The organism is Muriicola sp. Z0-33 (assembly GCF_026126425.1).
GTDB lineage: Bacteria > Bacteroidota > Bacteroidia > Flavobacteriales > Flavobacteriaceae > JAFMPW01.
In genome coordinates this window covers 461,373-519,043 of the sequence record NZ_JAFMPW010000001.1, presented here as the reverse complement: position 1 = coordinate 519,043, position 57,671 = coordinate 461,373, and the positions used below count along the sequence as shown (strand labels likewise).

The 57,671-nt window shown below is 39.7% G+C and carries 52 protein-coding genes (1 of these 52 only partly in view); 23 read left to right on the top strand and 29 right to left on the bottom strand.

The features are described 5' to 3' along the window. The first annotated feature begins 92 nt into the window (after positions 1-92). The 5 genes from J1G40_RS02300 to J1G40_RS02280 all read left to right on the top strand — a co-directional run bounded on the left by J1G40_RS02300 (position 93) and on the right by J1G40_RS02280 (position 3,951). Entirely contained in the window at positions 93-671 is a 579-nt protein-coding gene (locus tag J1G40_RS02300) for an NAD(P)H-dependent oxidoreductase (RefSeq protein ID WP_265240661.1), read from the top strand. A 95-nt stretch (positions 672-766) separates the two neighbouring features. Next, positions 767-1,234 (top strand): RidA family protein, encoded by a 468-nt coding sequence (locus J1G40_RS02295; protein WP_265240660.1) that lies wholly within the window; start codon positions 767-769, stop codon positions 1,232-1,234. Positions 1,235-1,250: 16 nt separating this feature from the next. Continuing rightward, the gene (locus J1G40_RS02290) at positions 1,251-2,345 is read left to right on the top strand and encodes a D-TA family PLP-dependent enzyme (RefSeq protein WP_265240659.1); all 1,095 of its coding nucleotides are present in this window, start codon (positions 1,251-1,253) and stop codon (positions 2,343-2,345) included. Between the two features lie 93 nt (positions 2,346-2,438). Beyond that, entirely contained in the window at positions 2,439-3,086 is a 648-nt protein-coding gene (locus J1G40_RS02285) for a hypothetical protein (protein ID WP_265240658.1), read from the top strand. 103 nt (positions 3,087-3,189) lie between these two features. Then, entirely contained in the window at positions 3,190-3,951 is a 762-nt protein-coding gene (locus tag J1G40_RS02280; RefSeq protein WP_265240657.1) for an SDR family NAD(P)-dependent oxidoreductase, read from the top strand. A gap of 6 nt (positions 3,952-3,957) precedes the next feature. On the opposite strand, the gene J1G40_RS02275 is transcribed toward J1G40_RS02280, so the two are convergent. Further along, positions 3,958-6,153: an acylase gene (locus J1G40_RS02275; protein ID WP_265240656.1), complete on the bottom strand. Its 2,196-nt coding sequence runs from the start codon at positions 6,151-6,153 to the stop codon at positions 3,958-3,960. Between the two features lie 235 nt (positions 6,154-6,388). Between J1G40_RS02275 and J1G40_RS02270 the strand changes: the two genes are divergently transcribed. After that, positions 6,389-8,125 (top strand): ABC transporter ATP-binding protein, encoded by a 1,737-nt coding sequence (locus tag J1G40_RS02270; protein WP_265240655.1) that lies wholly within the window; start codon positions 6,389-6,391, stop codon positions 8,123-8,125. Positions 8,126-8,152: 27 nt separating this feature from the next. Here the strand turns inward: J1G40_RS02270 and J1G40_RS02265 are convergent, their stop codons facing one another. From J1G40_RS02265 to J1G40_RS02210, 12 genes are all read right to left on the bottom strand, one after another. Beyond that, a complete protein-coding gene (locus tag J1G40_RS02265; protein ID WP_265240654.1) occupies positions 8,153-8,482 on the bottom strand; it encodes a 2Fe-2S iron-sulfur cluster-binding protein in 330 nt (109 codons plus the stop codon). A gap of 2 nt (positions 8,483-8,484) precedes the next feature. Continuing rightward, on the bottom strand, positions 8,485-9,543 hold the full coding sequence (locus J1G40_RS02260) for an NAD(P)/FAD-dependent oxidoreductase (RefSeq protein WP_265240653.1): 1,059 nt from the start codon (positions 9,541-9,543) through the stop codon (positions 8,485-8,487). Positions 9,544-9,617: 74 nt separating this feature from the next. Continuing rightward, entirely contained in the window at positions 9,618-9,857 is a 240-nt protein-coding gene (locus J1G40_RS02255; protein WP_265240652.1) for a NifU family protein, read from the bottom strand. Between the two features lie 2 nt (positions 9,858-9,859). Continuing rightward, entirely contained in the window at positions 9,860-10,999 is a 1,140-nt protein-coding gene (locus J1G40_RS02250; RefSeq protein WP_265240651.1) for an Mrp/NBP35 family ATP-binding protein, read from the bottom strand. Positions 11,000-11,141: 142 nt separating this feature from the next. Continuing rightward, on the bottom strand, positions 11,142-11,804 hold the full coding sequence (locus J1G40_RS02245; RefSeq protein WP_265240650.1) for an ABC transporter ATP-binding protein: 663 nt from the start codon (positions 11,802-11,804) through the stop codon (positions 11,142-11,144). Positions 11,805-11,892: 88 nt separating this feature from the next. After that, entirely contained in the window at positions 11,893-14,280 is a 2,388-nt protein-coding gene (locus J1G40_RS02240) for an ABC transporter permease (RefSeq protein WP_265240649.1), read from the bottom strand. A gap of 85 nt (positions 14,281-14,365) precedes the next feature. After that, positions 14,366-16,765, bottom strand: coding sequence for an ABC transporter permease (locus tag J1G40_RS02235; protein WP_265240648.1), 2,400 nt, complete (start codon positions 16,763-16,765; stop codon positions 14,366-14,368). Positions 16,766-16,786: 21 nt separating this feature from the next. Continuing rightward, positions 16,787-19,222, bottom strand: a complete 2,436-nt coding sequence (locus J1G40_RS02230; RefSeq protein ID WP_265240647.1) for an ABC transporter permease — start codon at positions 19,220-19,222, stop codon at positions 16,787-16,789. Positions 19,223-19,243: 21 nt separating this feature from the next. Further along, positions 19,244-21,658, bottom strand: a complete 2,415-nt coding sequence (locus tag J1G40_RS02225; RefSeq protein WP_265240646.1) for an ABC transporter permease — start codon at positions 21,656-21,658, stop codon at positions 19,244-19,246. Positions 21,659-21,697: 39 nt separating this feature from the next. After that, on the bottom strand, positions 21,698-22,393 hold the full coding sequence (locus J1G40_RS02220; RefSeq protein ID WP_265240645.1) for an ABC transporter ATP-binding protein: 696 nt from the start codon (positions 22,391-22,393) through the stop codon (positions 21,698-21,700). Positions 22,394-22,486: 93 nt separating this feature from the next. Beyond that, positions 22,487-23,734 carry an efflux RND transporter periplasmic adaptor subunit gene (locus J1G40_RS02215; RefSeq protein WP_265240644.1) on the bottom strand — a complete coding sequence of 416 codons (1,248 nt, stop codon included), beginning with the start codon at positions 23,732-23,734 and terminating at the stop codon, positions 22,487-22,489. A 12-nt stretch (positions 23,735-23,746) separates the two neighbouring features. Then, a complete protein-coding gene (locus tag J1G40_RS02210) occupies positions 23,747-25,135 on the bottom strand; it encodes a TolC family protein (protein WP_265240643.1) in 1,389 nt (462 codons plus the stop codon). A gap of 161 nt (positions 25,136-25,296) precedes the next feature. Here J1G40_RS02210 and J1G40_RS02205 point away from each other — a divergent pair, with 161 nt between their 5' ends. Continuing rightward, entirely contained in the window at positions 25,297-26,664 is a 1,368-nt protein-coding gene (locus tag J1G40_RS02205; RefSeq protein WP_265240642.1) for a sigma-54-dependent transcriptional regulator, read from the top strand. A 75-nt stretch (positions 26,665-26,739) separates the two neighbouring features. Continuing rightward, the gene (locus tag J1G40_RS02200; protein WP_265240641.1) at positions 26,740-28,086 is read left to right on the top strand and encodes a sensor histidine kinase; all 1,347 of its coding nucleotides are present in this window, start codon (positions 26,740-26,742) and stop codon (positions 28,084-28,086) included. 26 nt (positions 28,087-28,112) lie between these two features. Here the strand turns inward: J1G40_RS02200 and J1G40_RS02195 are convergent, their stop codons facing one another. From J1G40_RS02195 to J1G40_RS02175, 5 genes are read right to left on the bottom strand one after another with little or no spacing between them, the layout of a single operon-like run. Continuing rightward, complete coding sequence (locus J1G40_RS02195) at positions 28,113-28,457, bottom strand: MGMT family protein (RefSeq protein WP_265240640.1); 345 nt, start codon at positions 28,455-28,457, stop codon at positions 28,113-28,115. A gap of 1 nt (position 28,458) precedes the next feature. After that, entirely contained in the window at positions 28,459-29,088 is a 630-nt protein-coding gene (locus tag J1G40_RS02190) for a LysE family transporter (RefSeq protein ID WP_265240639.1), read from the bottom strand. 3 nt (positions 29,089-29,091) lie between these two features. Further along, positions 29,092-29,763: a tRNA (guanosine(46)-N7)-methyltransferase TrmB gene (gene trmB, locus J1G40_RS02185; protein WP_265240638.1), complete on the bottom strand. Its 672-nt coding sequence runs from the start codon at positions 29,761-29,763 to the stop codon at positions 29,092-29,094. 59 nt (positions 29,764-29,822) lie between these two features. After that, complete coding sequence (locus J1G40_RS02180) at positions 29,823-30,884, bottom strand: sensor histidine kinase (RefSeq protein WP_265240637.1); 1,062 nt, start codon at positions 30,882-30,884, stop codon at positions 29,823-29,825. Beyond that, entirely contained in the window at positions 30,884-31,570 is a 687-nt protein-coding gene (locus J1G40_RS02175; protein WP_265240636.1) for a response regulator transcription factor, read from the bottom strand. Before J1G40_RS02175 ends, J1G40_RS02180 begins: the two co-directional genes overlap by 1 nt. 315 nt (positions 31,571-31,885) lie before the next feature. On the opposite strand from J1G40_RS02175, the gene J1G40_RS02170 reads away from it, so the two are divergent. From J1G40_RS02170 to J1G40_RS02160, 3 genes are all read left to right on the top strand, one after another. After that, complete coding sequence (locus tag J1G40_RS02170) at positions 31,886-32,194, top strand: T9SS type A sorting domain-containing protein (protein WP_265240635.1); 309 nt, start codon at positions 31,886-31,888, stop codon at positions 32,192-32,194. Between the two features lie 192 nt (positions 32,195-32,386). Then, positions 32,387-32,710, top strand: a complete 324-nt coding sequence (locus tag J1G40_RS02165; protein ID WP_265240634.1) for a T9SS type A sorting domain-containing protein — start codon at positions 32,387-32,389, stop codon at positions 32,708-32,710. A gap of 84 nt (positions 32,711-32,794) precedes the next feature. Further along, entirely contained in the window at positions 32,795-33,772 is a 978-nt protein-coding gene (locus J1G40_RS02160; RefSeq protein ID WP_265240633.1) for an acyl transferase, read from the top strand. A 6-nt stretch (positions 33,773-33,778) separates the two neighbouring features. Here J1G40_RS02160 and J1G40_RS02155 read toward each other — a convergent pair whose 3' ends face one another. From J1G40_RS02155 to tyrS, 3 genes are read right to left on the bottom strand one after another with little or no spacing between them, the layout of a single operon-like run. Continuing rightward, positions 33,779-35,446: a formate--tetrahydrofolate ligase gene (locus J1G40_RS02155; RefSeq protein WP_265240632.1), complete on the bottom strand. Its 1,668-nt coding sequence runs from the start codon at positions 35,444-35,446 to the stop codon at positions 33,779-33,781. 44 nt (positions 35,447-35,490) lie between these two features. Then, entirely contained in the window at positions 35,491-36,144 is a 654-nt protein-coding gene (locus tag J1G40_RS02150; protein WP_265240631.1) for an ankyrin repeat domain-containing protein, read from the bottom strand. 34 nt (positions 36,145-36,178) lie between these two features. Beyond that, a complete protein-coding gene (tyrS, locus tag J1G40_RS02145; protein ID WP_265240630.1) occupies positions 36,179-37,474 on the bottom strand; it encodes a tyrosine--tRNA ligase in 1,296 nt (431 codons plus the stop codon). A gap of 101 nt (positions 37,475-37,575) precedes the next feature. Between tyrS and J1G40_RS02140 the strand changes: the two genes are divergently transcribed. Next, the gene (locus tag J1G40_RS02140) at positions 37,576-38,595 is read left to right on the top strand and encodes an NAD-dependent epimerase/dehydratase family protein (RefSeq protein WP_265240629.1); all 1,020 of its coding nucleotides are present in this window, start codon (positions 37,576-37,578) and stop codon (positions 38,593-38,595) included. Here J1G40_RS02140 and J1G40_RS02135 read toward each other — a convergent pair. From J1G40_RS02135 to J1G40_RS02125, 3 genes are read right to left on the bottom strand one after another with little or no spacing between them, the layout of a single operon-like run. Then, on the bottom strand, positions 38,588-39,031 hold the full coding sequence (locus J1G40_RS02135; RefSeq protein ID WP_265240628.1) for a DUF4296 domain-containing protein: 444 nt from the start codon (positions 39,029-39,031) through the stop codon (positions 38,588-38,590). The genes J1G40_RS02140 and J1G40_RS02135 overlap by 8 nt on opposite strands. Next, positions 39,001-40,335, bottom strand: a complete 1,335-nt coding sequence (locus J1G40_RS02130) for a dihydroorotase (RefSeq protein WP_265240627.1) — start codon at positions 40,333-40,335, stop codon at positions 39,001-39,003. The genes J1G40_RS02135 and J1G40_RS02130 overlap by 31 nt, the downstream gene beginning before the upstream one ends. Before the next feature lies 1 nt (position 40,336). Then, on the bottom strand, positions 40,337-41,065 hold the full coding sequence (locus tag J1G40_RS02125; protein ID WP_265240626.1) for a polyprenol monophosphomannose synthase: 729 nt from the start codon (positions 41,063-41,065) through the stop codon (positions 40,337-40,339). A 130-nt stretch (positions 41,066-41,195) separates the two neighbouring features. Here J1G40_RS02125 and J1G40_RS02120 point away from each other — a divergent pair, with 130 nt between their 5' ends. Genes J1G40_RS02120 through J1G40_RS02110 form a run of 3 tightly spaced genes read left to right on the top strand, consistent with a single transcriptional unit; the run spans position 41,196 to position 44,269 of the window. Beyond that, a complete protein-coding gene (locus tag J1G40_RS02120) occupies positions 41,196-42,860 on the top strand; it encodes an ArnT family glycosyltransferase (RefSeq protein ID WP_265240625.1) in 1,665 nt (554 codons plus the stop codon). Then, the gene (locus J1G40_RS02115; protein ID WP_265240624.1) at positions 42,860-43,510 is read left to right on the top strand and encodes a DUF4271 domain-containing protein; all 651 of its coding nucleotides are present in this window, start codon (positions 42,860-42,862) and stop codon (positions 43,508-43,510) included. Before J1G40_RS02120 ends, J1G40_RS02115 begins: the two co-directional genes overlap by 1 nt. A 12-nt stretch (positions 43,511-43,522) precedes the next feature. Beyond that, complete coding sequence (locus J1G40_RS02110) at positions 43,523-44,269, top strand: uroporphyrinogen-III synthase (RefSeq protein WP_265240623.1); 747 nt, start codon at positions 43,523-43,525, stop codon at positions 44,267-44,269. 21 nt (positions 44,270-44,290) lie between these two features. Here J1G40_RS02110 and pckA read toward each other — a convergent pair whose 3' ends face one another. Both pckA and J1G40_RS02100 read right to left on the bottom strand, forming a co-directional pair. Beyond that, positions 44,291-45,907 (bottom strand): phosphoenolpyruvate carboxykinase (ATP), encoded by a 1,617-nt coding sequence (pckA, locus tag J1G40_RS02105; protein ID WP_265240622.1) that lies wholly within the window; start codon positions 45,905-45,907, stop codon positions 44,291-44,293. A gap of 69 nt (positions 45,908-45,976) precedes the next feature. Continuing rightward, on the bottom strand, positions 45,977-46,363 hold the full coding sequence (locus J1G40_RS02100) for a DUF423 domain-containing protein (RefSeq protein ID WP_265240621.1): 387 nt from the start codon (positions 46,361-46,363) through the stop codon (positions 45,977-45,979). Between the two features lie 81 nt (positions 46,364-46,444). Between J1G40_RS02100 and J1G40_RS02095 the strand changes: the two genes are divergently transcribed. Both J1G40_RS02095 and J1G40_RS02090 read left to right on the top strand, forming a co-directional pair. Then, positions 46,445-47,818, top strand: a complete 1,374-nt coding sequence (locus J1G40_RS02095) for a saccharopine dehydrogenase family protein (protein WP_265240620.1) — start codon at positions 46,445-46,447, stop codon at positions 47,816-47,818. Between the two features lie 47 nt (positions 47,819-47,865). Further along, the gene (locus tag J1G40_RS02090) at positions 47,866-48,336 is read left to right on the top strand and encodes an Lrp/AsnC ligand binding domain-containing protein (RefSeq protein ID WP_265240619.1); all 471 of its coding nucleotides are present in this window, start codon (positions 47,866-47,868) and stop codon (positions 48,334-48,336) included. Between the two features lie 78 nt (positions 48,337-48,414). Here the strand turns inward: J1G40_RS02090 and J1G40_RS02085 are convergent, their stop codons facing one another. The 3 genes from J1G40_RS02085 to leuS form a co-directional block, all read right to left on the bottom strand. After that, complete coding sequence (locus J1G40_RS02085; protein WP_265240618.1) at positions 48,415-49,116, bottom strand: zinc metallopeptidase; 702 nt, start codon at positions 49,114-49,116, stop codon at positions 48,415-48,417. Positions 49,117-49,201: 85 nt separating this feature from the next. Next, positions 49,202-49,456 (bottom strand): SemiSWEET transporter, encoded by a 255-nt coding sequence (locus J1G40_RS02080; RefSeq protein WP_265240617.1) that lies wholly within the window; start codon positions 49,454-49,456, stop codon positions 49,202-49,204. 32 nt (positions 49,457-49,488) lie between these two features. Beyond that, positions 49,489-52,308, bottom strand: a complete 2,820-nt coding sequence (gene leuS / locus J1G40_RS02075; RefSeq protein ID WP_265240616.1) for a leucine--tRNA ligase — start codon at positions 52,306-52,308, stop codon at positions 49,489-49,491. 258 nt (positions 52,309-52,566) lie between these two features. On the opposite strand from leuS, the gene J1G40_RS02070 reads away from it, so the two are divergent. From J1G40_RS02070 to J1G40_RS02045, 6 genes are all read left to right on the top strand, one after another. Beyond that, positions 52,567-54,447, top strand: a complete 1,881-nt coding sequence (locus tag J1G40_RS02070) for a T9SS type B sorting domain-containing protein (RefSeq protein WP_265240615.1) — start codon at positions 52,567-52,569, stop codon at positions 54,445-54,447. Positions 54,448-54,516: 69 nt separating this feature from the next. After that, positions 54,517-55,395, top strand: coding sequence for a cell division protein FtsX (locus J1G40_RS02065; RefSeq protein ID WP_265240614.1), 879 nt, complete (start codon positions 54,517-54,519; stop codon positions 55,393-55,395). Between the two features lie 54 nt (positions 55,396-55,449). Beyond that, positions 55,450-55,719: a DUF3098 domain-containing protein gene (locus tag J1G40_RS02060; protein ID WP_265240613.1), complete on the top strand. Its 270-nt coding sequence runs from the start codon at positions 55,450-55,452 to the stop codon at positions 55,717-55,719. Further along, positions 55,720-56,514 carry an undecaprenyl-diphosphate phosphatase gene (locus J1G40_RS02055; protein ID WP_265240612.1) on the top strand — a complete coding sequence of 265 codons (795 nt, stop codon included), beginning with the start codon at positions 55,720-55,722 and terminating at the stop codon, positions 56,512-56,514. A gap of 32 nt (positions 56,515-56,546) precedes the next feature. Then, complete coding sequence (gene truB, locus J1G40_RS02050; RefSeq protein ID WP_265240611.1) at positions 56,547-57,260, top strand: tRNA pseudouridine(55) synthase TruB; 714 nt, start codon at positions 56,547-56,549, stop codon at positions 57,258-57,260. Positions 57,261-57,330: 70 nt separating this feature from the next. After that, positions 57,331-57,671, top strand: the beginning of a protein-coding gene (locus J1G40_RS02045) for a hypothetical protein (RefSeq protein WP_265240610.1). 385 nt of this gene lie beyond the right edge of the window; only the first 341 of its 726 coding nucleotides appear in the window; its start codon is at positions 57,331-57,333; the stop codon falls past the right edge of the window.

The following is a 57,671-nucleotide window of genomic DNA, read 5'->3' as shown; positions in this document are numbered from 1 at the left end:
GTTAAAAAAAATGTATTCCAATACACTAGAGAATTTATAACTAACTTGTCTTATTACTCTTGCTTTCATTGCTCAATAATTAAAAAACTTCCATGAAAAAAATACTTATCATAAATGGTCACCCGGATGAAGAAAGTTTTAATTTCGCCATTGCCGAAGCCTATAAAAAAGGAGCCCAATCCTCCGGGGCAATTATTCAGGAAATAAACATCCGTGAACTTAGTTTTAACCCAAATCTGCAATTTGGATATCGCCAAAGGACAGATCTTGAACCCGACCTTTTAGAAGCTCAGGAAAAGATTAAATGGGCAGATCATTTGGTTTGGGTATATCCGGTATGGTGGGGTTCTGTACCCGGAATTATGAAAGGCTTCCTGGATAGGGTGCTACTTCCCGGATTTGCATTCAAGAAAAGAGAGGGTTCTGTCTGGTGGGATAAGTACCTGACCGGCAAATCTGCTCGAATTATCAGTACTTTAGACCAACCGGCATGGTTCTACTTTCTTATAAATCACAGGCCCAGCTATTTCGCAATGAAAAAATTGACATTAAATTTTATAGGAGTTAGCCCGGTAAGGGCAACCACAATTGGTCCTATCAGACTATCTAAACCAGCTTACCGGTCCAAATGGCTAAAAAAGATTGAAAAACTGGGAAGAAAAAACAGATAATTAGAAATCTAATCCCCTGAGAGGATTAGTTTCAAGCCTTTTACATTCACCTACTAATATGGTATATTTAGACTGTAATCCTAAATTATACTCATATGAATATGTCTCCTTCTCAACAACTCAAAGCAATGGGAGTAGTACTGCCTCCTGCCCCTCCTCCAGCCGGAGTTTATAAACCGGTTTTGGTCGTCGACAATTTTCTTTATGTTTCCGGGCAGGGACCCATGCAGAACGACGGCAGCTTAATGGTAGGAAGAGCCGGGGATGATCTTAATCTTGAGCAGGCCAAAGAAGCAGCTCGTCAGGTAGGTTTAACTATGCTCTCGACGATTGTAACTCATTTTGGTGAACTGGATAAAATAAAGAGGGTGGTTAAGGTGCTGGGAATGGTTAATTCTACGCCCGAATTTGGGCAACAGCCATTGGTTATTAACGGTTTTAGCGAATTGATGGCCGAAGTCTTCGGACCCGAACATGGCATCGGTGTACGAAGTGCCGTAGGCATGATGCTTCCAGGAAATATCCCAGTTGAAATTGAGGCCATGTTTGAACTAATTAAATAATTCAGTTAGCCTAAATATGCGAAATTGGTATAGCCTCAAAAACACGGAAGACCTGGTATCTCCTGCTCTGCTTGTTTATCCGGATAGAATAGAAAAAAATATTCGGAAAATGATCGAAATGGCCGAAGGTACAGATTTCCTCAGGCCACATGTGAAAACACACAAAACTGCCGAAATTATTCAGATGCAGATGGCTCATGGGATACATAAATTTAAATGTGCTACCATCCCGGAGGCCCAATTATTAGGAAAATGCGGTGCAAAAGATATTCTCCTTGCCATGCAGCCTGTTGGCGCCAATATTGGAAGATTTTTTGATTTGATCACAGCCTATCCAAAATCTGAGTTCTCTACAATTGTAGATAACCTTAAAAGTATAAGTGCTATCTCGGAAATGGCGGAGAAACGAGATCTTGAAGCAGCACTATATCTTGATCTGAATACCGGAATGAATCGTACGGGAATTGCACCGGGGGAAACTGCCATTACGCTATTCAAAACAATTACTTTACATCCAAAGTTAAAATCCAAAGGCTTACATGCCTATGATGGGCATCTTAGACATACAGAACCTGCAACACAAAAAACCACCTGTGATGCTGCATTTAATGGAGTATTGAAACTAAAGGAAGCTTTGAAATCTGAGGGTTTTATGGTTGAAAATATAGTGGCCGGGGGTTCCCCAACTTTCCCGATACATGCCAAAAGACCGGGGGTAGAAGCAAGCCCTGGAACTACCTTACTCTGGGACAATGGCTACGGTACTTTATTCCCTGATATGGGTTTCGTGACTGCCGCTGTTTTATTTACCAGAATTATCAGTAAACCTGGTCCTTCATTAATATGTTTAGATCTTGGGCATAAGGCCATAGCTCCGGAAATGCCCTTCCCCAGAGTTAGGATCTTCGGATTGGAACATTGTGGGCAAACAGCACAGAGTGAAGAACATCTGGTAGTAAACTGTCCTGAAAACAATAACTTAGAAGTAGGAGACGCTTATTACGCCATACCACAACATATTTGCCCTACAGTTGCCAAATACAACGAGCTTCTCACCGTGGAAGACAGAGAAATTACAGGCTCATGGCAGGTTGCTGCAAGAGATCATTAGCATTAATACGATTTATGACTTTCGTCGAATTTAACAGCAAATTAAATCCCTGTGGCAAGGTATTTGTTATTTTTACGACTAAATAATGCTGCTATGAACCGTATTATTCCCCTTCTTGGCGTCTTCTTACTGCCCTTAATAGGTGCGGCCCAGTCCGATATTCCCAGGACAAAGCCACTTAAAATTGAAGCTGAGAACAATCTGGACATCAAAAGCAGTCCAAATAAGGGAACAGTGCTTAATATGCCATCAATTTTGGATAAAAAGTCCAACATAAATTTCAAAGATTCTATGAATCAAAGAAATATTAAGATGCTACCTGATACGGAACTTAAACAAGCCGGGCACGACCTTAAAATAGACCCAAAAGTAGGAGAGGCTGAAAAAGGAAAGTCTGGTAAGCACTTTGGCGATATGTACCTTGGGGACGTCAAAACTGGCGGCAAATTCGTTGGGATAGTATGCCGCGATCACGAATATGTAGATGGCGACAGGGTAAGAATTTTTGCCAACGGCCATGTCATAGATCCAAATATGTACCTTACCGGAAGTTTTAAAGGTGTCAATCTCAATCTGGAAAAGGGATTCAACCGTTTGGACTTTGAGGCACTGAATCAGGGTTCAAGCGGGCCAAATACTGCCCAAGTTGATGTTTATGACGATCAGGGACAATTGATTTATTCTAACAAATGGCTACTTTCTACCGGTTCTAAAGCCTCGCTGATTATTGTGAAGGACTAGCACAGTTCCAATTGGCGGCACCCTTGGATAATCTCTTTATCTATTTTTACCTGCTAAGCTACATTTTTCCTAATTTCACCTAGAAATTAATCTACCATCTCCTTTGAGAAAACTTGAGGATAAAGTATGCATAATAACAGGTGCAACAAGCGGCATGGGAAAAGCCATTGCTGAAGCTTTTGCATTGGAAGGTGCCAAACTTGTACTCTCTGGAAGAAGTAAAGAAAGGGGGCAAGCTCTTCTTACAAAAATTAAGAATTCCTCAGGGCAGGCCATCTTTATATCAGGAGACGTCAGTCAAAGTTCAACTAATAAAAAATTAGTAAATGCTGCAATAGAGCAGTATGGTGCCCTGGATATCGTTTCCTTAAATGCCGGAATCCTGGGGCTTGGTGCCGTTACAGAGCTCTCTGAAGAATCGTGGAAGCAAACACTGGATACTAACCTGAGTTCAATTTTTTATATCTGCAAATATGCCTTACCTCACTTAGCCGAAACCAAGAATGGCAATATTATAATAAATGCTTCAATAGCTGCTTTCAAAAGCTTTCCAAATCATCCTGCCTATTGTGCTTCAAAAGCTGCATCCGTTGCACTTATGAAACAAATTGCTGTAGATTATGGCCCGGATGTCAGAGCCAACGCCATTTGTCCCGGACCCGTGGACACTCCTTTACTTTGGGAATCTGCAAAAGCTTTTGAAGCGCCGGAAAAGGCTGTAGAAAATGCTGCCCAAGCCACTTTACTGAAGCGACTAGGGGCTCCGGAGGATGTGGCTAAACTGGCCGTATTTCTTGCATCAGAAGATGCTTCCTGGATAACCGGATCCACGATTAACATCGATGGAGGTATTCTGAATGTCTAGAAGAATTTATTTTCTTTTCCCGGGTTCATAAGTTTCCCTGGCTCTTTTGAGAACGTCTTCTTTATAATAAGGCACATCTTTAAAATCTATATCGGCATAGCGCTGGGCCTGATCATCAAAATGTGGAGAATTGGGATCTCCACTCTGACCTCCGGCAAGTATAGTTTTGGCCCTTACTCTTTCTCCAAATTCTACTGCGGCGACAAAGCTATTCCCTCGGGTTCCATAAATTTTCCTGGTGTTGTTGTGGTAACGGGCGCCATAGGCTGCCAAAGCCCCCCATCTGCCCGAAGCAAAGCCTATCGGAATACTGGGCTTGGTATCGTCAAAAGCCTGGCGAATATCTCCATTTAGACGCTGATAACGATTTACATCCCCCCATGGTATCTCCCAGTTGCCAAAATCTTTCTCTAACCTCAGAAGTACCGTGTTAAAGATTTTGAGTCTTTCCTGTTCTGATGATGCATCCCCCCAATATTCCATGCGTTCCATTGGAGACATTCCATCAGGGTATTCCCCGGATTCATTATATGCCGTGCCGTAGAAATGTGCAAGAGTCATCGCCACAGACGTCTTGGATGTTTTAAAGTCCCAGCTGCGCAAAACCTCAATGGCTTCTTTCATTTCAGGATAATTGGGTGCAGCATTGTCATAGGCTTTAACCAGTCCGGGCAAAAGGGCTTCAAAAGCCGGAAGGTAGGGGTCGTGTGCCAGGGTTATCAGACTATCCAGGGTATAACCTTTGCGATCTTTCAATAATTCAATGGCATGTACACCTCGGAAATTCTCCCTGTCTATAGACATATAACCAGGGTAATCTTCTTTCTTAGGGCTGAATTCCAAAGCAGCTGTATATGGGGTAGAATTACAATTCTGCAACCAACCATTCTCCGGATTCAGGAGCATAATATTTTCATCTACCGTATGCAATCCTTTCCAGTCTGTTTTTGGATTGCTCCCATCCACAGGTTTGGAATAATCATACTCATCATCTCTTTTAGGAATAAAATTTCCATGAAAATAGGCAATGTTCCCATCAGCATCTGCATAGACCGTATTGTTAGATGAATTGGTTCTTATATCCATCATATCCCTGAAGCCACTGTAGTCTTTCTGTTTGGTCCTGATAAATGATTGTTGCAAAGCTTTTACCGGTTCCCACATCATGGCTGAAGCAACATACTTATCACCATTTTTATGTGTTATAGGACCGTGATGCGTATGATACATGGGGAACTTTTTTTCTTCCATGCCATCCGTAATCTTATATTTTAGTACTACTTCTGAGGTTTTTACCTCTCGCATCTCCTCTCCGTATTGGTACAATAGTTCACCGCCTGTCTCCAGTATATTCTCTTCAAACTCATCCATGACATCGGTATAGGTGCTGGTATGCATCCATCCTGTTTTCTCATTAAATCCTTGATAGACAAAAAACTGACCCCAGGTAACGGCTCCGTAAGCATTCAATCCTTCTTCACTAACCACATGCACCTCTCCCCTAAAGAAAAACGAGGTATGCGGATTAATCAGAAGCATACTGTTTCCTGTTTGTGTAAGTTTGCCGGAAATTGCAATCCCATTAGAGCCCTGTGGCTCCGCCATTTCTTCCTTCTTTTTTGCCTCCAAAGTCTCGGATTTAGGCATCTCCATCCCATTTTGATAAAGGGCTTCGATTTTTCTGGCGCTAATCCTTTCTATATCGCCTCCTATTGACCCTTCACTAAAATACATTGGCATCCAGGGTTCAAACCTGGTAAGCAACTTAGGTTGCACTTCAGGATGCGTATGAAGGTAATAGTTTACTCCGTCGGCAAATGCGTCACAAAGCTGTTTTAACCAGGCCGGACTTTTCTCATAATTTGCAATGGCTTCATCCTGAGTCATAAACAGTCTGGCACGTAAATCACTATAAATAGCCTCTTCTCCCTCCACTTCCGCCAACCTCCCGATGGCCCAGATGTAATTTTGTTCTACCCGGTTAAAATCGTCTTCGCACTGGGCATACAGTAATCCAAAAACAGCATCGGCATCTGTTTTCCCATAGATGTGAGGTACTCCAAAATCATCTCGGATTATGGTAACATTTTCTGCCTGTTGCTGCCACCTTTCCAAATCTTGCTGAGATTTGACAATTGGACTGCAACCGACTGTAGTTGCTGCAACCAATAATATGATAACCCCTAATAAAAACCGTCTCATAGTACTTAAATTTTCCTGATTTCCCCAGAAATACATATTGCCCAAGGTCTACTGCTCACTGGTTATTGCTTATTGCTTATTGCTTATTGCTTATTGTAATAAGTTGTGAATTTAATGGACCTCTTTGTTAAATGCTAATTTTGACATAAAATTTGACCGCTTCCCAAACTACCGCCCCATTCATCATTTATTTGCTGTAAATTGCACGCTTCTACAGCACTAAATCCATTTCCCAATGTCTGACAAACGCGTTAGTATCCTAAAAGCTTTCAGGACCATTATCTGGCCCAGAAGAAATCTTGTATTTATAGGATTAATTCTGATCGTGATAAGCAAAGCAGCGAGTTTTGTTGCCCCTTTATCTCTTAAATACTTAATGGATGATATTATCCCCAACAAGGATATGGATTTTTTAAAAATCCTGGTTGCTGCAGTAATACTGGCCATACTTGTACAGGCGGTTACTTCATTTTTATTGACAAAAATCCTCAGTGTACAGGCGCAATACATGATTTCAGAACTACGGGCACAAGTACAAAAGAAAATACTTTCATTACCTATACGATTCTTTGACAATACAAAATCTGGTGAATTGGTCTCCAGGATAATGACAGATGTAGAAGGGGTCAGGAACCTTATTGGAACTGGGCTGGTGCAACTTGTTGGAGGCACAGTCACCGCAGTGGTTTCTCTGATACTACTATTGCAGATAAGTCCAAGTATGACATTATTTACCCTAATACCTCTGGCCATATTTGCTGTCATTGCTTTAAAGGCGTTTAAGATTATCCGTCCCATTTTTAGAAATCGGGGCAAACTAAATGCCGAAGTTACAGGCCGCCTTACCGAAACGCTTGGAGGCATCCGGGTAATTAAAGGGTTTAATGCGGAAAAGCAAGAGAATAAAGTTTTTGAAAATGGAGTGGAACTGCTTTTCCAAAATGTAAAAAAGAGTCTTACTGCCACAGCATTTATGACAAGTTCCTCTACCTTTTTATTAGGGGTCGCAACAACCGGTATTATGGGTATTGGTGGATATAAAATCATGATTGATGAGCTCACGATAGGAGAGTTTTTAACCTTTACTTTTCTTCTCGGATTAATGATTGCACCCATAGTGCAAATGAGCAATATCGGTAGTCAGCTTACGGAAGCTCTTGCCGGATTAGACCGTACAGAGGAGCTTATGAATATGACGGCAGAAGCAGATGAAAACGATAGGACTACTCAGCTCAAGGCCATAGATGGGAAAATGGTTTTTGAAGATGTCTCTTTTGCCTATGAAGAAGACAAAGAAGTGTTACACAATGTAAGCTTTAAAGCAAATTCTGGCGAGGTAATAGCGCTGGTAGGTAGTTCCGGATCTGGTAAATCTACCATTGCTGGTTTGGCAGCTAGTTTTTTAACTCCCCAATCCGGCAAAATAACCATTGACGGCCATGATCTTTCAAAGGTAAATCTGGATAGCTTCAGAAGATATTTAGGCGTAGTATTACAAGATGATTTTTTATTTGAGGGCACTATTCGTGAGAATATCCTGTTTCCAAGACCAAATGCCTCTGATGAAGCATTACAGGAGGCTGTAAAATCTGCTTATGTAGATGAATTTACAGATCGTTTTGAAGAGGGGCTAGATACCCTGATCGGAGAAAGAGGAATAAAATTATCCGGAGGACAACGCCAACGGATTGCCATAGCCAGAGCAGTTCTGGCCGATCCAAAAATATTGATCCTTGATGAGGCCACTTCTAATCTGGATACCGAAAGTGAGGCCCTTATTCAGAAAAGTTTATCGGCCCTAACCCAGGGCAGAACTACATTTGTTATTGCCCATCGCCTGAGCACTATTAGAAAGGCAGATCAGATTTTGGTTATAGAAAACGGGCGTATCGCTGAACAGGGGACACATGATGAGCTCATCGCAAGTGAAGGTCGGTATTATAATCTATTTACCTATCAGGCCAGGATCTAATATAACAAGGAATATTCCAGTTCCTGATCAGGACTCTGGTGCAAGGATAACCTCCAGGCCATTAAGTTCCTCTGAAATACGTATTTGACATCCCAATCTGCTATTGTCTTCTACATAAAACGCCTCGGCAAGCATGGCTTCTTCATCATCAGATTTTTCGGGTAATGCATGATCAGATGCTATATAGCATTGACAGGATGCACACATGGCCATTCCACCACAAACACCAATAGTACCCTCAGGAGCAAGCTCATAAGAACGCACCAATTCCATTAGATTCATATTCATATCTGTTGGTGCATCCACCTCGTGATCTATTCCTTCCCTGTCAGTAATTCTGATCTTAATGTCTGTCATAATTAATCTATCCGTTTTACAATAGCCTTGGGTGCTTCTTTTACGCTTCCATCAAAACCGTGTATCCCGCCGACAGTCGTATACTTCATTACATATCTCTTATTTGGATGAATTATTTGATATGCACTCTGACACATTAATGTCGCTTCGTGAAAACCACATAAAATCAATTTCAATTTCCCGGGATAGGTATTAACATCACCTATAGCAAAGATCCCTGGAATATTGGTTTGATAATCAAAAGTATTGACTTTTATGGCATTTTTTTCGATCTCGAGTCCCCAGTCCGCAATGGGACCCAACTTGGGTGAAAGTCCAAACAGCGGAATAAAATTATCAACTTCCAAATTTATTTCCTCCGCAGGATCTCCTGCCTTGCTGATCACAACAGCCTCTAAATGATTATCTCCCTTGAGCCCTGTTATTTCGGCAGGGGTAATTAAATTGATCTTCCCCTGGTTTTTAAGTTGCTGCACTTTCTCTACCGAATCTAGCGCTCCTCTGAACTCAGTTCTTCTGTGCACCAACGTAACTTCTGAGGCGATATCCGAGAGAAAAATACTCCAGTCGAGCGCAGAATCACCTCCTCCGGCAATAACCACTTTTTTATTTCGGTAGATCTCCGGCTCCTTAATCATGTAGGCAATACCTTTGTCTTCAAAATCCGAAAGGTTTTCTAATAATGGTTTTCTGGGCTCAAAACTTCCAAGTCCACCAGCTATTGCGACTATTGGGGCGGAATGGGCGGTTCCCTTGTTAGTAGTGACCACAAAGCTACCATCATCTAACTTTTCAATAGTTTCTGCACGCTCCCCCAGTGTAAAACCTGGTTGAAAAGGCGCTATTTGGGCCATTAGATTATCTACTAATTCCCCGGCCAATACCTCAGGAAATCCGGGAATATCGTATATGGGTTTTTTCGGATAGATCTCTGCACATTGACCTCCTGCCTGAGGAAGGGCGTCTATCAAATGACATTTTAATTTCAATAAGCCAGCTTCAAAGACTGCAAAAAGACCCGTAGGTCCTGCTCCAATTATAATTATGTCTGTTTTAATCATGAAGGGATTTACTTAGAATAGGCACAAAGCTATAGAAGGCTCGATTTAGAAATTATGATAAAAGTCAAATTGTATTAATTGATATTGACAACAGTTTCGATCTGGGGCGCATGTTTTTTTATGGTCATCTCAACTCCACTTTTCAAGGTCATCTGGTTTACACTACAGCCAACACAAGTACCTTCTAATCTGACCTTAACCAGGGTATCATCATCAATTGCCACCAGTGAGATATCACCGCCATCACTTTGAAGAAATGGACGAATCTCATCCAATGCAATTTCCACCTTTTCTCTCAATTCCTCTGAAGTCATGATTATTTCTTATTTACAGCGGCACAGCCGGCCATTGTTGTTATCTTAATTGCCTCGGTTGGAGGTAGGCTCTTATTTCTATTTACTAACTCCTGAACCACGTTTCTGGTTAATGCTTCAAAAGCTGTTTCTATTGGAGTAGCGGTTTGTAAGGCTGCAGGCCTCCCTACATCCCCGGCTTCTCTAATCCCCTGAACTAAAGGAATTTCTCCTAAAAACGGAACCTCTAAGTCTTCCGCCAGGTGCCTGGCCCCTTCCTTCCCAAAGATATAATATTTGTTGTTAGGGAGTTCTTCGGGGGTAAAATACGCCATGTTCTCAACGATCCCCAAAACAGGTACATTAATGGCTTCCTGATTAAACATTGCCACTCCTTTTCTTGCATCTGCAAGTGCCACTCCCTGTGGGGTACTCACCACCACTGCTCCGGTTACCGGTAAAGATTGCATAATACTAAGATGAATGTCTCCTGTGCCGGGTGGCAGATCTAGTAACAAAAAATCTATCTCTCCCCAATGGGCATCAAATATCATTTGATTTAGCGCCTTGGAAGCCATAGGTCCTCTCCAGATCACTGCCTGGTTGGGTTGGGTGAAAAAACCAATGGATAATAATTTTATACCATAACTCTCTACCGGACGCATTTTGGATTTACCATCAACATTTGTGGCCAAGGGTTTTTCGTTGGTTACATCGAACATTATTGGCATTGAAGGACCATAAATATCTGCATCTAATACTCCAACTTTAAATCCCATTTTCGCAAGGGTTACGGCTAAGTTAGCGGTAACTGTAGATTTTCCTACCCCGCCTTTACCAGAGGCCACGGCAATGATATTCTGAATTCCCGGAATAGGTTTGCCTTTAATTTCATTCACCTTAGGTTTTGCAGGCGCAGTTACCTTTATATTGACTTTTATCTTCGCCTTTTCATAAACCTCTTTATGTATAATTTTCAATATTTCTACCTCTGTCTTCTTTCGGGCCTGAAGGCTAGGGTTACCTATTGTGATATCTATCTCTACCTCATCGCCAAAAATCTGAACGTTCTGTACGGCGCCACTTTCAACCATATTCATTCCCTCCCCGGGGACCGTGATATTCTCGAGAGCTTTTAAAATTTCCTTCTTGTCTAATTTCATAGCCATACCTATGTACCTCTGTTATGTAAAATCATTCTAAACAACAAAGATACATCTTAGGGTTGAGAAGCTAAAAATATTGGATTGAAAAGTGATATATGCTAATACTAATCTCTTATGCTGTATTGGCTTGCTCCAGCTACTAGATCATTCGACCATCCAAAAGGTTTATGATTCGTGATCCATAGGCCGCATTTTGTTCCGAATGCGTGACTTGAATAATGGTTACTCCTTCTTCATTAAGTTGTTTAAAAAGGTCCATAATTTCTTCGCTCTGCTGAGAATTTAGATTCCCGGTTGGCTCATCTGCCAATATGAGTTTAGGGTTACTGATAAGTGCCCGCGCCACACCCACCAGCTGCTGTTGGCCACCACTGAGCTGAGAAGGGAAAAGATCTTTCTTACCTACAATATTAAATCTATCAAGCATATCAGCTACCATCGCTTTGCGTTCTGATCCTTTTACTTTCTTGTACAATAACGGCATCTCAAGATTTTCCTTTACGGTAAGATCATCTAGCAAATGGTAGGATTGAAATACAAAACCGATATATTCTTTATAAAGATTAGCACGCTTTTTTTCTTTAAGCGCATGCACGGATTCATCAAGAAATTGATATTCCCCCTCGTCAAAATTATCGAGCATTCCTATCACGTTTAGCAAGGTAGACTTCCCGGATCCCGAGGGGCCCATAACCGAGATAAACTCGCCTTCTTCGATATCCAGGTTGATATCCTTAAGAAGAAACACACGTTGCCCTCCGGAATTAACCCATTTAAAAATATTCTTTAATTGTAATAACATATCTAAATTTTACATTCTTATAAGTGATCTCTCTTTTTATCATTTTGAACTACCACCCCTTGCAACTACAACCCATCACATCTCGCTGCTACTCTTCCTTAAGGTGTTCTACAGGGTTTATAAGGGCTAATTTAATTGTCTGGGTACCCACTGCTATCCAGGCAAAAACTAAAAGGAATACTAATGGCAGCACAAAGAAGTACCAGTTGAGCTCAAATTGATAAGCAAACTCCTGCAACCACTTTCCTCCCAGGTAATAGGCAACCGGAACGGCAAGGATAAAACCAATTAAGACGGGTAAGCTAAATCCACTATACAATTTCCAAACCAGCAGTGAAATATTAGCCCCTAATACCTTTCTTATTGACATTTCCTTACGTCTTCTTTCACACCAGAATTTGGAATAGGCAATTAATCCCAGTATTCCTATGCATATAGAAACAATTGTGAATAAATTTATTATGCCAGCAAACTGTTTGTCTCTATCATATTGAGCTCTGAAGTTGTCCTCCACCTGATAATGATTAAATGGAATTTCGGGATATAATGTTGCCCATTTATGCTGCAATACCTCGAGAGTTTGTCCAAAATTTGAATCCGATATTTCCATGGTAACCTTCATAAACTGCTCTGGCCATATTTTTAATGATAAAAGGCCGATGTCTTCATGTAATGATAAATAGTTAAAATCTTTCACTACTCCAATAACTTCCCCATTGCCTCCCCATTGTTCAAAAGAAGCTCCGATAACATCTTCGGGGTTGCTATATCCAAATGCCTTGACCGCAGCTTCATTTAATATAAGAGCGTTATTCTGATCCGCAACGCCTTTTCTGAAGTCTCTCCCCGCAACAATTTGTAGTCCATAGTTTTTTAAAAAGTCATAATCCACCAGATTGAGGTTAATTTCCCCATTGTTACTTCTTCCCCTAAGATCCATTATCTGAGTAGCTACACCATTGGGAATCTGACCCGGGACATGAGAGCTAAACGAAACACTTTCCACTCCGCTAATTTGGGCAAATTCCTCTTTTAGCACCTCAAATGAAGTCCCTATTTGCGAATTTGGACCGTAATCCAAAACTATTTTTCGGGCGGTCTCTATCCCCAAATCCCTATTCTGAATATAGTTGAGTTGATAGTAAATAATAAGTGAGCCTATGACCAGAACGCTGGTAATTGAAAATTGCAGAATTAATAATCCCGTTCTTGTATTAAATATTCTAAACCTATTATCATGGTGCTTAACCAAATGAGTAGTAGAAATATTGGCAAACTTAAATGCTGGATAGATACCGGCAAGCAGAGCCAAGATAACTGGCGATATCAGAAGTAATATGATTACTGAAGGTTTCAGTAAAAAGGAAATATCAAACTGACCGCCAAGGAAATTTTCAAAATAGGGAAGTGATACAGAGATAATGATCAGTGAAATTAAACTGGCAAGGGATGTAAGTAATATAGATTCTACAAAAAACTGTTTGAAGATATCGCTTTTTGAAGCCCCGATGGTCTTCTTTACAGAAACTTCCCGTTCCTGTGTGGCAACCTGAGCAGTAGTTAAATTGATAAAATTAGAAACTGCCAAAAGCAAAATCATAATTCCAATTGCAAAGAGGAGATATAGATTGGAAAGCTTGCCTTTTGCCCCCAAATCTCCATGCTTGGGATTGCTAAAATGGAATCCGTTTAGAGCTTCTGCCGAAAGGATGTACTGATCGTTTGTTGCACTCCTTTCCTGATACTGAGGTACTAATTTTAATTGTTGTTCAACCGCTGCAATATTTTTGTTATCCTCTAATAACAAATATGTATTCATAGGAAACCAGGTCCAGTTATCATTGATATCGGGCAGCCTGCTTTTCATAAAAGTATCCATAGATACCAGGAAATCAAATTGAAGATGAGAATTTGAAGGCAGGTTCTGCACTATCCCTGATACCGTAAATGGCTCCCCGTCATATTCAATAATTTTATTAAGCGCATTAACCGATTCAAAATATTTCAGGGCTGTTTGCTCAGTGATCACTATTTTATCTGGCCCAACAAGGGCGGAAGAACTATTCCCATAAAGCAACTGAAAATCGAATACCTTAAAAAAAGTCGGGTCGGCATAATAGATGTTCTCGCTTTCTGAAAATAATTTATCGCCTACCCTTAAGGCATGACTCCCATACTCCTTATTGATGCGAACAAATTCTTTTACCTCTGGAGACTGGGATTTAATATACGGGGCAACTGGCGTAGCACTAAGTCCGAGAGCAATGTCCCCTGTAGGGGATTGGACAGTGGTATTGACCTTGGCTATCTTTGGGTAATTAGAATGAAACTTATCGAAACTAAGCTCCTTTTGAATATAGATTGCTATATAAAACAGGCTTACTATTCCTATTGACAAGCTGAACAGCTTGGTAAATGTATTTCCTTTTTTACTCCAAAGTTTACGACGGGCAATTTTAATAAAGTTAGACCACATGATTTTCGTTTTTTGATTATTATACCCTAATGGCTCAACTTATGGCATCTATTTTAGTTTTAAATTATTTGATATAAAGTTATTTCTATTCTGTCCTTAAACTATCTACAGGATTGGCCTTTGCAGCCCTGATGGCCTGGAAACTTACCGTTAAAACGGTTACCAGCATTGCGCCAACCATGGCAAGTCCAAATATCCACCACTCCACAATCACCCTATATGGATATTCCTGTAACCAGCCATTCATTACGTAATAGGCAATAGGCACTGCAATGAAACAGGATAGTATCACCAATTTTAAAAAGTCCTTCGACAACATATTCCAAACATTGAACACGGAGGCCCCCAGGACCTTACGTACTCCTATTTCCTTGGTGCGCTGCTCCGCAACGAAAGAGGTAAGTCCAAATAAGCCCAGGCAACTAATTAAAATGGCTAAGCCTGTAAAAATTGCGGACAGTCTTCCTACCCGTACTTCCGACCTGAATTTTGCTCCATATTCCTCATCCACAAAATCATATTGAAAAGGGATATTGGGGAAATGTTCCTTAAAAACACGCTCAATTACAGCTATACTCTGACTAGCACTTTGTTTGGGGTTTAGCCTCATATTATAGTAGCTGGCATTATCGTATTTGTCAAAGGCATACATTCCTTGCTTTACAGGCTCATAAGGCGACTGAGCAATCATATCTTCTACCACCCCGATAATTTTTAGTGGGGATGAGGGATCTTCTTCGTCGCTATCTTTAAAGAACATCCCTACCGGGTTGGGTATTCCCATGTACTTGACAGCAGTGGCGTTTATGAGTACCGCGTTAGAATCTGATGCAAACTCCCTGGAAAAGTCTCTCCCCTGGATAATTTTCAGATTAAGAGATTTGGCATATTCCGGTGATACTGCTGTCCAGGCAAAATCTTCCTGAAAACCTTCTGGCTTACCATCCCAATCCCATCCACTTCTATTAGACCATATGCTAGTAGTCGGGCTACTGGAGGAAGACATTTCAACAATGGCATTAGAAGCCAGAAATTCTGCCCTCATCAACTCGTATTTTCCCGAAAAGTCCTGACTCATTGTGGGGACCTGTATTAGTCCTTCCTTATCATACCCCACAGGTCTGTTTTTGGCATAATTAATCTGTTGCATTACAATTACCGTCCCTATTATAAATGCTACAGAAACTGTAAACTGAAGCACTACCAGGATCTTTCTTGGCGTTCCGGAATACTTGCCAGCTTTAAACGTTCCTTTCAGCACCTCAACCGGTCTGAATGAAGAAAGATATAGTGCCGGGTAACTCCCGGCTAACAGGGCAGTAAATAAAATAAAGAATACTGAAACTATCCAAAATACCGGACTACCCCAGGGAAATTCTATTTCCTTCCTGGAGAGTTCATTGAAACCGTCTAAGGATAGAAGTACAATTAGTACTCCAATTAAATAAGCAAAAAGTACTACAAGGAAAGACTCGCTCAGAAACTGATTGATCAGCTGGCCCCGCTGAGAACCTATAGATTTTCTAATACCCACTTCCTTGGCCCTCTTTTCGGACCTGGCGGTACTAAGGTTCATGAAATTAATACAAGCCAGGAGTAGTACAAAAGCCCCTATAATACCAAACAGCCAAACATATTTTATACGGCCACCTTGTTGCTTTCCATTTTCAAAACTTCCTCGCAAATACCAGTCTTTCATTGGAAAGAGAAATAGTTGTGGGTTAAATTCCACTAAATCCTCATTAAGATCCTTTTTTACATCTTTAATGGTGGCAGTTACCTTGTCCATTGAAGTATTATCTGCAATTTGAACAAACATCTGAAATGAATTATTCCCCCAATTGTCAGCAGCATTTATAATCCATTCCTGAATAGTTATATATTTCTCCCAGGGCATAAAAAACTTAGCATCCTTAAAAGAATTATTAAAGGGAAGGTCTTCATATACCCCGCTGACCATCATGTCGTACTGGCTATTTACTTTTACTATTTTTCCTATGGGATCCTCAGATCCGAAAAGGGCATCTGCCGTAGATTTGGAAAGCATTATGGAGTTAATTTCACGCAGGCCATCTTTCTCCCCTTTCAAAATATTAAGCCCCAGCATTTGCGGAGTTTCCTGCTGTGTATAATAACCTGGCCTTGAAATACTCGTCTCTTTATATTTTAAGTACTGATCGTTATTCCAGGAGGTCATGACAATATGCTTAAAATTATCATCATATCCCTCTCGCAAGGCCATCTCAAGTGGTCTTGGAATAGCAGGCCCCGTACCTGTTTGTCCGTTAAAGGTTTGAGATTGGTAAATTTGAGCAATCTTATCCTTATTGGTAAAATAGTTGTCATAAGAAAGCTCATCTTGCATCCAAAGACCAATTATCAGGGTAACCGCCATACCCAAAGCCAGACCTCCAATATTGATAATGGTATAAGCCTTATTTTTAATAAGGTTTCTCCAGGCTATTTTTATATAGTTTCTTAACATTCCTTAAATTTTTTGGATGACTTATTCTGTTCTTAAACTTTTGATGGGGTTAACAATCGCGGCCTTTATACTTTGGTAACTTACTGTCGCAATGGCAATACTTACTGCCAGAAGAGCGGCCAATCCAAACACCCACCAACCAATTTCTATTCGGTACGAGAAGTCTTCCAACCATTTGTTCATTGCATACCATCCTACCGGAAGTGAAACCAGAATTGAGATGACTACCAGCTTCAGAAAATCTACCGATAGTTTGTAAGAGATCTGTCCTACACTGGCCCCCAAAACTTTTCTTATTCCAATTTCTTTGGTCCTTTTCTCAGCATTAAATGCGGCAAGACCAAATAAACCAAGGCAGGCAATTAAAATAGATAGGGTAGTGAAAATGATAAATATGCTGCTTAATCGCTGCTCCGCTTCGTAGGTCCTATTAAAGGAGTCCTCCATAAAGTAATAATCAAATGGTTGCCCTGGCGCCATGGTATTCCAGATACCCTCAATGCTAGATATGGCATTGGTAAAAGTACCAGCCTCAAGTTTTACCGCCATGGAACCTGCCCTATCTGACAAGCGAAGACTCAATGCCTCAATATCCTCTCTAAAGGGTGAAAAATGAAAGTCTTTCACCACTCCAATAATTTTATAATAGTATGGGTTTTCGGACCCCATATCGGGGGTGTAACGCTTCCCAATTGCCTCATTCGGTGACACTCCTATCGTAGCAACCGCAGATTCATTGATGATAATGCTGGTAGAATCATTTTTAAAGTTGCGATCGAAATCCCTCCCGGCAATTATCTTGAAATCCAGGGTAGATACATAATCATAATCTACTCCCCATGTTTGCATACTTAATGCATTCTCTTGCTCTGTTGCCCCTTCTTCGGGTGCAAAAGTACTATCAGATCTATTGGAAGGGGTAGGGAAAAAACTGCTCAGAGTAGCGTTTTTAACAAAGCCCAATTTTTTTACTTCTTCTTTAAAGGAACTCATTTTGTCCCCAACCGTATAAACGTCATCTATAACCAGTACCTGATCTTTTGAAAAACCCAATTCTTTGTTTTGAATATATTTTAACTGTTGATATACTACCAGCGTACCAATAATTAGGAATACGGAAATAGCGAATTGAAATACAACCAGTCCGTTTCTAATATTACCTCCCCCCAGGTTACTACCACTGGTTCCTTTAAGCACTTTTACCGGAATAAATCTTGACATAAAAAATGCCGGGTAACTGCCAGAAAAAAGACCCAGAACTATGCCTCCGAGCAGTAATAACAACCAAAACATTGGGTTGCCATATGGGATTGAAATGTCCTTATCCGCAAGGTCATTAAAAAATGGCAACGCTATAATTGCAGTTAAAACAGCCAAAAGGAGCGACCCAAAGGAAACCAAACCAGATTCTACAAGGAATTGGCGAATGAGATCTGTTTTATTGGACCCCAGGGTTTTTCTAATTCCCACCTCTTTGGCCCTTTTAAGCGATTGTGCCGTGGACAAATTCATAAAATTTACACAAGCCAGGACAATTAAGAAAATGGCAATAAAAGTGAGGATGTATATACTTTTAATATCATTGTTTCCACTTATTTCAGCTACCCTATCAGATCTGAGGTGGATATCTGTCAATGGAATTGTACTATAAATCAAATGGTTCCCGGCAGCCTTAAACTGCTCTTCTGTAATACCCGGCATAAACTGCTGTACTCCGGGGATAACATACTTCCCCAGAAAGTTTTCCAGGGGCTGTTGGATATCATCAATATTAGCAGCAGGGATAAGCTTGATAAATGTTTGGTAGTTATTACTGCCCCAATTTACCACTCTGGAATCTTCATACCCGGCCATGGCCATAAAGATGCTATACTCTCTTAGAAATGAATTCTTGGGTAAATCATCTATTACACCGGTTACTGTAAAGGTTTCGGTATTATTCATTAGAAGGCTTTGCCCAATGGCATCTTTAATTCCAAAATGCTTTTCTGCTGCGGTTTTGGTCATCACCAGGGTATTAGGAGACTTCAGTGCTGTTCCCTTATCTCCCAAAATCAACTCTATCCCAAACATGTCAAAAAAGGTGGAATCGGCAAAGGTGGTTTGCAGCTCTTTCACATTGACCTCACTATCCGATTTCCTGATCAGGGCGCTACCCCTTGTGCGAAACCTGGTGACAAGTTCTACTTCAGAAAAGTCGTTGTCCACTGATTCTGCCATGGGTGCGGGGGTTACCGCAAATTTTCTGGCTTCTCCTCCGAACTTAATATCCGCATTAACCCTGTGGATACGGTCTGCATCAGCGAACATTTTATCAAAACTCAATTCGTCATGGATGTACAGTGAAATTAGCAGTCCACCTGCCATACCTATGGCCAGGCCAAACGTATTCAGAAATGTAAAGAAAGGTTGCTTTTTTAAACTTCTCCAGGCAATTTTTAGATGATTTTTAAACATGATTGATGCTTTAAATTTATTTTATTCTGTACGTAAGCTGATTACAGGGTTAATAAGTGATGCTCTTATAGATTGAAAACTTACTGTTATCAGGGTAATCCCAATTACTATTATTCCTGCTATTACAAATATCCACCAGCTAATTCCAGTGCTATAGGCAAAACTTTGCAACCATTGATCCATGGCCCACCATGCAATTGGGAAGGCCAACAACAGAGCAATCAGAACTAGTTTAATAAAGTCCAGGGATATCATCCCTACTATATTCATTACACCGGCACCCATTACTTTTCTGATTCCAATTTCAGCCGTTCTTCTGGCAACATTTAAAGTGGCCAGGCCAAATAATCCCATACACGCTATAAAGAAAGATAGAATGGAAGCGATATTTACAATAGACTTGGAACGCAATTCATTCTGGTACTGCACCATAAGTGCTTCATCCAGGAACGAATACTCAAATTCCTGTGTTGGATTAATCTTTTCCCAGCTGCTCTTCAAAGTGGATATAGAGGAAGACAAGTCTTCGGTGTTGAGCTTTACAGACACCCGTGGCTGAGCAGTGTATTGTGTTTCCAAATTTTCGGCATGCGTTAAAATTGGGGTTGGGTTAATGGCCATCAACAACGGGTCTATAGTGTTGTTTAATGATAGAAAATTGAAGTCTTTCACCACCCCCAGAATTTTTACATTGAACTTGTCATAAGTAACCCCGATAGGGTTTTCAAGACCAAATTCCTTTACGAAAGTCTCATTAACCAGGACTCCGTTCTGAGCATCGCTTTCACTTCCACTAATAAAATCTCTCCCTTCCACAATTGGGATCCCATGGGTTTTTAAAAAATTAGGATCTATGAGGTTAAAAGCAAATTCCCTATATGTATTTGTAGCATCTGTAAACCCAGCATCGACCCATCCATTCTCCATAAAACTATAAAGTGAACGCGAGGCATCTGATACCAATGGTTGTTTTTTTAACTCGGCTACATAGAGATCCGCAAATTCATCGGCTTCCTCCCCAGACATATTAGTTGGCACCACCACAATGGCATCTTGTTTATACCCCAGGTCCTTGGTTACCAGATAGTCTATTTGCCTGCCGATGACCAAGGTCCCAATTAGCATTACTATTGATGCTACAAATTGGGTAATAACCAGACTTTTCCCCAAAAAGCCCATAGATGCCCCTTTACCTTTTTTTCTCCTTAAGACCTGAATAGGGTTAAATCTTGAAAGAACTATAGACGGATATATCCCTGCAATTAATGCAATGAATACCACAAGGATGAGGGTAATTACCCAAAAACTGAGATCCAGTGTTATCAAGAGCTCCTTACCAGTCAGGGAGTTAAAAGTATCCTGAAATAAAAATGCCAGTAATACACCAAATGTAACTGCCATTAAAGTAATTAAAAGAGCTTCACCCCAGAATTGATGAACAATTTGCTTACGGAAAGCTCCAAGTGCCTTTCTTACCCCTACCTCTGTAGCCCTGGAGAACGATCTCCCCACGGCCAGGGTGACAAAGTTGATACACGCCAACAGTAATACCAAAAATCCGATTGTCGCCAGGACATAGGCGTACCTGGGATTTGAAATAGGTTCTATTCCCGCAGGTAAAGAGGTGTCATGATGTATTGCGGTCATTGGTTGCAAGTGGAGAAAGAAAGTGTCCTCTTCATAATTGTCTCCCAGGTATTGTTTGATGGTTGCAGGGAATTTTGCTTCCAATTGTGTTGCAGACATCTCAGGCCCCAGTAACAAATAGGATTCTACAGGAACATTGAACCAACTGGTTCTTATCCTTTCACCAAAAAACAGGGCTTCGTTGGCTAGAGACACCAGCAATTGAAATTGGATGCTGGATGCTTGTGGCGGATCTGCAGCTATAGCAGAGACTTCATATACACGAACCTCATCATTGAATTCCAGCGAGAGCGATTTCCCTAATGGATCTTCATTCCCAAAATATTTCGTCGCCGCAGATTGGGTCAGTACAATAGCATTGGCAGTAGCCAAAGGCTTCTCAGAATTACCGGCGACAATATCAAAATCAAATATTTCAAAAAAGCTGGGATCTACTGCTCTAATAGACTCATTAAATTCAGATTCATTTCTCTTTACCAGGCTGTTAAACCTGAAGACCCTGCTCCCATTTTCTATTTCCGGAAAATTCTCCCGAAGGACATTTACCATAGAAACAGGGGTGGTGGTGTTTAGAAAATCTTCTTTTGGACCATAATTTTCATATTGCCATACCCGATAAATTCTATCTGCATTAGCATGAAATTTATCATAGCTGAACTCGTGCTTAACAAAAAGGGCTATAAGAATAAAACAACATACACCAACGGCCAGCCCGGCAATATTGATTGCAGCATATCCTTTGTTTTTAACTATGTTACGCCATGCTATTTTAAGATAACTACTAAACATACTTTTTGATTTTGATTGATTGATGAATAAACTCCCTTATCAGATCATTGCTCCTATTGCCCGGTTCTGACTTTCCGTTACTATTTGTCCGTCAAATAGATTGATTATTCTGTGTGCATAATGAGAATCTCTGTCCGAGTGCGTCACCATCACAATAGTGGTTCCCTCCTTGTTTAGTTCGGTTAGCAGGTTCATTACCTCAATTCCATTTTTAGAATCCAGATTCCCCGTGGGCTCATCCGCCAGGATTAATTTAGGATTGGTCACCACTGCTCTGGATATAGCTACCCGCTGCTGCTGACCCCCCGAGAGTTGTTGTGGAAAGTGCTTTTCTCTATGTGCAATTTTCATGCGTTCAAGAACCGCCCGGACCTTTTCTTTTCGTTCACTCTTACTCATCTTAAGGTAAATAAGAGGTAACTCTACATTCTCGAAAACCGTAAGTTCATCTATCAGGTTAAAACTTTGGAAAACAAAACCCAGGTTCCCCTTACGGAGTTGAGTGCGTTGTCTTTCCTTTAAACCTCCGACCTCTAGTCCGTTAAACTCATAACTCCCTTCTGTAGGATTGTCTAGCATCCCAATGATATTCAGCAAGGTGGATTTCCCGCAACCAGACGGACCCATTATCGCCGCAAATTCTCCTTCTGCCACGTTTAGAGTTACATTGTTTAAAGCAAGCGTCTCCACTTCTTCGGTTCTAAAGCTCTTTTTTAAATTTTGGATTTGTATCATTTTCTGATCGATTTGATTTCTGTTACTATTTTAATTTTTGTCGGTCTTATTAAAAGACATTTGTTTTGCATCATCTGTGACAGTTAGCAGCTTTTATTTTAAAATTATTCTTTCGGCCTCTCCAAAACTGTCATAATTACTGGTGATTACACTTTCACCAGCTTCCAAACCTTCCAGTACTTCATAGTATCTGGAGTTCTGTTTTCCAATACGGATGTTCCTCTTTAAAGCTTCATTATCCTGGTTAACCACAAAGATCCATTGTCCTCCGGTACTTTGGAAAAAACTTCCTTTTGGTAATAAGAGTGCCTCATTAGATTCCCCAAGTTGCAGCTTAATATTATAACTCTGCCCGGTTCTTATTGTCTCAGGTTTTTCTCCTGTAAAGACAAGATCTACTTTAAATCTTCCATTTCGGACCTCAGGATATACCTTTCTCACTCTTAATGGGTATTCATTCTGATTTCGTTCAAGGAGGGCAACAAGGTCGCGTTGTACCCGATCTATATAATGCTCATCTATATTCGCCTCAATTTTATAATCGGTCAAAACATTAATCTGTCCTATGCGTTGGCCTTGTGCTATATTTTGTCCTATTTCGGCATCCAGGAACCCAAGTTGCCCATCTGCTGGGGCGCGCACATTCAGGTGGTCTAATCGCTGATATACCATCCCCAAGGTCTTTTGCATTCTTTCCAGGTCAGAATCCAGACTGCTCAGGGAAGTTTTACGAAGTTCATCGTCTTGTTCTGTTTGTAACTTTACAATCTCGTATTGCCGCTCTGAAAGCTCATAGTTTTCTTTGGATAAAAGGTACTCTTCTTTTGAAATTAATTCATCTTTGAACAGCACCTGGTTCTGTTCAAAATTTCGCTTTAATCTTTGCAATTCGTAGGTGGCTGTTGCCAACGACTTCCTGCCTTCTACCTGTCTGGAATCAAATTCGAGTTTAGTTGAACGCAGATCGTTTTGTTTTAAAGCGAGATTACTTTCGCTGGCCAAAATTTGTTCGTAAAGGTTCATATTCTCCAACTTCAGGATAATGTCTCCTTTTTTAACAGTTGCACCTTCCTCAATAAGTTTTTCACTTACACGTCCTCCTTCGTAGGCATCCATAAAGATGGTAGCAATAGGCGCTACATTACCATTGATGGTGATATAGTCATCAAACTTGCCGTCGGTGATCTGTGCTATGGTCAGCTTATCCTTTTCGGTTCGAAAAGTTGAAATTGAACTTCCGGTAAGCATTTTCCATCCCACAAAAATCAACAGTAAACCAATGGCAATATATCCATAGTGCTTTGGCCTTAATCCTTTTTTCTTTTCGAGTTGTATGTCCATTTTAAATTCTGTCTAATTAATATTGAATACAGGTAATCCTCTGTAAAAATCGAGGGTACTTTTATTGATCTCCGAGCGCAATCTCACCTGCAGATTTTCATTCTGGGCATTTGCAAATAAATTCTTCGCTGTAAAAAGTTCTAATGCATTTATCAGTCCCCTTTCATACCTTTTTTGGGCAATTGTAAAAGCCAGGTTTTGTGCTTGCACTTTTTGAGTACTCTGCTCATATTCTATCAGCAAGGCATTGTACTGCTGAACCAATTGCTCTATAGTATTAAACAATTCCTGCTTTTGAATGTCGAGATTATTTTGGGCCCTCATCTGGGCGATCTTCTGCTGTTTTACCCGTGAACGCGAAGCCCATGCATTGGTAATTGGGATAGACAAAGACACCCCAACGAACTGATAGGTGTTGTCTTTAAACTGATTACGGAAGGGAATGGTAGCTCCCACAGAATCCCGGGTAGTTTCAAAATAACCTGTTCCAACTCCCCCAAAAAGTGTAAGTGACGGGTAGAGATCTCCTCTGGATGCCGCTACCTGCTTTTTTGCCGCCCTTGCCCTTAATTCCTGAGCTTTAACAATAGGCATAAAATCCTTGGCCGCGGAATAGATAGAATCTGATCTGATGAGCGTATCACCACCACCGGCATCTTTTTGATCTATGGAAACCTGCAGGGTGATATCAGTAGTTGCCTCTAAATTCATCTCTTGTATTAAGGCCAGTTTGGCTGCTGCCAATTGGTTTTCACTCTGGGTTACATTCAGTTGGTCTGTTAATAGGAGCGATTCTGCTTCATATAAATCGGCACCTGCCTTAAGTCCTAATTCTATTTGTTTATCAACCAACTCATAATTCTTCTGTGAAACTGTCAATTGCTCTTTAGAAATTGCTACAAGGCCTTCAAAAAACTGGATGTCATAAAAAGCCTGCATTACTCTGAAGGCCAGTAAATATTTTTGCTGAAGCGATTCTTCCTTTGCGGCTTTATATAAAAACTTAGAGGCCTTGATCGTATTTATTTTCTGGAATCCCCTGAATAAGTCAACAGACGACTCCAGAGAATAACTATTAGAAAAGAAATCTGTGGTTACTACATCATTAGTAAAAGGGTCCGTACTACGGCCAAAGTTGATCACATAATTTGTTTGTGCCGCAACCGAAGGAAGCAGGTTACGAACAGATTGGCGGTAGGTTTCTTTGTTAGACTGCCAGTTATAGTTAAAATCATTTAACTGCAAATTATGCTCTAAGGCGTAAGCAACACAGTCGTCTAAAGACCACCTTTGCTGTGCATGGAGCTGAAGCCCGATCAGCAAAAAAAATAAGCTCGTTAATTTAGTTATATGGGTCATTTTCAAATTCATCTGCGAAAAAGAATACCATATACGTGCCATAAACTCAATTGTTTGATTATCAATATTTTAAATAAATAAAATTTTTCAAATTTAAAGGCCACTGTAAAATACTTATACAAACATTGTCTATTTTTTTTACACTCATCCTAAAAACTGCTTTGCGTTTTGTAGTTTTAACCTCTACCAAAAATGTAGTATTTATGACGAAGGCCAATATTCTGGTGGTTGATGATAACAAAAGTGTTTTAAGCGCTTTGGAAATCCTTTTGCAATTTGAATATGAAAACGTTCAGGTACTTTTTAACCCCAATCAGCTGCCCTCCTATCCCAACTTTGAAGCAATAGATATTGTACTTCTTGATATGAATTTTTCTGCCGGGATCAATTCAGGAAATGAAGGATTATACTGGCTTAAGGAAATAAAAAAGAAATCACCACATGTATCGGTAGTTATGATGACGGCTTACGGTGCTGTTGATCTGGCGGTACAGGCTTTAAAAGAAGGAGCTGCAGATTTCATCTTAAAACCCTGGAACAATGAGAAGTTGCTTGCAACGGTAAAGTCCGCCTATACCTTGAGGCAATCACAGAAAGAAATTAATCATTTAAGAAAGAAAGAGCATAGTCTTAAGCGAGTCATCAATGAGGACAAAAACTATATAATTGGAAATTCCAAAGCCCTTAATGCCGTTTTGAACTTAGTCCGAAAAGTAGCAAGGACAGATGTTAATGTTCTAATAACGGGAGAGAACGGGACTGGGAAAGAGCTCATTGCCCGCGAACTTCATCGTACTTCCAAAAGAAAAAATGAGGTTTTCATTAATGTAGATATGGGTTCTATTTCCGAATCACTATTTGAAAGCGAGTTGTTTGGACATATAAAAGGTTCCTTTACTGATGCAAAGGAAGACCGTGCTGGTAAATTTGAAGCCGCCCATGAAGGAAGTCTTTTTTTAGATGAAATCGGAAATCTCTCTTTACAAACTCAGGCTAAATTATTGTCCGCAATTCAAAACAAATCTATTGTACGGGTTGGTGCTAATAAGCCGGTAGCTGTAGATATTAGATTAATATGTGCCACCAATTGTAATTTAGATGATATGGTTGCCAAAGGGCTTTTCCGAGAAGATTTACTCTACAGAATAAATACGATTCACATTGAAGTACCTCCCCTTCGTGAAAGAGGAGAAGATGTTTTAATCTTAGCGGAATTTTACCTCAAGCGATTTGCCAATAAATATGATAAGCCTGGATTAAGAATTAACAAGGCGGCATTAGATAAATTATCCGGATACCAGTGGCCCGGAAATATACGCGAACTATTACATGCTGTAGAAAGAGCGGTTATTTTATCTGAAGGCAACGTTCTAAAACCTACCGATTTTATATTAAATGAAAAAACAGCAACCTCTATAGGTTCCGGGCCAAATACGCTGGAGGAAATGGAATTGCAGATGATAACAAATGCACTGAACCAAAATAATGGTAATTATAGTGCGGCGGCCGAACAACTGGGTGTTTCCAGACAAACTTTATACAATAAGATAAAAAAGAAGAGCAAGAGTTAAAGAATGCATAGTCAGGATTAAATAATAATTAAGGTAAGATGAAATGCGGATAAACAATAGAGAAGCTAAACTCAAATGGTAAGCAGACATATATATTTACAACTGGCCCTGCGCATAATTTTTATCGCACTTGCGGCAATAGGCATGGCCTTCTGTTTTTTTGACGCGCAGTATATCCTCTCTGGAGTCCTCTTGGTAGTATTGGTAATACAAACGGTTTATTTGATAACATATGTAAATCAGACTAACAGAAAAATTGCGTATTTCTTCGATGCCATAAAAAATGAAGATTTCACCCTCAGGTTCCCTGAAAAACTCAGCGTAAAATCGCTGGAAGAACTCAATCATAGCCTTAACATGCTTAATGCAATGATTCAGGATATCCATATAAAGAAACAGGCACAGGAACAGTATTACCAGGAAATAATAAAACACGCTAGCATTGGCATATTTACATATAACAAAAAGGGGCACATACTTTTTGCCAATTCCAAAATTGAAGAATTATTGAACTACACCCCTTTAAATCATGTAAAACAATTGAATCAGGTAGATAAAAATTTGTATGAATTATTTTCAACCTTTCAGCCTTTTGAAAGAAAACTGGTACAGCTATCCAATGAAAGAGAAAGAAAACAAATTGCACTAAAATCTACTGGGATTACTTTGGACGATGAAGAACTTATCCTGGTTGTCGGGCAGGATATACATCTGGAACTCGATGAAAAAGAAACAGATTCATGGGTAAGGCTTATACGGGTACTTACACATGAAATTATGAATACCATAACCCCTATAACCTCTATATCCGAATCCATATTAAGTTATTTTAAAAATAATAAGGGTCTGGTTTCGCTGGAAGAGTTTAACGCATCTCATATTAAGAACACGGCGAAGGGGTTGGAGGTGATCAAAGAACAGGGAAGTGATCTTATGGAGTTTGTTCAATCTTACCGGAGTTTTCTCAGTATTCCCAAACCTGATAAAGAACTTGTAGGAGCTGCCAAACTTCTGGATAAAATTAAGGTGCTAATGGACCAGGAAAACAAAAATGGAAACATTTCTTTCCAAACTGTAATCAACCCGAACGACTTAGAACTATTTATTGATGAGAAACAAATTTCCCAGATACTGATAAATTTGAGTAAAAATGCGCTCCAGTCTATTGGGGAACAGGAGAATGGAGCTATCAGGATAACTGCAGCCGTAGACCATCAGGGGAAGAAATTTATTGAGGTAAGAGATAATGGTCCGGGTATCCCGCCAGAATTGATAGATGAAATTTTTGTCCCGTTTTTTACGACTAAAAATACAGGAACGGGAATAGGGCTAAGTTTATCCAAACAAATAATGCTGCTGCACGGTGGAAGTATTCAGGTTACTTCTAACCAAAACACGATTTTCACATTAAATTTCAAATAGATTGCAGCAATAAGAACTGTATTGAATTACCTATGGGAAGTTAGCTCTTTAGCAGGATCCCAAAAATGCTTTTCAAGATCAATTATTTGATTGTCTACCACTTTTACTCCTTCATTTTCCAATAATTGCTGCATAAGACTGGTGCCGTCAAAATGGTGTTTCCCCGTTAATATGCCGGCCTTATTCACTACCCTATGTGCTGGCACTTCTTCCATGTTACCAGCCCCATTCATGGCCCAACCAACCATCCTTGCACTTCTGGCAGCCCCCAAATACCTGGCAATTGCTCCATAAGAAGTTACCCTGCCAAATGGAATTTGTGCCGCTATTTCATAGACTTTCTCAAAAAAATTCTTCTCTTCATCCATCATATTATTTATACATTATGCGGATCAGTGTAATCACCAATAGCACTAACATTAAAGCGCTTAAAACATAGTTCGAATTCTTTGAAAACCTATGGGTCCTGGCTTCCAGTTTATTAAAATAGACTGTATACAGATATAGCACTGTGAAGGTGCCCAGCCCCGCAGCCAAAATAAAAGTGGCAATGTCCCAGACCTCAAATTTTATCCAGCCGGCTTCGTTCCACATGGCGTTTAAACCACTGTAATACGGAATGGTTAGCAGGTTAAGGGCAGCTAATAGCATCCCTTTAAAGAAACTGTTCTTTTTACTCACCTTAACCATTTTCATTTGATGGGTCGATTCCTTTTTGGCAGATATAAAGAAATAGACCGCAAAAATTGCAAAAATGGCCAGTGCAATTTTCAATAACCAATCTATAACCTCAGGATTTCGAAACAGAAATTTGGAAATTAACACAGACACATAGGCTTGCATCATGATCATTGTGGAAACGCCCAGACTAAAAATAACACCATTGAGCTTTCCTTTTTTTACACTTGTTTTGGCGGCATTCATATTTAGCAATCCGGGCGGAACAGTAGCCATAAAAGCAGCAGAGAAAGTGGCAAAAAAAAGAATAAGGAGATGCGTCATTGGTTATTTGACTCTAAATTTTAGATAGGTGATTGGTTTTCCTTTATCAAGATACTGCTTTTCATAGAAAGTTTGAATTTCCAGTACTTCTTTTGGACTTCCATGATTCCGATATACATCATGATTAGAATACACAATTTCAAAAGCTGAGCCCTGCAAAACGCCTATGGTATAACCGTGCATAAACTCGCTGTCTGTTTTTAAGTGAATCTCCCCATTATTTTTTAAAATTGTTTTGTACTTATCTAAAAATACAGGATTAGTTAAGCGGTGTTTGGTACGTTTAAATTTAATTTGAGGATCGGGAAAGGTTATCCAGATCTCAGCCACTTCGTCTTCCGCAAAAAGCTGATCAATTAATTCTATTTGTGTTCTAAGAAATCTTACGTTGACAAGATTATCGGCCAGGGCCTCTTTGGCACCTTTCCAGAACCTGGCACCCTTAATATCAATCCCTATAAAATTCTTATTCGGAAACTTTTGGGCAAGACCTACTGTATATTCACCCTTTCCGCATCCCAACTCTAAAACAATAGGGTTTTGGTTTCCAAATTCTTCCTGCCATTGTCCTTTTAAAGTGAAGTTTCCGCTTATTACTTCCTCCCTTTTAGGCTGAATAACATTTCCAAACCCTTCATTTTCCTTAAATCTCTTAAGCTTATTTTTGCTCCCCACTAAAAAGTATATTTTTTGAATTGGTACAAAGCTAAGGAAATCCTTGAACGAGTAGTAAGTTAAACTTCCTGTGGTTTGGCTTTTTCCAGGGTGAAAGAGAATTCCGATCCAACCCCTTCCACACTTTCAATATATATCTTTTCACCATGAGCTTCAATAATATGTTTTACTATAGACAACCCGAGGCCCGAGCCCCCCTCTTTCCTACTGCCACTCTTGTCTACTCTGTAAAACCTTTCGAACAATCTGGGAATATGTTCTTCTGCAATTCCCTCCCCATTATCAGTAACTCTTACTATGACCTTGTTTTTAATCAGATTTTCAACGCTCACCTCGGTGGTTCCTCCTTTATGACCGTACTTGATAGAGTTAACTAATAAATTAGATAGCACCTGTTGTATTTTCTCAAGATCTGCGTGTACAAAAACAGGCTCCTCATAAGACATATCAAAAGTAAGTGAAATACCTTTTTTAGTAGCTTTCATTTCAAGCAGGTCAAATACGTTCTCTATAAGCTCTATTATATCGAAATCTGTCAGTTCAAGGTTAAGATCTCCAACCTCCAGTTTAGTAATCAGATCCAAATCCCTAATGATATATATCAGGCGTTCAACTCCCTTATTAGCTCTTTGTAGATATTTCTTTCTAACACTTTTGTCTTCCAGTGCCCCATCCAGAAGAGTAAGTATATATCCCTGAACAGTGAAAAGCGGTGTTTTTAATTCATGAGATACATTGCCGAGGAACTCTTTTCGATATTCTTCCCTGATTTTCAGTGTGTCGATTTCAATTTTCTTGTCCTTGGCAAATTTTTCTATTTCTGCTGTCAGGGTCCTCATATCCGTATTAATAGGTCCTGATGTAAAAGAAGAAGATTCTAACAGGGAGACATCGTCATAGATTCGTTTTATTCTGCGATAAATAAACTGTTCCACTCTGATCTGGATAATCAAAAACGCAACTAAAAAAATTAAAGCGGATGCTATAGGTAAGTAATAAAATGATAAAGTTGTTCCATCAAAAAAATAGATGAATCCAAACAATATGATACTGAGAATCAGGGTAATTAATAAAGCCGAACGAATCGCAAATCTGTATGACTTTTTAACCCGTGTGGCCATTATAGAACAAACTTATAGCCAACGCCTTTTACCGTCTTAAAATGATCATCTCCTATTTTTTCTCTAAGCTTTCTGATATGAACATCTATAGTACGACCACCGACCACTACCTCCTGGCCCCAAACTTTATCAAGTATAACTTCCCTTTTAAACACCTTATCCGGTTTGGAGGCAAGTAAACTCAATAATTCAAACTCCTTTCTGGGAAGAATTACTACCTCCCCTTTATTTATCACTTTATACTCTTCACGGTTTATTTCAATATCACCCACTTTAAGAATATCATCCGTATCCTTACTGCTTTCTTTTAATCTTCGCAGAAGTGCTTTAACCTTACTTACAAGCACTTTTGGTTTAATGGGTTTTGTGATATAATCATCTGCTCCGGCATCGAAGCCCGCAACCTGAGAATAGTCTTCTCCTCTGGCGGTTAGAAAAGTAATAATAGTGTTCTCGAGACCACTGGTATTCCTGATGACTTCACATGCCTCAATTCCATCCATTTCGGGCATCATTACATCCAGAACTACCAGATGTGGCTTCTTTCTTTTTGCCTTCTCCACCCCATCAACTCCGTTTTTGGCGGTATAAACCTGGTAACCCTCCGAGGAAAGATTATAGCTTAGGATCTCCAAAATATCGGGTTCATCGTCTACTAGCAGTATTTTGATGTCCTGTTTTTTCATGTTGGTCGACTTTTCCTTGTGCCCCAAAAATAATTATAATACTATTACGTATTACTACTTTACATTGATTTAATATCCATAACAATTTTATAACATAAGATGGTATAATTTGCCAGAGTAACAATCAGTTATAAAAATTATAGCAAGATTTGAGGGTCAGGAGCATTCACTATGGCATCTTTTAACAGCTTTATTTCCTGAAGTGTTAAAATCCCCTGTATTTCAACGAATTTTCATACTTTTTGAATGATCATAGGTTCATCTGCAGATCAAATTTTTATATATTTGTGGTATATTCTTTGCAGTATACCTTATATGAAGCACCTCTACCTTCTAATTTTTATGCTTTTTATTTCAACCAGCTATGGGCAGCAGACCCAGAGCAGTGGGGATATAGATGGTTTTAAGCTTTATCCCAATCCGGTTACAAACGGAAAAGTATACATAAGTACCACGCAGAATGCTCCAAAAAAGATTCTTATTTATGATGTTTTAGGAACACAAGTTCTTGAAACTACCATTTTGGGCAAAGAATTGAACCTTTCAAACTTAGATGCAGGTGTCTATGTAATTCGGGTATTTGAGAAGAATTTAGTAGCTACCCGTAAACTGATCATAAAATAGCTTTTTTTAAACCTGGAGAAGCGCTCCACCCTCTTGATTTTTAGTGATTTTAATCTCGTTTAAGGGTCATTAGTACCGATGAACGACCGGCCGGGTTCATTTTACCTACAAAAAGTAGGATTTCACAACAATTTCTCCTTATCAATAAGGCCTTTGCATTATATTTACTGTATTGATCCCAAATCAATATTCATGAAAAAAATCTACTTAGCCTTTTTCTTAGGGTTTTCTTTGTTGCTTACTGCTCAGGAAAAAGCAGGGCCGACAGAAGATTTAAGTCCCGAATCTTCAGATTTCATGTTATATCCTAATCCTGCCGTCAACGATATTGTTTATGTTAAAACGAAGCATAATCGAAGCAAAAGCATAACCGTCTTTGATGTCTTTGGCAAGGTGGTATTAAGAGATAGAATAACTTCGAGCACTCTGAATATTTCACGATTAGTACCTGGCGTTTATGTTTTGCAGGTACAGGAAAACGATAAAAAAATGACCAGAAAACTTGTGGTCAAATAATACAAACCAGCAACCTAACTTATAAAGCCCCGATTGTGTTAATCGGGGCTTTAATTTTGGTTATTTTTGTAGTAGCCAAAAAAAATGAATACTTCGGATATTTTTCGAATAAGAGACGCTTCTGATTTCAATTCCTTTTCCCTGGAATTGTTTCGTTATCAGTACCATTCCAACAAGGTATACAGGGAATTTTGCAACCATCTCAACAAGACAGATAAAAACGTAAAGGACCTTTACGGAATTCCTTTTCTGCCGATAGAATTTTTTAAAAGAAAATCTGTTATCTGTGAGGGTTTCAAAGCACAACTTGTTTTTACAAGCAGCGGTACTACGGGCAACAAAACCAGCAGACACCTGGTTGCAGACCCAGGCATCTACGAGCGGAGTTTTCTAAGCACTTTTATGACGTTCTACGGTGCTGCATCGGATTACTGTATCCTGGCCTTATTGCCCTCTTATTTAGAGCGTAAAGATTCATCATTGATATATATGATGAATACTCTTATTGAAAAAAGCCACCATCCCGATAGCGGATTCTATCTGGATAACCTTGGCTCCCTTCGGGAGAAGTTGCGTGCCCTTGACAAGAAAAATATCAAAACATTACTAATTGGTGTTTCTTATGCCCTATTAGACCTCATTGCCGAAACATCTTTTACATTAAATAATACTATAGTAATGGAAACAGGCGGAATGAAAGGTCGCCGAAGGGAATTGGTAAGAGAAGAATTACATGACAAGCTGCAAAAAGGATTCGGGGTAACTGAAATTCATTCGGAATATGGGATGACAGAATTATTATCCCAGGCATACTCTAAAGGATCAGGGCTTTTTAAAACCCCTTCCTATATGAAAATCCTTTGTCGGGATCCTGAAGACCCCTTTCATTATCAACCTCCGGGAGCTACTGGCGGGATTAATGTTATAGATTTTGCTAATATACACTCCTGTTCCTTTATTGCCACACAGGATTTGGGCAGGGTTTATGAGAATGGGAGTTTTGAAGTCATAGGCAGATTTGACCACTCGGACATCCGAGGCTGTAATTTAATGGTGATGTAATTTTAGTTAAAAAAGCCCGCTGATATTCCCCTCCTCGTCAATATCAATATTCTCAGAGGCCGGGTGCGCAGGCAATCCTGGCATTCTCATGATATCCCCTGTAATGGGAACCAAAAAACCTGCTCCCGAAGCGATCTCAATTTCCCGGACAGTAATTATAAAATCTTTAGGCCTGCCTAATAAAGCAGGATTATCCGATAAGGATTTCTGGGTTTTGGCGATACAAACAGGCAGGTGCTCTAATTTCAGATCCCTGATCTTTTTTAAATCGCGTTTTGCCCGTGCAGTATAATCTACAAACTCCGCTCCATAAATTTTTGTTGCGATTAATTCAATTTTCTCCCGGATGCTCATATCCCAGCGGTACAAGGGAGTAAATACCCCATTACTGGCTTCAACTGCATCTACCACTTTTTTTGCCAATTCCAAAGCACCTGCACCACCTTTGGCCCAGACCTCGGCTAAGGCCACTCTTACCCCTAACTTCTTAGCCGCTTCTTTTACCAATTTAATTTCCTCATCCGTGTCAGATTCAAATTTATTGATGGCAATAACCGAGGGTATGTTAAAAAGTCTGATGTTTTCAATGTGTTTTTCAAGATTGGGAAGGCCTTTGGCCAAAGCTTCCAGGTCTGGAGTAGTAAGTGTATCCAAAGCAGCCCCACCATGATACTTAAGCGCCCTTATTGTTGTGGTTAATACCACGGCTTTTGGAGATAAGCCAGCACTCTGACATTTTATATCAAAGAATTTCTCCGCTCCAAGATCAAAGCCAAAACCGGCTTCGGTAACCGTATAGTCTGAAAAAGACATCCCCATTCTTGTTGCTATAACAGAATTAGTTCCCTGAGCAATATTTGCAAACGGCCCGCCATGTATAAAGGCCGGGTTTCCCTCAATGGTCTGCACCAGATTAGGTTTTATAGCGTCTTTAAGAAGGGCAGTCATAGCACCTTGCGCTTTAAGGTCCCGGGCATAGATTGGTTTTTTGTCTATTGTATATCCAATAAAAATATTACCCAATCTTTTTTTAAGGTCCTGAATATCATCGGCTAAACACAGAATTGCCATAATCTCCGAGGCTGCCGTGATATCAAAACCTGTTTCTCTGGGTACCCCTGAGGTAGTTCCTCCAAGACCAACAACAATACGCCTTAGGGCCCTGTCGTTCATGTCCAATACCCGTTTCCATGAAATTGTTCGCGCATCAAGCCCAAGACTGTTGCGCTTACTCTGGATATTATTGTCTATCAGGGCTGCTAATAAATTATGTGCTTTTTCGATGGCGGCAAAATCTCCTGTAAAATGAAGGTTTATATCCTCCATAGGAAGTACCTGAGAATACCCGCCTCCTGTAGCACCGCCTTTTATTCCAAATACTGGCCCTAAAGAAGGTTCGCGGAGCACAACACTTGTTTTTATGCCCAATTGATTTAATCCTTCAGTAAGTCCTATTGATATTGTGGTCTTACCTTCCCCAGCAGGTGTTGGGGATATGGCCGAAACCAGGATAAGATTATTACTGTCTCCTTTTGTCTTATCTATTTTATTCAGAGGTAATTTAGCTTTGTAATTGCCATACATTTCTATTTCATCCCTATCGATCCCAAGCTTCTCAGCTATTTCTGCTATTGGTTTTAAGGATACTTTTTTGGCAATCTCCAAATCACTCATAATGTCATTTTTTTAAAGTGTCTTCAATTCTAAGACGAGCAGGTTCAGGATTCGAATTGTTTTCGCAATTCTTTAGATATCCCAGCATCTACCGGATGGGCACTGGAAGGCAAGAGTTCAGCAGCCATATACTCCCCGCCATAAACCTTCATCTTTGCCTTTCTATTTGCGCCTTGTTCTATAAGGTAGGCAACTATTTCAGGTAAGTTTAATGGAACTTTTTGCCTCCACAATTCTACACCATTACTTACAGCATAATGCAGTAAGGTGGCCTTATGGCCATAAGGTGATTTACAATTTACTATATTGCCGTTCTCAGATATCAGGCGCTTCACAGTATCGAAATTTCCTTCTAGCATTGCATTAACTAAGGCCTCAAAAACACTATTGTAGGGAGAAGCGATATGGGCGACCTCTGTCCAACGGCGAAAACCATATTCATTAGCAATACTCTGTCTGCAGTCCTCCTCGGTCAGATTAGCAGCAAGGAGTAAAGTTGCAGGCTTTCCTAAATGTTTCCAATGATAATTGCTGATTTCTTTTAGTACGGCTTCGTTCTTTGCCTGTACCCCTTCCCACATTTTGGTCGAAAGTTCGCCAAGATGGTCGCTAATGCTTTTATAATCCTCTATTTTAAAAAGAAGATCACCATAAAATAATTCGAGTTCATTAACGGTTTTCGGTTTATAAACTTTCATCACATCTTATTGCTTCATAGCGATATTATTGATCTTAATTAACTACCAGTACATAGTAATTTTTCTTACCCCTTTGCAGAAGTACATACTTTTCATTTATCAGATCGGATGTCTTTATTACAAACTGCTCATTCACCTTCTCTTTATTCACAGATATCGAATTCTGCTTCAATTCTCTCCTGGCTTCTCCGTTAGATGCAAGAAACTGAGTTTTTGCTGAGAGCGCTCCAATCATGTCTAATCCTTCTTCTACTTCATTTCTTGAAATTTCTGCCTGAGGAACTCCGTCAAAAACTTCTAAAAAAGTGGCCTCATCTAGCTTTTTTAACTGCTCAGAAGTAGTTTTTCCAAAGAGTATAGCACTTGCCATAAGAGCGTTTTCCAAAGCCTCTTTAGAATGTACCATCACAGTAATTTCCTCTGCCAGCTTTTTCTGTAAGTTGCGCTGATGTGGCACTTCCCGATGCTCTCTAACCAGATGCTCTATAGCCTCCTTTGATAAGAAAGTGAAAATCTTGATGTATTTCTCTGCATCCTCGTCAGAAGTATTAAGCCAGTATTGATAGAATTTATATGGTGATGTCCTATGCGCATCTAACCACACATTGCCTTCTTCTGATTTACCAAATTTGCTGCCATCTGCCTTTGTAATTAAAGGACAGGTCAGCGCAAAGCCTTTACCTTTTCCTATTCTCCTGATCAGTTCTGTGCCTGTGGTAATATTTCCCCATTGGTCGCTTCCACCCATTTGCAGCGTACAATTATGGTGCTGGTAGAGGTATAGAAAATCATATCCCTGAACAAGTTGGTAGGTAAACTCCGTAAAAGACATCCCCTCAGCAGCATCGGAGGATAATCTTTTCTTGACAGAATCTTTAGCCATCATGTAGTTTACAGTAATATGCTTGCCCACATCCCGGATAAAATCCAGAAAGCTAAAATCTTTCATCCAATCATAATTATTGACCAGTTCAGCGGCATTATCCGCATCACTTTCGAAATCCAAAAAACGCGATAGTTGTTCTTTCAACGCCTCCTGGTTTAAACGCAATGTAGTTTCATCCAATAAATTTCGTTCCGATGATTTACCAGACGGATCACCAATCATACCGGTAGCACCTCCCACCAAAGCAAATGGCTTATGCCCTGCCAGTTGAAAATGTCGCAGCATCATAACACCAACTAAATGTCCTATATGAAGTGAATTCGCCGTAGGGTCTATCCCTACATAGGCAGATTGCATTCCTTTTAATAAATGTTCCTCCGTACCGGGCATTACATCGTGCAACATTCCCCTCCATTTTAATTCCGCCACAAAATTTACTGCCATATCAAATTGATTTTCTGTAGATGTTGCAAATATAAAATAAATAGCAAGCAGCAGTCAGGAAGAAAATAAATATATCCCCGGTAAATGAGTAAATTTGATTCATGATTTTGGTTACCGGTGGTACAGGATTGGTTGGAACACACCTTTTATTTCATTTGCTCAGAAAGGGCTTAAGTGTCCGGGCCATATACAGGGCTGATAGCAGGCTGGATAAAGTAGAAGAAATATTTTCATTTTACAGTAAAAAGCCCAATGAGTACTTCAACAAGATAGATTGGGTAGAGGCAGACATTAATGACATCCCATCTTTGGAAGCGGCGTTCAAAGGGATTACGAAAGTTTACCATTGTGCGGCTTATATCTCTTTTGATCCGGCAGATTTTAACCGTCTTCAGAAAGTTAATGAAGAGGGCACTGTGAATATTGTCAACCTTTGTATTGCTAGGAAAATTGAAAAGCTGTGTTATGTAAGTTCCATTGCAGCTATCGGTCGGAGCCTGGAAGGTGCAATTGCCACAGAGGATAATGAATGGAACGACGGTAAAGTGAATGTATATGCTATTACCAAACATATGGCTGAAATGGAAGTTTGGCGTGCTTCTCAGGAAGGTGTCCCGGTTGTAATTGTAAATCCGGGTGTAATTTTAGGTCCGGGCTTTTGGCAAAAGGGTAGTGGATCTTTTTTTCGAATCGCCGCAAAAGGGTCAAGGTTTTATCCTCCTGGCGGGACAGGCTTTGTCACTGTCAATGATGTAGTGCATATAATGGTGCAACTGATGGATTCAGATATTAGTGGCCAACGTTTTATTGTGATTGATAAAAATTTAAGGTACAAAGAAGTGCTCTCTAATATCGCCAGGGAATTTGGGAAACCCACTCCAAAAATCCAATTAAAATTCTGGCAATTGAACCTTTTTTCGCGGTTAGACTGGCTCAGATGTAAATTAACTGGTAAGCGAAGAAAACTCACCAGAAAAAATGTTTATTCTCTCAGGCATCCCGAAATTTATAGTAATAAAAAAGTAACGGAAACATTGAATTTCGAGTTCCAATTAATGGCCGAAGCAATATATTTTAGTTGCAATAGATTTAAGGAAGCTTACCCTGAAAAATTTATTTAGGGGTATTTTCTAATTTCCCATCAATATTCTTTCGTGAAAGTTGGCTTGTACTGTCATTTTTTCGCTTCCGTTCTTCCTCCATGTCCTTTTTATCTTTTTCTAATCTGGCGGCCACAGATTCGTATATGCTCTGGTATTCTACTGGTATTGAAGCATAATACATATCACTTTTTACAAATTGAATGCTGTCTACCCCATGCTTTGCGAACAGAAATTCTGTTGGCTCCACCTTATTTTCTTCAAGTATCCGGGGATTGGTTCCTTTTGCCGCATTGATCAGGGAAAGATCGTATAACATATCTATCATTTTTTCCTTTGGGATCAGGTTTTCCGGTTCTTCAATTACCTTTTCACCACAAGAAATCAGGATAAGAAACAAAATGATGCTGTATTTCTTTAGCATATCTACCGGATAAAGGTTAGCCTTTCTGCGCATTTCAGCTCAGAAAATGTTCCGTTTTCATAGGCCAGATGACCATTTACAAAGGTATGGGTAATCGCCGACTTAAACTGTTGTCCTTCAAAAGGAGACCATTTGCATTTGTACAATATATTACCCTGATCAACCTGCCAGGGCGCGTTGGTATTTATTGCTACCATATCGGCAAAAAATCCTTCTCTGATAAATCCTCGTCGTTCAATGTCAAACAAGATGGCCGGGTTGTGGCACATCTTCTCAACTATCTGCTCTAAGGAAATTCTACCGCTGTGATAATTCTCCAGCATGGCCGGAAGAGCATGTTGAACCAAAGGGCCACCGGAAGGGGCATCGGTATAGACATTATTTTTTTCCGACAGCAGGTGAGGTGCATGATCGGTGGCAACAACATCTATTCTGTCATCTAAAAGCGCCTTCCAAAGTTGCTCCCTGTCTGAAGCCTTTTTCACTGCAGGGTTCCACTTTATCAGGGTCCCTTTACTCTTGTAGTCCTGATCTGAAAACCACAAATGATGTATGCATACCTCCGAGGTTATCTTCTTTTGACTTAATGGAATGTCGTTCCGGAATAGTTCTGTTTCTTTACCAGTAGACACATGGAATACATGAAGCCGTGCCCCGGTTTTCTTGGCAAGGGCAATTGCTTTTGAAGAAGACAGGTAACAGGCTTCTTCACTACGAATCAAAGGATGGTATTCTACCGGAATGTCATTCCCGTATTTATCCATATAAATGGCCAGATTTTCTCTGATGGTAAATTCATCTTCGCAGTGAACAGATATTACCAATTCAGTATTGCGGAAGATTTTTTCAAGAACCTCCTCATCATCCACTAACATGTTTCCTGTGGAGGACCCTAAAAATAATTTTACCCCGGAACATGCTTTTTTATCCAACTTCTTCAATTCTTCAAGGTTATCATTTGTTCCCCCAAAAAGAAATGAATAATTGGCGTAGGAAGTTTTCTGAGCTATAGAGAACTTTTCTTCCAGTTTTTCTATTGTTGTAGTTTGCGGTTGGGTATTGGGTTGTTCCATGAAACTGGTGATTCCCCCTGCAATGGCAGCCTTACTTTCCGTAGCAATATCCGCTTTATGTGTTAACCCAGGTTCCCTGAAATGCACCTGATCATCTATGATACCCGGCATAAGTACTTTCCCCTCAAGGTCTATTATACGGGCCTCCTTTTCACTGATATCGCGTTCAATCTTATGAATTAATTTGTCCTTTATAAGGATATCGCATTCCTGCTGAATTCCTTCATTGACAATGCGTGCATTTTTTACAAGAGTAGTGCCCATACTAAAAACCGTTAATTTTAAAAAGGCTCCTGAATTTCATGCTAATCACACCAAAAATGGCCTCCCAAATAATTGAAGTGCTCATTTTAGATTTACCCTTTTCTCTATCGGTAAAAATAATTGAAACTTCCTCGATCTTGAATTTTCTGAGATATGCCCGGAACTTCATTTCAATTTGAAAGGCATAACCAATGAATTTAACGGCATCCAGATTTATAGTTTCCAATACCTTTCTCCGATAACATACAAATCCGGCTGTAGGGTCGTGCACCTTCATTCCGGTAATTATCTTAACATAGAAAGAGGCCCCGTAAGACAACAAGACCCTATATAACGGCCAGTTTACAACATTAACCCCTTTTTTGTATCTGGATCCGACAGCAACATCTGCCCCATTCAGGCATGCTCGGTGCAGCCTCATCAGGTCAGAAGGCCGATGTGAAAAGTCGGCATCCATTTCAAAAATAAAATCATATTTACGGGCTATGGCCCACTTGAAGCCATGAATATAAGCTGTTCCCAAGCCCGATTTTTCTTTTCGGACCTCCAAAAAAAGCTCTTTTGGAAATTCATTCTGCAATTTAGTAACTGCCGCCGCTGTACCATCGGGTGAATTGTCATCTACAATAAGAACATGATAGCCTTTTTCCAATTCAAAGACCGCCCGTATAATGGCCTCTATATTCTCTATCTCGTTGTATGTGGGAATAATAACCAAACAATCTGCCATAGGGCTGCAGGAATTTTGACAAAAATACTACTTTAAATATCAGATGGGAAATACCACAGGAATTTTATCGTTTCTTTAAAGATTTGCATAACACCTATTATTTGTAATTTTGAACCGAATCAACACTCGAATGAAACACAAGCTACCCAGGATTTTTCTTTTTCTTCTCGGGATCATTTTTATTATCAATCTGGCTCAAGGATACTTTACCGAACTGATATTTGATGAAGCATATTATTGGTATTATGCTCAGAATTTATCCTGGGGTTACTTTGACCATCCTCCTATGGTTGCTTTTCTTATTGAGATAAGTAGTATTTTCTTTGAAGGCGAACTTGGTGTGCGTTTTATGAGCAGTTTACTTGCCGTCGGAGCAATTTTATTGCTGTGGCGTCTAATTGATCATCCTAAGAAAACAGATTTTGTTCCGCATTTTTTTATCCTCGTTTTCTCCATGACCTTATTAAATGTCTATGGTTTTCTTATGCTGCCAGACACCCCCTTACTATTTTTTACCGCCCTGTTGCTGTTCTTTTATAAAAAGTTCCTGGAGAGGCCGTCCTTATTAATCAGTATTGCTCTGGGAATTACCATGGCTGCTTTGATGTATAGCAAATACCATGCTGCGCTTGTCATTATTTTTATCCTTAGTTCCAATTTAAAATTGCTGTCTAATAAATACGCCTGGTTAGCTGTATTTATAGCTTTAGTATGTTATACTCCGCACTTTATTTGGCTCTATGAACACGATTTTGTTTCCATTAAGTACCATTTATTTGAAAGGCCAAACAGGGCTTACCATTTTGAAGATTTTACTCTTGGTTACTTCATCAATCTAGTCGCCCTCTTCGGTCTGACCTTTCCCTGGGTGTATAAAGCACTCTATAAGACAAAAATGACGGATGCTTTTACCAAAGCATTAATTTTCCTCGTATATGGCGTATTAATTTTCTTCTTTATCTCTAGTTTTAACAGACGTATACAGACCCAGTGGCTAATAGTTATTTGTATACCCATGGTTGTTCTGGTCTACAATCAAATGCTAGATCGGCCAGGAATCAGAAAATGGATATTTCGAATGGGTCTGGTGAATATCGCCATCTTTTTTGTACTCAGAGTAGGACTTATTTACAAACCTTTATTCCCGATAGTTTATGAAACCCATGGCAATAAAAAATGGGTTGCGGCATTAGAAAGTGAGGTTGGTGATACTCCGGTAGTCTTCGAAAACTCCTATAGAAAAGCGCCTATGTATGCATTTTATTCGGGAAACACCTCCTTATCTTTGAACAACATAAAGTACAGGCAAAATCAGTATTCTATAGACAGCTCGGAATTTAATGTACAGCAGAAAAAAGTGGTATATGTTTCGAAATATACCAAGGAAGGCGATATTTCCTATTCCAATGCAAAAGGTGTTACCTTTTACGGCAATTTTATTGATGATTTTGAATCATTCAGGAAACTGCGATGTCATGTCATAGCGCTTCCTGAAGAGAACCAGAATGGATTGTATACCATGGAAGTGTCAAATCCTTATATGGCAAATATCGAATTAGAGAAAATCAGATTTGCTGTGGCCTATCTAAATAAGCACAAACAAGTTATAGAGGTTGTTCCTGCAAAAATGAGTCCATTAAAACCAAATACGACTGTACTTAAGTCTCAGGGAACAACAGCCTTTGTTTTTGAGTTACCGCCCAGGGAGGTTGACGCCCCTGTGTATTTCAAAATAAGTATTTCTGAAAACCAGTTGTATTGGGGTATTAATAGCGATAATATAAAACTTCCTTGATGGAGCCGATAGCAAAAACCATACATACTGTCGATTGGATCACACTGATTCTTTTTTCCAGTGTGCTTTTTGTTGTTATCGCCAAAAGTCTTTTTTATGGGAGATTTCTAAACTTTATTATCCTTCCCTTTAATAATAAATACATATTTATGTATAATAAGAAAGACAAGTTACTGAATTGGTTTCATGTTTTTTTTACCATTTTTCAACTCCTTAATTATTCGCTATTTATATACCTGGCCAGAGAGATTCTCCTAAATGCTGAAAACATTGCTTATTCATATGTGTATCCTATCATTCTGGTATTTCTGATACTTTTTCTGCTTATTAAAATTCTATTACAATTGGGAAATGGTTTTGTCTTTAACAATGGTAAAATTATTACGGAGTTTATTTTTAAAAAACTCTCATATTTTAATTACAGTGCTTTTATCGTATTTCTTGCCAATGTTATTCTTACTTATGTTTTTATAGGTTCTAAAACCGTAGTTTTCACAAGTATCTTCTTAATTGTTTTAATAAATGCAGTAGGTTGGTTCATGATTATAAAAAATCATCAAAAATACATCACTAGCCACTTTTTCTATTTTATTTTGTACCTTTGCGCTCTCGAAATTGCACCCTTTGTGATTATTGTGAACTATCTATAAAGACCGAGGTTTATGAAGGTAAAGACGATTTTGGTTTCACAACCAGAACCTAAAATGGAAAATTCTCCATATTTAAGACTCATCGAAAAAGAGAAGGTCAAGGTAGATTTCAGACCTTTTATACATGTGGAAGGCGTTGATGCCAAAAATGTACGCCAGCAGAAGATAGACCTCAATAATTACAGTGCTATAATCCTTACCAGCCGTAATTCAGTGGATCATTTTTTTAGGATTGCTGAAGAAATGAGGTTTAAAGTTCCTGATAGCATGAAGTATTTCTGTCAGTCTGAGGCAGTGGCTTACTACTTGCAAAAATATGTAGTATACAGGAAGCGTAAAATATATGTCGGAAAGCGAAATTTTAAAGATTTATTACCCCTTTTTAAAAAATACAAAGACGAAACATTTCTCCTGCCGTCATCTGATGCATTAAAGGCTCAGGTGCCAGATACACTTAACCAGATTGGGATAGAATGGACCAGGGGTATTTTTTATAAAACTGTGATAAGCGACCTTTCGGACCTAAGAAATGTATACTATGATGTATTGGTATTTTTTAGCCCTTCCGGAATAGAATCGCTCTTAAAGAACTTTCCGGATTTTGAGCAAAACAACACCCGCATTGCTGTTTTTGGAGACTCTACTATCAATGCAGCTACATCTGCCGGACTTCGAATAGACATTAAGGCCCCAACACCGGAGACGCCATCTATGACCATGGCATTGCAGAAGTACATCACCAGTGTAAATAAGAAGTAGGCCACTAAACTGCTTTATTTCCTAAAAGGCATAACGCTGAGGCCCTCCCCTTCTGATTTCTTCGCTGGCATAGGATTCGAACTTTTTGAAATTCTCCCGGAAGGCATTAGATAACTTAAAGGCGGTTGTATAGTATGCTTCGTCATCGTTCCAGGTTGCCCTTGGACTCAGCACTGATGTAGGTACCCCGGGACATTCTCTTGGTTGTGCCACTCCAAAAACAGAATGAATATGGTAAGTATCATAACTGTATAATCCCAATTCGCCACTAAGTGCCGCATGGATCATTGCTCGGGTATACTTCAGCTTCATTCTGGTTCCAACACCATACGGCCCCCCGGTCCATCCGGTATTCACCAACCAAACATTAACTCCTGAGGCAATCATTTTCTCGCTCAACATTTCCGCATATACTGTAGGGTGCAAAGGCATAAAAGGAGCACCAAAACAAGCGGAAAAAGAAGGAACTGGTTCTACAACACCGGCCTCCGTCCCTGCCACCTTTGCCGTATACCCCGAAATAAAGTGGTAAGCGGCCTGACTAGGGGTCAGTTTGGAAATTGGAGGTAATACCCCAAAGGCATCGGCAGTAAGGAAGAATATATTTTTGGGATTCTTGCCTATTGAAGGTTGCTGAATATTTTCGATATGGTATAATGGGTAACTTACCCTCGTATTCTGGGTAATAGAGATATCCTCATAATCTACCACCCCCTGATCATCCATGATTACATTTTCCAGGATAGCGCCTTCCTTAATTGCGTTATAAATCTCAGGTTCCTTCTCTTTTGAAAGATTTATCACTTTCGCATAGCAGCCTCCTTCAAAGTTGAACACGGTATTCTCATTTGTCCACCCGTGCTCATCATCTCCAATTAACTTCCTTAAGGGATCAGTAGAAAGGGTGGTCTTGCCTGTACCGGACAACCCAAAGAATATAGCGGTATCTCCTTCCTCCCCAACATTGGCGGAGCAATGCATAGGCAGGGTATTTTTATAAACAGGTAAAATAAAATTCAGTGCCGAAAAAATTCCTTTCTTTATTTCCCCCGTATATCCCGTACCTCCGATAAGAGCTATTTTTTTACCAAAGTTCAGGATAGCAAAATTGTGCTGTCGTGTACCATCAATTTCCGCATTTGCCATAAACCCCGGGGCATTGATCACTGTCCATTCAGGATCAAAATCTTTTAACTCTTCCTCTGAGGGTCTTATGAACATATTATATGCAAACATATTAGACCAGGGATATTCATTGATCACCCTGATACCCATCCTATAATGTTCATCTGCACAGGCAAAACAATCTCTGACAAATAACTCTTTATCATTCACATAATCAATAACCTTATCATAGAGGAGATCAAATTGCTTTTGTTCAAACGGAATATTGATATCTCCCCACCATACTTTTTCCGAAGTAATATGGTCTTTTACAATAAACCTATCCATTGGTGATCTCCCGGTAAACTCCCCGGTATTGATCGCTAAAGCTCCTGAAGAAGCCGTTTTCCCCATTTCTTTACTAATGGTTATCTCATGCAATTGAGCCGGCGATAATTGATAGTTGATCCTTTCACTTACAATTCCATATTCCTCTAGCGAAATCGTTTTCGTACCCGGGCTGGATGGCGTCATAATAGTTGGTTATTTGTTACCGTAAAATTAGAAAATTTAAAATCCATTAAGGTATATTTTGCCTTAAGTTTAGTTGAACTGTTTAAATAAACGATAAGCCAACACCAACCATCCTGAAATAAGCAATACTCCACCAATAGGGGTAATAAAAGCTATACTTTTAAAATCGAAGGTTGTAAGACTATTTGTAGCGAGGAAATAGAGTGAAAAGGAAAAGCAAACAACACCCAGGATTATCAGAATAAGTATGGCTTTTTTGTCCTTGGTTTTAACCTTGTCTATGCACGCTACTATTAAAAGAAATAAGGCGTGATACATTTGATACATAACTCCGGTTTCATAAGTCGCTATTTCACCTTCACTTATAAATTTCTCAAGTCCGTGTGCTCCAAATGCCCCCAGAAGAATAGCCGAAACCCCAAAGAAAATTCCAATTCCAAGAATTGTTTTGTTCATAACTTAAAGCCGTAATTTTTTTGCAAATGTAACAATTTGATACCTTAGCCAGCGTTATTTATTTTAAAGATAATTTTAAAAATGGCACGAAAAATTCTTGTTGTTGGTGCAGGTAAATCAACTGCGTATTTAATGGATTATCTCCTTGAGAAATCGGGTACTGAAAATTTACATCTGACCATAGGTGATCTGCATCCCGAGGAAATTTCCTCTGAAATATCATCACACCCGGCATGCACGGTGAAGCAACTTGACATTTTTGATGAAACGGCCAGAAGGAAAGAAATTGAAGCATCCGATGTTGTAGTGTCCATGCTTCCTGCCAGGTTTCATTTCCAGGTTGCTGAAGATTGTCTTAATTATGGTAAACATCTGATAACGGCATCTTATGTAAGTAAGGAAATAAAGGAATTGGATAAAAAGGCAAAAGAAAAAGGACTCGTTTTTATGAATGAAATTGGTCTGGATCCGGGAATAGATCATATGAGTGCTATGCAGGCCATTGACAACATTAGAGCTAAAGGAGGTAAAATGTTGCTTTTTGAAACCTTTACAGGAGGGTTAGTTGCCCCGGAAAGCGACAACAATCTCTGGAACTACAAATTTACATGGAACCCAAGAAATGTGGTACTAGCAGGCCAGGGGGGAGCTGCTAAATTTATACAGGAAGGCAGCTACAAATATATTCCGTACCACAAACTGTTCAGAAGAACAGAATTTATGGAAATTGAGGGCTATGGAACTTTTGAAGGTTATGCCAACAGGGATTCACTCAATTACAGGGAGGCATATGGCCTTAATGAAGCCCTTACCCTTTATAGAGGAACAATGAGAAGGATTGGTTTTTCCAAAGCATGGAACATGTTTGTGCAACTCGGAATGACAGACGACAGCTATAGTATCGAGAATTCGGAAGGTATGTCTTACCGGGAGTATGTAAATCTGTTTCTGCCCTATTCTCCAACAGATTCTGTGGAACTTAAATTAAGGCACTATCTTAAAATTGATCAGGACGATATCATGTGGCTCAAATTGGTTGAATTGAACCTTTTTGACCCCAATAAAACCATTCAGCTAAAAAACGCTACTCCCGCACAGATGCTTCAAAAAATATTAGAAGACAGCTGGACCCTGGCAGAAGATGAAAAGGATATGATTGTAATGTATCATAAATTTGGTTACGAAGTTAATGGCAAAAAGGAACAATTAGATGCCAATATGGTAGTTCTGGGAGAAAACAGAACATACACAGCAATGGCAAAAACTGTGGGGCTACCTGTAGCTATTGCCACCCTTCTTATTCTAAACAAAAAAATTACAACTCCAGGAGTTCAAATCCCAACTAAGAAAGAGGTTTACGATCCTATATTGGCAGAATTGAAAAAACTCGGGGTTGGTTTTAAAGAGTTTAAAGTACCCTATTTAGGTTATAATCCAGACTCCGTTGCTGGTTAGAATTTGTAATGAAATCTATATATTTGTATTCTAATTGAAAGTAGAATATGAAATCTTCTAACAATACCATTAATATAGATGGGATCGACAAAAAGATCTTAAGGTTCTTGATGGCAGATGCCAGAAAACCAATTCTGGAGATTGCAAGGAACATTGGAATTTCCGGTGCGGCCATTCATCAACGACTTCGAAAGCTCGAAAAGTCAGGATTAATTTCCGGTTCAAAATTTGTCATTAATCCAAAAATATTAGGATATACCACAATGGCCTATATTGGAATATTCCTGGATAAAGCTATGAGCAATCCTAAGGCGGTAAAGGCTTTGGAGACCATTCCCGAGGTGCTCGAATGTCATTATACCACAGGAAACTGGTCTATCCTTATTAAAGTACTTTGCAAGGATAACGAACATCTGATGCATGTTCTCAATAAAAACATTCAGCAAATCGAGGGGGTGTCCAGAACTGAAACCTTTATCTCACTAGACCAACAGATAGACCGGCAGATCAGCATCTGATACCACTCTGAAGGTAATATTTAGAAAAACCCCGGTTCAACAAACCGGGGATTTTCATTCTATAGTTAAAAGAAATTTTTAATCTCTACCTCCAAAAACCTGTAGCGCAAAATAGAACAAGGTGGCCAAAGATCCTATGGCGGCTACCAGATATGTTCTTGCCGCCCATTTTAATGCATCTTCAGAACCTTTATATTCCTGTTGAGTAACCATATTTTTTTGTTTCAACCAGACCAGGGCCCTCTTACTGGCATCGTATTCAACAGGCAATGTTATAAAGCTGAAGAGCGTTGCAAATCCCATCATTATCAGACCAGCAACGGCGATCCAAAAACCAAATCCCACTCCGGCAGCAGCCCCTAACATCAAGCCACCAAATACCACCCACATAGACATCCCTGAGGTGACACTGACTATGGGAACCAGACGAGAACGCATGGTCAGCCATTCATAGGCTTGCGCATGCTGCACAGCGTGTCCGCATTCATGTGCAGCTACCGCAGCGGCTGCAGCATTCCTTTGGTTGTATACGCCTTCACTCAGATTTACTGTTTTATTTTTTGGGTTATAATGGTCTGTAAGCATCCCTGCAGCAGAAACTACTTTTACATCTCGTATTCCATGATCTGCCAACATTTTCTCAGCAACCTCAGCACCACTCAAACCATTTTGCAAATGTACTTTGGAGTACTGTTTAAACTTGCTTTTAAGCTTATTGCTTACCAGCCAGCTTACCAATGCTATTGCGCCAATTAATATATAATATCCAAATCCAATCATATTTTTAGTGTTAAGTGTAATTAAAATTACAACTTATAATGCAAATATCCCGCCAAAATGGTAAGGTGACAAAATGTCTAAAACCCTATTTATGTCTGATTTTCAAAACCACCATGGCGCCTACTAAAAGAAAGGTTATGGCATTTGCAAGGATAACGGGAAGGCTTTGAATTAGAACACCGTAAATCATCCAGAGTACAAGACCAATACATAGAACAAGATACATAACAAGGGAAATATCTCTGGTAGATTTATCTTTCCATGCTTTATATACCTGGGGAACAAAGGCCGTGGTTGTAAGGGTCGCAGCGATGAGCCCTAAAACTTCTATATCTATCATAGGTTGGTAATTCTTTGTAACCCTTTCAGCTATTAGCCTACTATATTCACAATTTTGCCCGGAACCACAATAACTTTTTTAGGCGTACGCCCTTGTAATTGTTGCTGAGTTTTATCATTAGCCATGACAGCTGCCTCGATATCTTCTTTGCTAAGATCTAAGGGCAACTCCATTGTAAATCTCATCTTCCCATTAAAGGAAATTGGGTATTCCTTGCTGTCTTCCACCAAATATTCTGCTTCGAATTTTGGAAAGGGCGCTGTAGCGATCGCTTCTTTGTGTCCTAGCAAGGCCCATAACTCCTCTGCAATATGAGGAGCATAAGGAGATATAATGATAGCTAAAGGTTCCAGGATATCCCTTGCTTTGCATTTAAGAGCAGTTAACTCATTCACACAGATCATAAAAGTAGCTACTGAAGTGTTGAAGGAAAAGGTCTCAATATCCTCTTCAACCTTCTTAATTGTCTTATGCAACTGTTTATAAGCGGCTTTCGTAGGCTGCTCCTCAGATACAATAAACTGGCCATTCTCGCCCCCGTGATACAATCTCCAAAGTTTCTTTAAGAAAGAATGGACTCCTGTAATTCCGGCAGTATTCCAGGGCTTAGCTTGCTCTAAAGGTCCAAGAAACATCTCGTACATCCGAAGGGAATCTGCCCCATATTCTTCACATATGGCATCCGGATTCACCACATTATATTTGGATTTGGACATCTTATCTATTTCTCGTCCAACTATGTATTTGTCCTTCTCCAGAACAAATTCCGCCTCCTCATACTGTGGTTGCCAATTCTTTAGGCCGGTTAAATCCAGTTCATCCGATGAATTTACCAGCCCTACATCTACATGTAATTCATCTACTTCATAATCGGCAATCAACCCTTTTGATACATAAGTATTTTCTCCTTTTACCCTGTAAACTATGGCACTTGTGCCTAAAATCATCCCCTGGTTTATAAGCTTCTTTGCATACTCATCATAAGGCACCATTCCCAGATCGAACATAAACTTCTGCCAAAACCTGGAGTATAATAAATGGCCTGTTGCATGTTCTATCCCACCGATATAAAGGTCTACCTGCTGCCAATAATTAATGGCCTTTTCTGAGAAGATTTCACTATCGTTATGTGGGTCCATATAACGATTAAAATACTGCGAACTCCCTGCCCAACCGGGCATAGTATTTAACTCCAGCGGAAATATGCGTTTGTGATCTATTAACTGATTACTGACCACTGCCGATTGCTCACTATCCCAGGCCCATTGAGTGGCGTTACCGAGTGGTGGATCACCAGTTTCTGTAGGCAGATACTTTTCTACCTCCGGGAGCACCAAAGGCAGATCTGCTTCATTTATCATTTGAGGCATCCCATCTTTGTAATATACCGGAAAGGGCTCTCCCCAATAGCGCTGGCGACTAAATACAGCATCTCTTAATCTGTAATTCACCTTTCCTTTTCCTTGCCCCAGAGATTCCAATTCTGCTATTGCTTTCCTGGTAGCTTCCTTATAAGATAAACCATTGAGGAAATCAGAATTCGTAATAATGGTCTTTTCCTTATCTGCAAAAGCCTCTTCTGAGATGTCTATTCCTTCAAAAATATTTGGAATGGGGATATCAAAATGTTTTGCAAAATCATAGTCGCGCTGATCCCCGCAGGGAACAGACATCACTGCTCCTGTACCGTAGCCAGCCAGCACATAATCTCCAATCCATATTGGAAGCTGTACTTTGGTAAAGGGATGTTCCGCATATGCCCCGGTAAAAGCACCACTAATCTTATTTACATCGGCCAATCTGTCTCTCTCCGAACGTTTTGCGGTTGCAGCAATATAGGCCTTAACTTCTTCTTTCTGATCTGCACTGGTGATTATTGGCACCAATTCGTGTTCTGGTGCAAGTGTCATAAAGCTCGCACCAAAGATAGTATCCGGGCGAGTGGTAAAAACAGGTATTTCGAGCTCTGTCTCCTTAATCTTAAATGCAACTTCGGCCCCTACAGATCTCCCTATCCAATTGGTCTGAGCATCAATTAAGGGCTGCGGCCAATCAATGGTTTGCAAACCGTCCAGTAGCCGCTGTGCATAGGCGGTAATTCTCATGCTCCATTGGGTCATCTTCTTTCTAACCACCGGATGCCCTCCTCTTTCAGAAACGCCGTTTATAATTTCATCATTGGCCAGCACCGTCCCAAGAGCCGGACACCAATTAACCTCAGTATCGGCCAAATACGTCAGCCTGTATTTTAGTAAGTGTTGTTGCTTTTCATTCTCAGTAAAACCTTTCCATTCCCTGGCACTGAATTCAGGGGTATCATCATCGCAAACGGCATTGACTTTAGTATTGCCTTCTTTCTCAAATTGTGAGATCAGATCAGAAACAGGTTCTGCCTTATTTGCATCCTGATTGTACCATGAATTGAACAATTTAATAAATATCCATTGGGTCCATTTATAATATTCAGGATCACTGGTGCGTACCTCGCGCGACCAATCGAAAGAAAAACCAAGCTGGTCTAACTGCCTGCGGTACGTTTTAATATTTTCTTCTGTGGTAATGGCAGGGTGTTGTCCGGTTTGAATGGCATATTGTTCTGCCGGCAATCCAAAACTATCGTAACCCTGTGGATGCAGCACATTGAATCCTTTATGCCTTTTGTACCTGGCATATATATCGCTTGCGATATATCCCAGGGGGTGTCCTACATGAAGTCCTGCTCCGGAAGGATACGGAAACATATCTAAGACGTAAAACTTTTCCTTATCAGAAGTATTTTCTGCTTTGAACGTTTGGTTCTCAGACCAATATTTCTGCCATTTGGCTTCTATTTCCCTGAATTTGTAACTCATACTACAATTTTGAAAGGCCCTAAATAGCTGGAAATAACCCCAACTTCCAAGAAGCCACAAAAATAAGTTTAATACTTGAAACAAGCATAAATTAATTGGTGGCTTATCATCATTGTTATTCAAAGGAAGTTGGCAACCAAACATTGGTTGAAAAATAAATGCAAGCATTTTTTGGGTATTTTTTACAGTAAATCTTAAACGAATGACGTTTGGTCTAAAAAGAGTAGCAATCTGCCTTCAAAAACATATCTTTATCAGGTGAACTCGACCTGGTACAAGCAAAACTTCACAGTACTTTTCATCTTTGGATTATCGTTAATTGAATCTCAGGCTCAACTCGGATTTTGCAATGGAAATAGCGGGGATCCGATATTTATGGAAACCTTTGGTGCCGGCACATCAAATGGGCCTGCCTTAGCTCCGGGTTCCACAACTTATACCTACTCCAATGGCACACCAAATGATGGTAGTTATACCATTTCGAGTACTACTTCTTATTTTGATTGGTTTGATACTCCAGACCATACCCCCGGAGATGTAAATGGAAAGTCGTTTATCGTTAACGCGAGTTTTACAGCCGGAGAGTTTTTTAGAAGGGAGGTTTCCGGCCTATGCGAAAATACCTCATATGAATTTTCTTCCTGGCTAATAAACTTACTTCCTCAATCTGGATGTCAGGGCAATGGAATTCCTGTTAATGTAAAATTCCAGATTTGGGATTCAACAGATACAATTCTTTTGGCCACGGGAAACACAGGTAATATTCAGGGAAAAAACTCGCCTATCTGGGAACAATACGGCCTGGTGTTTCAAACCCAACCCGGGCAAACTTCTGTCATTCTCAAAATGATAAATAACGGAAATGGCGGATGTGGAAACGATCTGGCTATCGATGACATAGTTTTCAGGACCTGCGGGGATCTCATCTCGATTACCAATACGGAGAATGCTACGGGCATCCTTATTTGTGAAGATGAAATTCCGGTAGTTACAGCGCTTACTGCTTATCCAGATTTTTCTATCTACCAAACACATGCCTACCAATGGCAGCAAAGTACGGACCGGGAAAACTGGACAGATATCATTGGGGAAACAGGGCAGTCCTATGTGCCTCCGGCGCTGATTTCAACAATGTACTACAGGGTAAAAGTTGCTGAAGATACCATTAACGTTTCCAACCCGCTTTGTAATTCTTTATCCCAGATATTTGACATCATTATTATCCCCATCCCGGAAGCTCCCGTTGTGAACTTGTCTAATGTTACCCTTTGCCCTAACAACGATGAAACTATTCAGGTTGCTGTTCCTGCCGGAGTAATAGTAAACTGGTACGATAGCCCAATTGACGGCAATCTACTCCTGGAGAACAGCAATTCTTTTGCGCCTACGGCAGCCGGCACCTACTATGCGGAGGCAAGTTCCGCAGATGTAGCTTGTTATTCCTTAAGTCGGACAGCAATAACTATCAACTTTTATGACGCCCCTATTGTAACAGATGAGGAGTTAACTTTTTGTGAGGGAACTTCACAACTCCTGAGCGCAGGAATTGAAAATATGTCTTATTCCTGGAATACAGGTCAGACCAGTGCAGAAATTGAGGTGAATTCACCGGGAATCTATACGGTAATAGTCAGCAACGAATTTGGGTGTAGCACTACCAAAACGATTAGCCTTAATCAGATAGATATCCCAGTAATTGATCGGATCATCTCAGAAGATTATACCCTAACTATTACAGCCATTAATTCGGGTGACTTTGAGTATGCCATTAACGGAGGGGCTTATCAGAGAAGTAATGTTTTTAATAATATTAATGGAGGTCGGTACACGATAAGGGCAAGATCGGCAAATGCATGTGACGCTGTTGCCGTTAACTACATACATCTGGTAATTCCCAAATTTTTTACACCAAATGGAGATGCAATCAATGACACTTTTAATCCTGAAGGAGTTGATGTTTTTTCAACCTATGAAACGCATATTTTTGATCGGTATGGAAATCTCATAAAAAGTGCTGTCAATAAACCGCTATCATGGGACGGCACCATGAACAATAACGCACTTCCATCTTCAGATTATTGGTATCTTATCAAAGTAGATAGCGCAAGATTCCAGGGTCATTTCTCTTTAAAAAGATAAATTTTTCCGTTTACATTTAAATGAAAAATTTCGATTTACTTTCCTATTTTTACGTATTCTTATGCAGCCATGAGCAAATCTTTTGAACGCTATCAAAAACGAAAATTGATATCCTCTTACTTCTCAGTAGTATTGAGTATTGGATTGGTTCTTTTTCTACTTGGCATTTTAGGCCTGTTGGTATTGAATACCAAAAAATTAGCAGATCATTTTAAAGAGCAGATTACCATTTCCGTATTTCTAAAAGACAATGCCAAAGAGGTAGAGATAGAGCAGCTTCAAAACAGCCTTGCAATGGCAGACTACACTAAATCTGCCACCTACGTCTCTAAAGAAGATGCAGCGGAGCAGCACAGTGAAGAAATTGGTGAAAATTTTCTGGAATTCCTGGGATACAACCCACTTAAAAATTCTATAGACGTTCAGTTAAAAGCCGATTTTGTATCTACAGATCAGATAGAGAAAATTGCAGCTGACATAGCCGCAAAAGGCTATGTAGACGAAGTGAGTTATGACAAGCCGCTAATTGCTTTGCTCACTGAGAATGTGAAAAAAATTAGTTTCTGGATCCTGGCGGCGAGTGCTGTATTTACTTTAATTGCTGTGCTGCTGATCAATAGCTCTATTCGCCTTTCTATATATTCTAAACGTTTTATTATCAAAACCATGCAAATGGTAGGCGCCACCAAAAGATTTATCAGGAGACCATTTATCTGGACAAACATCAAATTAGGTATGCTGGGAGCCGTTTTAGCAATGATAGCGCTGGGGGTTGTGTTATACTACATCAATGAAAATTTTCCTGAATTGGCTCTGTTTCAGGATGTGGTGGTTTTAAGCTTGTTATTTGCCGGGGTATTTGTTTTAGGGGTAGTTATATCTCTGGTGAGCACCTATTTTGCAACACAGCGGTTTTTAAATCTCAGAACTGATGATCTCTATTATTGATGACATTTCATAATGAATCCCTTTAAAGTAAATTAGCTTCATTAAATTTGCAACATGAGTAAAAAACAAAAACAGTCGCACAACCAGCAACCAAAATCTGAATTCATATTTCAGAAAAGAAATTATATGTGGATGTTTATCGGGTTGGGCTGTATGGCTCTGGGCTTTATACTTATGAGTGGAGGAGGTAGTGATGATCCCAATATATTTAATCCGGATATCTACAGTTTTCGAAGAATACGTCTTGCTCCGACTTTGGTTTTAATTGGCCTTGGAATAGAGATATATGCCATATTATTGAATCCTCATAAGAAGAAAAAATAATTGGAAGTATTAGATGCCATCCTGTTGGGTATAATTCAGGGGTTAACGGAATTTCTTCCGGTTTCTTCCAGTGGTCATTTGGAACTGGGAAAGGCGATATTAGGCGATAATTCTATCCCAGAAGATAGCCTAATATTTACTGTTGTACTTCATTTCGCTACGGCACTGAGCACCATTGTAGTCTTTAGAAAGGACGTATGGGAAATTTTTCATGGGCTGTTTCAATTCAAATGGAATAAAGAAACCAGATTTTCCCTTCAAATTATAGTATCAATGATACCTGCTGCCCTGGTTGGTCTATTTTACGAAGAACAACTCGAATCCTTTTTCGGTGGCAATATCAGGTTTGTTGGTTTTATGCTCATCGTTACTGCCATGTTGCTCTATTTTGCAGACAAGGCCAAGGATACAGACAAAACAGTATCTAACGGAAGGGCTCTAATCATAGGGATTTCGCAGGCTATGGCTATGCTTCCCGGAATTTCAAGGAGTGGAGCTACAATTTCCACTTCTGTTATATTAGGGGTCGACAAAACCAGAGCAGCAAGATTTTCCTTTCTAATGGTTGTACCCCTCATTATAGGTAAAATTGGTAAAGATATTTTCAGTGGAGAGCTAAATCTCCAGGGCGAACAAACTGTGGCCTTAGGCGCAGGTTTTATTGCGGCATTCTTTGCCGGCCTCCTGGCATGTACCTGGATGATACGATTGGTAAAAAATAGTAAGCTTAGTTATTTTGCTATCTATTGCCTTATTGTTGGAGGTATTGCAATTGGGTACAGTTTTTGGAGTTAGCTATTGAACACCAATGGATAAATAGATTAAATATGGATCTGCTGACAAAAGATGATTTTCTAAATGGTCAGTTGGTTTTGATAGACAAACCCCTGGGCTGGTCATCCTTTCAGGCCGTCAATGCCGTCAGGTGGGCAATCCGTAGAAAATTTGATCTTAAAAAAATAAAAGTAGGGCATGCCGGCACTCTGGATCCCCTGGCTACAGGCTTATTGCTAATCTGTACGGGTAAGTTTACAAAAAGCATCCATGAATTACAGGGCAAGCCAAAAGAGTATACTGGCGAGATAACCCTTGGCGCTACCACTCCTTCATATGATCTGGAAACAGAAGTAGATCAGGAATATCCAACAGATCATATTACCGAGGAGCAGGTCAGGGATGCTGCAAAGGGTTTTATTGGAATAATAGAACAAAAACCTCCTGTTTTCTCCGCACTAAAAAAAGACGGTAAAAGACTCTATGAATACGCCCGTGAAGGAAAAAAAGTAACCATAAAATCGCGCTCTGTTGAAATATCTGAATTTGAGATTACTAGTGTAGTGATGCCTCATGTTGAGTTTAGAGTGGTTTGCAGTAAAGGGACCTATATAAGGTCATTAGCACACGATTTTGGAAAATCCCTGGAGTCCGGAGGTCATTTATCCGAGCTGAGAAGAACCAAAATAGGGGATTACAACGTAAATAAAGCGCTGACCCCTAAGATTTTTCAGGAACTATTGCTGTCAAAACACCCAAACGCCTGATTTTGTTAGTCTTATCACGTCGGATGAACTAATATTTGTAATATATTTATAAAATTTGGGTTATAAGAGTATGAATTTAAATCGAAAGCAACTTTCTTTTTTAATAACAGTTTTCTCTTTATCTATAATGGTATTGTCCCTTTACAATATACATCTTGGATCAGAGGAAAAGGAAGAGTATGTTATTGAAATGAGCCTGGCCGATGAAGATTTAGAAAAACTGCTGGAAGAAGAAGAAAAGCTACTCGAGGAAATGGCCAAAGCCGACCCGATTAAGAGCCATATGGCATATAATGAAACTGCCAAACCAAGTATTGGTAACCCTGAACCCCTTAAGACTTTAGAAGAACTAATGGCTGAAAAACAGCTTCTGGAGCATCAGGATCCGTCCGATCTTTTAAACGCGGATGA

What these genes read in the sequence shown, in the direction of transcription:
- J1G40_RS02225 (WP_265240646.1), bottom strand. Translation starts at nt 21,658, where the DNA reads ATGTTTAGTAGTTATCTTAAAATAGCATGGCGTAACATAGTTAAAAAC.
- J1G40_RS02125 (WP_265240626.1), bottom strand. Translation starts at nt 41,065, where the DNA reads ATGGCAGATTGTTTGGTTATTATTCCCACATACAACGAGATAGAGAAT.
- J1G40_RS02250 (WP_265240651.1), bottom strand. Translation starts at nt 10,999, where the DNA reads ATGAAATTAGACAAGAAGGAAATTTTAAAAGCTCTCGAGAATATCACG.
- J1G40_RS02085 (WP_265240618.1), bottom strand. Translation starts at nt 49,116, where the DNA reads ATGATTGGATTTGGATATTATATATTAATTGGCGCAATAGCATTGGTA.
- J1G40_RS02255 (WP_265240652.1), bottom strand. Translation starts at nt 9,857, where the DNA reads ATGACTTCAGAGGAATTGAGAGAAAAGGTGGAAATTGCATTGGATGAG.
- leuS (WP_265240616.1), bottom strand. Translation starts at nt 52,308, where the DNA reads ATGAGTTACAAATTCAGGGAAATAGAAGCCAAATGGCAGAAATATTGG.
- J1G40_RS02300 (WP_265240661.1), top strand. Translation starts at nt 93, where the DNA reads ATGAAAAAAATACTTATCATAAATGGTCACCCGGATGAAGAAAGTTTT.
- J1G40_RS02060 (WP_265240613.1), top strand. Translation starts at nt 55,450, where the DNA reads ATGAGTAAAAAACAAAAACAGTCGCACAACCAGCAACCAAAATCTGAA.
- J1G40_RS02180 (WP_265240637.1), bottom strand. Translation starts at nt 30,884, where the DNA reads ATGGCCACACGGGTTAAAAAGTCATACAGATTTGCGATTCGTTCGGCT.
- J1G40_RS02295 (WP_265240660.1), top strand. Translation starts at nt 767, where the DNA reads ATGAATATGTCTCCTTCTCAACAACTCAAAGCAATGGGAGTAGTACTG.
- J1G40_RS02130 (WP_265240627.1), bottom strand. Translation starts at nt 40,335, where the DNA reads ATGGGCACTACTCTTGTAAAAAATGCACGCATTGTCAATGAAGGAATT.
- J1G40_RS02205 (WP_265240642.1), top strand. Translation starts at nt 25,297, where the DNA reads ATGACGAAGGCCAATATTCTGGTGGTTGATGATAACAAAAGTGTTTTA.
- tyrS (WP_265240630.1), bottom strand. Translation starts at nt 37,474, where the DNA reads ATGGCAGTAAATTTTGTGGCGGAATTAAAATGGAGGGGAATGTTGCAC.
- J1G40_RS02220 (WP_265240645.1), bottom strand. Translation starts at nt 22,393, where the DNA reads ATGATACAAATCCAAAATTTAAAAAAGAGCTTTAGAACCGAAGAAGTG.
- J1G40_RS02190 (WP_265240639.1), bottom strand. Translation starts at nt 29,088, where the DNA reads ATGACGCATCTCCTTATTCTTTTTTTTGCCACTTTCTCTGCTGCTTTT.
- J1G40_RS02285 (WP_265240658.1), top strand. Translation starts at nt 2,439, where the DNA reads ATGAACCGTATTATTCCCCTTCTTGGCGTCTTCTTACTGCCCTTAATA.
- J1G40_RS02235 (WP_265240648.1), bottom strand. Translation starts at nt 16,765, where the DNA reads ATGTTAAGAAACTATATAAAAATAGCCTGGAGAAACCTTATTAAAAAT.
- J1G40_RS02275 (WP_265240656.1), bottom strand. Translation starts at nt 6,153, where the DNA reads ATGAGACGGTTTTTATTAGGGGTTATCATATTATTGGTTGCAGCAACT.
- J1G40_RS02245 (WP_265240650.1), bottom strand. Translation starts at nt 11,804, where the DNA reads ATGTTATTACAATTAAAGAATATTTTTAAATGGGTTAATTCCGGAGGG.
- pckA (WP_265240622.1), bottom strand. Translation starts at nt 45,907, where the DNA reads ATGACGCCATCCAGCCCGGGTACGAAAACGATTTCGCTAGAGGAATAT.
- J1G40_RS02150 (WP_265240631.1), bottom strand. Translation starts at nt 36,144, where the DNA reads ATGAAAGTTTATAAACCGAAAACCGTTAATGAACTCGAATTATTTTAT.
- J1G40_RS02210 (WP_265240643.1), bottom strand. Translation starts at nt 25,135, where the DNA reads ATGGCACGTATATGGTATTCTTTTTCGCAGATGAATTTGAAAATGACC.
- J1G40_RS02290 (WP_265240659.1), top strand. Translation starts at nt 1,251, where the DNA reads ATGCGAAATTGGTATAGCCTCAAAAACACGGAAGACCTGGTATCTCCT.
- J1G40_RS02175 (WP_265240636.1), bottom strand. Translation starts at nt 31,570, where the DNA reads ATGAAAAAACAGGACATCAAAATACTGCTAGTAGACGATGAACCCGAT.
- J1G40_RS02120 (WP_265240625.1), top strand. Translation starts at nt 41,196, where the DNA reads ATGAAACACAAGCTACCCAGGATTTTTCTTTTTCTTCTCGGGATCATT.
- J1G40_RS02135 (WP_265240628.1), bottom strand. Translation starts at nt 39,031, where the DNA reads ATGCGCAGAAAGGCTAACCTTTATCCGGTAGATATGCTAAAGAAATAC.
- J1G40_RS02095 (WP_265240620.1), top strand. Translation starts at nt 46,445, where the DNA reads ATGGCACGAAAAATTCTTGTTGTTGGTGCAGGTAAATCAACTGCGTAT.
- J1G40_RS02155 (WP_265240632.1), bottom strand. Translation starts at nt 35,446, where the DNA reads ATGAGTGATTTGGAGATTGCCAAAAAAGTATCCTTAAAACCAATAGCA.
- J1G40_RS02110 (WP_265240623.1), top strand. Translation starts at nt 43,523, where the DNA reads ATGAAGGTAAAGACGATTTTGGTTTCACAACCAGAACCTAAAATGGAA.
- J1G40_RS02270 (WP_265240655.1), top strand. Translation starts at nt 6,389, where the DNA reads ATGTCTGACAAACGCGTTAGTATCCTAAAAGCTTTCAGGACCATTATC.
- J1G40_RS02115 (WP_265240624.1), top strand. Translation starts at nt 42,860, where the DNA reads ATGGAGCCGATAGCAAAAACCATACATACTGTCGATTGGATCACACTG.
- J1G40_RS02160 (WP_265240633.1), top strand. Translation starts at nt 32,795, where the DNA reads ATGAATACTTCGGATATTTTTCGAATAAGAGACGCTTCTGATTTCAAT.
- J1G40_RS02230 (WP_265240647.1), bottom strand. Translation starts at nt 19,222, where the DNA reads ATGTTTAAAAATCATCTAAAAATTGCCTGGAGAAGTTTAAAAAAGCAA.
- J1G40_RS02215 (WP_265240644.1), bottom strand. Translation starts at nt 23,734, where the DNA reads ATGGACATACAACTCGAAAAGAAAAAAGGATTAAGGCCAAAGCACTAT.
- J1G40_RS02260 (WP_265240653.1), bottom strand. Translation starts at nt 9,543, where the DNA reads ATGATTAAAACAGACATAATTATAATTGGAGCAGGACCTACGGGTCTT.
- J1G40_RS02240 (WP_265240649.1), bottom strand. Translation starts at nt 14,280, where the DNA reads ATGTGGTCTAACTTTATTAAAATTGCCCGTCGTAAACTTTGGAGTAAA.
- truB (WP_265240611.1), top strand. Translation starts at nt 56,547, where the DNA reads ATGGATCTGCTGACAAAAGATGATTTTCTAAATGGTCAGTTGGTTTTG.
- J1G40_RS02200 (WP_265240641.1), top strand. Translation starts at nt 26,740, where the DNA reads ATGGTAAGCAGACATATATATTTACAACTGGCCCTGCGCATAATTTTT.
- J1G40_RS02065 (WP_265240614.1), top strand. Translation starts at nt 54,517, where the DNA reads ATGAGCAAATCTTTTGAACGCTATCAAAAACGAAAATTGATATCCTCT.
- J1G40_RS02170 (WP_265240635.1), top strand. Translation starts at nt 31,886, where the DNA reads ATGAAGCACCTCTACCTTCTAATTTTTATGCTTTTTATTTCAACCAGC.
- J1G40_RS02140 (WP_265240629.1), top strand. Translation starts at nt 37,576, where the DNA reads ATGATTTTGGTTACCGGTGGTACAGGATTGGTTGGAACACACCTTTTA.
- J1G40_RS02265 (WP_265240654.1), bottom strand. Translation starts at nt 8,482, where the DNA reads ATGACAGACATTAAGATCAGAATTACTGACAGGGAAGGAATAGATCAC.
- J1G40_RS02090 (WP_265240619.1), top strand. Translation starts at nt 47,866, where the DNA reads ATGAAATCTTCTAACAATACCATTAATATAGATGGGATCGACAAAAAG.
- J1G40_RS02100 (WP_265240621.1), bottom strand. Translation starts at nt 46,363, where the DNA reads ATGAACAAAACAATTCTTGGAATTGGAATTTTCTTTGGGGTTTCGGCT.
- J1G40_RS02165 (WP_265240634.1), top strand. Translation starts at nt 32,387, where the DNA reads ATGAAAAAAATCTACTTAGCCTTTTTCTTAGGGTTTTCTTTGTTGCTT.
- J1G40_RS02080 (WP_265240617.1), bottom strand. Translation starts at nt 49,456, where the DNA reads ATGATAGATATAGAAGTTTTAGGGCTCATCGCTGCGACCCTTACAACC.
- J1G40_RS02195 (WP_265240640.1), bottom strand. Translation starts at nt 28,457, where the DNA reads ATGATGGATGAAGAGAAGAATTTTTTTGAGAAAGTCTATGAAATAGCG.